Origin of the sequence: Leifsonia sp. NPDC056665 (assembly GCF_042791795.1) — a bacterium.
Taxonomy (GTDB): domain Bacteria; phylum Actinomycetota; class Actinomycetes; order Actinomycetales; family Microbacteriaceae; genus Leifsonia.
Window position 1 is genome coordinate 1 of the sequence record NZ_JBHTXK010000026.1, and the last position, 44,125, is coordinate 44,125.

A 44,125-nucleotide genomic window follows, 5' to 3' on the forward strand; every position below is an offset into this window, starting at 1 on the left:
GTTGTCACTTTCGCGGCCTGGAAGTGACAACAACGTGCCCCTCGGCGGAATAGGCTCGGGGCGTGCAGCTGATCGGACTCACGGGCGGGATCGCCTCCGGAAAATCGACCATCGCCTCCCGGCTCGCGGAGCTCGGCGCCGTGGTCGTGGACGCCGACCGCATCGCCCGGGAGGTCGTCGAGCCGGGCACTCCCGCGCTGGCGGAGATCGCCGCCACCTTCGGCCCCGGAGTCATCGCCGCGGACGGCAGCCTCGACCGGCCCGCGCTCGGCGCGATCGTGTTCGGCGACGCGGACGCCCTCCAGAAGCTCAACGGGATCACCCACCCGGCCGTGCTCGCCGCCTCGACCGCGCGGTTCGAGGCCGCGGGCGCCGCCGATCCCGCGGCCATCGTCGTCTACGACGTGCCGCTGCTGGTCGAGTCGGCCAACGAGTACCCGTTCGACCTGGTGGTCGTCGCGCACGCGGACGCCGCCACGCGCATCGACCGGCTGGTGCGGCTGCGCGGGATGGGCGGGTCGGAGGCCGAGCGCCGGATCGGGTCGCAGGCCTCCGACGAGGAGCGGCTGGCGGTCGCGGACGTGGTGATCGACACCGACGGGTCGCTCGACCGGACCCGCGAGCAGGTGGACGAGCTCTGGGAGAGCCTGCGGTCCTGACGGTTCCGCTCTGAGCGAGAGCGGGTCCGCGATGTCGTTGGTCCTTCCTAGACTGGACCCATGCAAGCCACGCGTCTCGTCCGTCCGTTCGAGGTCATTAGCGAATTCGAGCCGAGCGGCGACCAGCCCAAGGCCATCGCCGAGCTCGCGGGCCGCATCAACGCGGGCGAGACCGACGTCGTCCTCCTCGGCGCGACCGGAACCGGCAAGTCGGCGACCACCGCCTGGCTGGTCGAGCAGGTGCAGCGCCCCACGCTCGTCCTCGCGCACAACAAGACCCTCGCCGCGCAGCTCGCCAACGAGTTTCGCGAGCTGCTGCCCAACAACGCCGTCGAGTACTTCGTCTCCTACTACGACTACTACCAGCCGGAGGCGTACGTCCCGCAGACGGACACCTTCATCGAGAAGGACTCCTCGGTCAACGCGGAGGTCGAGCGGCTGCGGCACTCCACCACCAACTCGCTGCTGAGCCGGCGCGATGTCGTCGTGGTCTCCACCGTCTCCTGCATCTACGGCCTCGGCGCCGCAGAGGAGTACCTGGAGGCGATGGTCGCCCTCCAGGTCGGCCAGAACGTCGGCCGTGACGCGCTCATCCGCCGCTTCGTCGCGATGCAGTACGAGCGCAACGACGTCGACTTCTCGCGTGGCAAGTTCCGCGTGCGCGGCGACACCATCGAGATCATCCCGATGTACGAGGAGCACGCGGTCCGCGTCGAGCTGTTCGGTGACGAAGTCGAGGCGCTCTACTCGCTGCACCCGCTCACCGGCGAGGTCCTGCAGAAGATGGACGCCGTCTCGGTGTTCCCCGCGACGCACTACGCCGCCAGCCCGGCGACGATGCAGCGCGCCATCGGCACCATCCAGGAGGAGCTGCGCGAGCGGCTGCAGGAGCTGGAGCGCGAGGGCAAACTGCTGGAGGCGCAGCGGCTGCGGATGCGCACCCAGTTCGACCTGGAGATGATGGAGCAGATCGGCTTCTGCTCCGGCATCGAGAACTACTCGCGGCACATCGACGGCCGGCAGCCCGGCGAGGCGCCGAACTGCCTGCTCGACTACTTCCCCGACGACTTCCTCGTCGTCATCGATGAGTCGCATGTCACTGTGCCGCAGATCGGCGCCATGTACGAGGGCGACGCCTCCCGCAAGCGCACGCTGGTCGAGCACGGCTTCCGCCTGCCGAGCGCGATGGACAACCGTCCGCTGCGCTGGAACGAGTTCAAGGACCGCGTCGGCCAGACGGTCTACCTCTCGGCGACGCCCGGCAAGTACGAGATGGGCATCGCGGACGGCATCGTCGAGCAGATCATCCGCCCGACCGGCCTGGTCGACCCGCAGATTGTGGTCAAGCCGACCAAGGGCCAGATCGACGACCTGCTCGAGGAGATCCGCGTGCGCGTCGAGCGCGACGAGCGCATCCTGGTCACCACGCTGACCAAGAAGATGGCGGAGGAGCTCACCGACTTCCTGGCGGAGGCCGGCGTGCGGGTCCGCTACCTGCACTCCGACGTCGACACCCTGCGCCGCGTCGAGCTGCTCACCGAGCTGCGCGCGGGCGTCTACGACGTGCTGGTCGGCATCAACCTCCTCCGTGAGGGCCTGGACCTGCCGGAGGTGTCCCTGGTGGCGATCCTCGACGCCGACAAGGAGGGCTTCCTCCGCTCGTCGACGTCGCTCATCCAGACCATCGGCCGCGCCGCCCGCAACGTCTCGGGCGAGGTGCACATGTACGCCGATGTACTGACGGACTCGATGAAGAACGCCATCGAGGAGACCGACCGCCGCCGCGAGTTGCAGATCGAGTACAACCGCGCCAACGGCATCGACCCCACGCCGCTCCGCAAGCGCATCGCCGACATCACCGACGTGCTGGCCCGCGAGGAGGCCGACACCGCCCGGATGCTCGCCGGCCGCGAGCAGCGCCGCAAGAGCCCGACGCCGAACCTCCGGAACGGCGGCATCGCGGCCCAGGGCGCGGCCGCGCTGGAGTCGCTGATCGCCGACCTGAACGGGCAGATGCTCGCCGCGGCGGGAGAGCTGAAGTTCGAGCTGGCGGCGCGGCTGCGCGACGAGCTGTCGGATCTGAAGCGGGACCTGCGGCAGATGGAGAAGGCGGGACACCTGGGCTGAGGGTGCGAGCCGGGGAAGTCCCGCCGCGTTCCCACCACCTCCGCGCTACGGTGGCAGGGTGAACTCGAAGGCGACGCGGACGCGGCAGCGGTGGGGATTGGTCACCGCCGCCGGCATCCTGCTCGCGCTCTCCGGCCTCGCGCTCGCCTTTCAGGGCGCCCCCGTCTTCACCGGCCTCCGGTTCACGCCGCCGGCCGCCGACCTCCAGCCGCACCCGGGGGAGCAGCAGAAGGCAACCGGCACGCCCGCGCCGCAGGACGTCCCGCACGAGACCCGCATCGACCTGACCTGGGTGACATACGCGGTCATCGCGCTGATCGTCGTCGTCCTGCTTGCCCTGCTCTACCGCTACCTGCGGCGGAGGCTGCGTTCCGAGTACCCGGGCCTCGACCGCGATGTCGACGGCTCCACCGAAGGTTCCGTCGCGCCGGAGCCGCCCGCGCAACCGCGACCCGAACGCGTCCGCCGCGGCCTCGACCGCGCCCTCGACCTGCTCGGCGAGGGCCGGGAGCCGCGGGACGCCATCGAGCGGGCCTGGCTCGGGCTGGAGGAGGGCGCGGCGGACAGCGGCGTCCACCGGCTCCCGGCCGAGACGCCGGGGGAGTTCGTCCGCCGGGTCCTCGCCCGGGTCGCGTCCGATCGCGATGCGGCCGGCGACCTCCTCGACCTCTATCTGCGCGCCAGGTTCAGCGACGCGCCCGTGACCGCGACCGACGTCGAGGCGGCCCGCGCCGCGATCGAGGCGTTGCGCGCCTCGTGGGGGACCGCCGCGGCGGGCGGGGCGCTCCGATGACCCGCGCGCGGATGGTCCGGCGCGGGGTCGGGTGCGTGCTCGCGGCCGCGATCGTCGGGGTGGCGGCCTGGTTCTTCGGGATGGACGGCCCGCACGCCGTCGGACTCGGGTTCGTGGTCTTCGCGCTCGGCGCCCTGCTGTCGCTCCTCGGCGAACAGGCCGAGGTGACCTGGCCGGTCCCGCCGCCGCAGCAGCGCGCGGGCGCGCGGCGGGACGTCGTGCAGCTCGGCTGGTCGCTCGGCGCGCGCGGCGGACGGGTGTCGCCCGAGGCGGTCCGCCGCCTCCGCGGGCTCGCCGCCGAGGTTCTCGACCGGTACGGGGTGCAGCTCGACGACCCGGCCGCCCAGCCGGAGGTCGTCCGGCTGCTGGGCGAGCGGACCGCGGTCATGCTGCGCAAGGGCAGCGCGGCCGCCCCGCGCCCGAAGGAGTTCGCGGCGTCGCTGAGTCGGTTGGAGACGCTGGCCCGGGTGGAGGCGTTGGCCGTGCCGGGCGCCGTGGCGGACGGGCAACATGAAATCGAACTGCCGGCCGGCGCTCGCCCCGCCGACCCGCTCAACGCAGAAACGACAGGAGCCGCATGACCCCGGAGACGTCCACAACCTCCACCACCTCCACCTCGACCGCCACCGCCGCGCTCCCCGTCACCGAGGTCGCCCGGCTGGGCGCCGAGGTCCTGAACCGCGTCGAGTCGGTCGTCGTCGGCATGCGCGAGCCGCTGCACATCGCGCTCGCCACCGTCCTCGCCGGCGGCCACGTGCTGTTCGAGGACGTCCCCGGCTTGGGCAAGACCCTCGCCGCGCGCAGCATCGCGAGCGCGGTCGGCCTGGACTTCCGGCGGCTGCAATGCACCCCCGACCTGCTGCCGTCCGACATCACCGGCTCGTACGTCTACGTGCCGTCGACCGCCGAGTTCGAGTTCCGGCCCGGGCCGGTGTTCACGGGCCTGTTCCTGGCGGACGAGATCAACCGCACCTCGCCGAAGACCCAGTCGGCGCTGCTGGAGGCGATGGCCGAAGGGCAGGTGTCCGTGGAGGGGCGCAGCTTCCCTCTGCCTCGGCCCTTCCACGTGGTCGCGACCGCGAACCCGATCGAGTCGGAGGGCACCTACGCCCTCCCGGAGGCGCAGCTCGACCGGTTCATGGTGCGGCTCGGCGTGGGCTACCCGGACGCGGACGGCGAGACGCAGGTGCTGCTGGCCCGCGTCGCCCGGCGGCACGAGGTCGCCACGGTCGAGCCGGTCACGGACGCCGAGACCCTCCTGGCCATGCAGGCCGGGGTGGAGAGCGTGGACGTCGATCCCGACATCGCCGCCTACTGCGTGCGCCTCGCGGCCGCCACCCGCCGGCACCGCTCCGTGGAGGTCGGCGCCTCGCCCCGCGGGTCGCAGGGCCTCCTGCTGGTCGCCCGGGCGCTGGCGGTGCTCGCCGGCCGGGACTTCGTCATCCCCGACGACGTCAAGCGCGTCGCGGTGCCGGTCCTCGCGCACAGGCTGACGCTGACCGTGCAGGCGTGGACCAGCGGCGTGAGCGCCACCCAGGTCGTCCTGGAGGTCGTGTCCTCGGTGGCGGGACCGCCGGCGGTGGGGACGCGCGAGCGGGAGGCCGCGGACTGATGTCGCTGTGGTCGCGGGCGCGCATGCCCGGCCCGCGCGAGCGGACGGAGGCGCAGGCCGGCGGTTCCGGGTGGGCGCTGAGCCCGGCGGTGACCGCGGCCGCGATCGTCGCGGCGGTCTGCCTGGTCGCTGCGTTCGTGCTGTCGCGGGTGGAGTTGATGCTGGTCGCGGCCCCGCTGCTGATGGCGGCGCTGCTCGGCTGGTCGTCGCGGCCGCAGTCCGCGGCCGCGCGCGCCCGGGTGACCATCGCCGGCGACGACCCGGACGGCCGCGTGCACGTCGACGCGGTGGCGGAGGCGGACGGGAGCGTGGACGGCGTGCATGTGCGAGTCCACCGGACCGACCGCCGACCCGAGGATGCGGTGGTGACGCCGCGGGAGGCCGCCCGGCTGCGCTTCCGCGTCGCCGTCTCGCACTCCGGCCCGCAGCGGATCCTGTCGCTGGCCGCCCGGGGGATCGGGCCGGACGCCGCATGGACGGGCGACCCCGGCATCCCCGCCGTCGCGGAGCGCGTGGTGCGGCCGGCCGCGCAGCGGATCCGCAGCCTCCCGCTGCCCGCGCGCCTGCTCGGCCTGACCGGCGGCCACGTGTCCGCGCGGCCGGGCGACGGCGGCGAGTTCCGGGACATCGACCGTTTCCGTCCGGGCGACCGGCTGCGCCGAATCGACTGGAAGGCGACCGCCCGGCTCGCGCAGCGCCCGGGCGAGCTGTACGTGCGGCGGACCACGGCGACCTCCGACGCGGCGGTGCAGCTCGTGCTGGACGCGCGCGACGACGTCCCCGGCGCCGTCGCCGGCTGGGCGGCGCCGTACCAGTGGCCGGGGGCGACCTCCCTCGACGTCGCGCGGGAGGCCGCGGTCTCGCTCGCGGGCGCGTACGCCGCCGCGTCCGACCGGGTCGGTTTCGACGACCTCTCCGACGCCCGCCGTGCGCTGCCGCCGCGTGCAGGCGCACGGCACCTGCACCGGGTCCTGCGGGCGGTCGAGCTGACCACCGCGCACGGGTCGGCGACCGAGCGCGCGCGGGCGCCGCGGCTCGCGCAGGGCGCGGTCGTGTTCGTGATGTCCACGTTCCTGGACGACCAGGCCATGCGCCTGGCGCTCACCTGGCGCGCGGCGGGACACAGGGTGGTGGTGGTCGACGTGCTGCCGCCGCGCATCGTCGACGAGCTCCCGGCCAGGGAGCGGCTGGCGCTGCGGATCGTGGACCTGGAGCGCGGGCTGCGCCTGGACCGGCTGCGGGCGGCGGGAGCGGAGCTGCTGCAGTGGACGTCGCCGGAGCGCGACGCGATGCTGCGGCGGCTGGCGACGCCTAGGAGGCGGGGATGAGCGGGGCGGCGGGGATGAGCGGGGCTGGGATGACCGGCACGGGGGAGCAGGCCGCTCCCGCTCCCGACCTCGGCTTCACCGTGCCCGCCTGGGCCTTCCGCGTCGCCTTCGCCGTCGTCGCCGTCCCGCTCGCCGTCACCACCGCCCCCAGCGGTCCGTGGCCCGCCGTGGCCGTCCTCCTCACCGCGGTCGCCCTCGCCGTCCCGCGCTGGCGGGTCGCGTGGGTCCTCATCGCAGTGCTCGCGTTCTCCACCCTCCTGGAGCCGGGGAGGCTCACGCTCCGGCTGCTCGCCGTCATCGCAGCCGTCCACGTGCTGCACGTCCTCGCGGCGTGGATGCTCGTGCTGCCCGCGACCGCCAAGGTGCAGCCTGCGGTGCTGCTGCCGTCGCTGCGGCGGGTGATCCTCATCCAGGTCCCGGTGCAGGCCGTCGCGATGGTGCTGCTGCTCGTGGCCCGGCCGGCGTCCGCACCGTGGCTGGCGGTGGTGTCGGGCGGCGCCATCGTCGGACTGGTGGTCCTCCTGGCGGCGCTCCTGCTCGCCCGGCCGCGGGCGTGAGCGCGGCCTCCGGTACGAATGTCGGAGGTCCGGCGTACGCTCGCGCATGGTCGCACACACCCTGTCCGGGTTGCTAGAATCGAACAAAGCTTCGAACTGGCCGGCGGGGGCATCGCGCAGGTGCGCGGTGGGCGAACACGTGGGTGGGGCGACGGTGAATAGCGGAGAATGGAACGAGTGAGCACTCTGAGTAGCAGGAGTTCGGCAGGCAATCCGAGCAAGGTCGTGGGGTCCCACCTCAGCGTGCGCGGCGCGCGGGTGCACAACCTCCACAACATCGACCTCGAGATCCCGCGCGACTCCCTGGTCGTCTTCACGGGCCTGTCCGGCTCGGGCAAGTCGTCGCTCGCGTTCGACACGATCTTCGCCGAGGGCCAGCGGAGGTACGTGGAGTCGCTTTCCGCCTACGCGCGGCAGTTCCTCGGCCAGGTCGACCGGCCGGACGTCGACTTCATCGAGGGTCTGAGCCCCGCGGTGTCGATCGACCAGAAGTCCACCAACCGCAACCCGCGGTCGACGGTCGGCACTATCACCGAGATCTACGACTACATGCGCCTGCTCTGGGCGCGCATCGGCGTCCCGCACTGCCCGGTCTGCGGCGAGAAGATCCAGCGCCAGACGGTGCAGCAGATCGCCGACCAGCTCATGGAGCTCGAGGCCGGCACGCGGTACATGGTCGTCAGCCCGGTCATCTCGCAGAAGAAGGGCGAGTTCGTCGACCTCTTCAAGGAGCTCGCCGCGAGTGGATACTCGCGCGCGCTCGTGGACGGCGAGCAGATCCAGCTCAGCGAGCCGCCGACGCTCAAGAAGCAGGTCAAGCACGACATCTCCGTCGTGGTCGACCGCCTCGTGGCGGGGCCGGACATCCTCGGCCGGCTCACCGACTCGCTGGAGACCGCCCTGCGGCTCACCGACGGCCTGGTGCAGGTCAACTTCGTGGACCGCGTGGGCCCGGCGGCGTGGCAGTCGTTCAGCGAGAAGCTGTCCTGCCCCAACGGCCACCCCATCCAGCTCACCGAGATCGAGCCCCGCACCTTCTCGTTCAACGCGCCGTTCGGCGCCTGCCCGGAGTGCTCCGGTCTCGGCACGCGGATGTCGGTGGACGAGGACCTGCTGCTCGGCGACGACAGTCTCAGCATCGCCGAGGGCGTCATCATCCCGTGGACCACGCAGGGCAAGGGCCTCTTCAACTACTACGAGAAGCTGCTCGACGGCCTCGCGCGCGACCTCGGCTTCTCGCTCAACACGCCGTGGAAGAAGCTGCCGCAGAACGTCCGCGAGGCCGTGCTGCGCGGCGACAACTTCGAGGTCAAGGTGCGGTGGAAGAACCGCTACGGCCGCGAGATGTCCTACACGTCCGGCTTCGAGGGCGTCGTGCCCTACATCGAGCGCCAGTACGCGCAGGCAGAGACCGACACCCAGCGCGCCCGCTGGGCCGAGTACCTCCGCGAGGTGCCGTGCCCGGTCTGCCAGGGCAAGCGGCTGAAGCCCGAGGTGCTCTCCGTTCTCGTCCACGGCGCCTCCATCGCGGACGCGTCCCTGCTCAGCCTCTCCGACGCGCGCGCGTTCATGGAGAAGCTGCACCTGACCGAGCGCGAGCAGAAGATCGGCGCGCAGGTGCTGCGCGAGATCAAGATCCGGCTCGACTTCCTCATCCAGGTCGGCCTCAGCTACCTCGACCTCGCCCGGGCGGCGGCGACGCTGTCGGGCGGCGAGGCGCAGCGCATCCGGCTCGCGACGCAGATCGGGTCGGGCCTCACCGGCGTGCTCTACGTGCTGGACGAGCCGAGCATCGGCCTCCACCAGCGCGACAACCGCCGCCTGATCGACACGCTCGTCGCGCTGCGCGACCTCGGCAACACGCTGATCGTGGTCGAGCACGACGAGGACACGATCCGCACCGCCGACTGGATCGTCGACATCGGCCCCGGCGCCGGCGTCAACGGCGGACATGTCGTGCACTCCGGGTCGTACGACGAGCTGCTCGCCAACACCGAGTCGCTGACCGGCGATTACCTGGCCGGGCGGCGCGAGATCCCGATCCCCGAGAAGCGCCGCAAGATCGACAAGAAGCGCGTGCTCCGGGTGGTGGACGCGGAGGCCAACAACCTCAAGAAGGTCTCGGTCGACTTCCCGCTCGGCGCGTTCGTGGCGGTCACCGGAGTCTCCGGCTCCGGCAAGTCGTCACTGGTCAACGACATCCTGTACCGCGTGCTGGCCAACAAGCTCAACGGCGCCCGCAAGCTGCCGGGCAAGCACCGCACGGTGTCGGGCCTGGAGAACCTCGACAAGGTCGTTCACGTCGACCAGGCGCCGATCGGGCGCACGCCGCGCTCCAACCCGGCCACCTACACGGGTGTGTTCGACCGCATCCGCACCCTGTTCGCCGAGACCCCGGAGGCCAAGGCCCGCGGGTACCTGCCCGGCCGGTTCAGCTTCAACGTCAAGGGCGGGCGCTGCGAGGCGTGCTCCGGTGACGGCACGATCAAGATCGAGATGAACTTCCTGCCCGACGTCTACGTCGCGTGCGAGGTTTGCGGCGGAGCGCGGTACAACCGCGACACCCTGACCGTGCACTACAAGGGCAAGAACATCGCCGAGGTGCTCGACATGCCGATCAGCGAGGCGGCGGAGTTCTTCCGGCCGATCTCGGCGATCCACCGCTTCTTGCAGACGCTCGTGGACGTCGGCCTCGGCTACGTGCGGCTCGGCCAGAGCGCCACCACCCTGTCGGGCGGCGAGGCGCAGCGCGTGAAGCTCGCGACCGAGCTGCAGCGCCGTTCCAACGGCCGCAGCGTCTACGTGCTCGACGAGCCGACCACCGGCCTGCACTTCGAGGACGTCCGCAAGCTCCTGCTGGTGCTGAACGGCCTCCTCGACAAGGGCAACACGGTCATCGTCATCGAGCACAACCTCGACGTCATCAAGTCGGCGGACTGGATCATCGACATGGGGCCGGAGGGCGGCGCCGGCGGCGGCGAGGTCATCGCGACCGGCACGCCGGAGCAGGTGGCCGAGACGCCGGGGAGCCACACCGGCTACTTCCTCAAGGAGCTCCTCCAGGGGGAGGGCGCGCTCGGCAGCGAGCGTGTCCGTGGCGCCGCGTAGGATCGCGCTGTGAGTACGGACACGGTCGGCTACCGCCCCAAGGCCGGCGAGATCCCCACGCAGCCGGGCGTCTACCGGTTCCGCGACAAGAACCGGCGGGTGCTCTACGTCGGCAAGGCGAAGAACCTCCGCGCGCGGCTGAGCAACTACTTCCAGCCGCTGCGCAGCCTCCACGAGCGCACCCGCCGCATGGTGACGACCGCGGCGAGCGTCGAGTGGACGGTGGTCGCCAGCGAGTTTGAGGCGCTCCAGCTCGAGTACACCTGGATCAAGGAGTTCAACCCGCCGTTCAACGTGCAGTTCCGGGACGACAAGTCGTACCCGTACCTCGCGGTGACGCTCGGTGAGCGCATCCCGCGCGTGATGGTGACCCGCAACCGCAACCTGAAGGACGCGCGCTACTTCGGCCCGTACACGAAGGTCTGGGCGATCCGCGACACGGTCGACCTCATGCTGAAGGCGTTCCCGGTGCGGAGCTGCTCCGATGGCGTCTACCGGCGCGCGGAGCTGACCGGGAGGCCGTGCCTGCTCGGCGACATCGGCAAGTGCGCGGCGCCCTGTGTCGGCCGGATCAGCCCGGAGGACCACCGCGAGCTCGCGGAGGACTTCGTCTCGTTCATGGCGGGCAACGACACGAAGTACATCCGCGACCTCACCGACAAGATGAAGCAGGCCGCGAGCACGCTCGATTACGAGGCGGCGGCGAGGCACCGGGACGCCATCGGCGCGCTGGAGGCGGCGATGGGCAAGAGCGCCGTCGTCCTGCAGGACAACGTGGACCTGGACGCCTTCGGCATCGCGCACGACGAGCTCGCCGCCGCCGTGCAGCAGTTCATCGTCCGCGGCGGCCGCATCCGCGGTGTCCGCTCCTGGGTGGTCGACAAGGAGCTCGACATCACGCTCGGCGAGCTGGTCGAGACCGTGCTGCAGAACGCCTACGAGGGCACGGACGCCCCGCCGCGCGAGATCATCGTGCCCGAGCTGCCGGAGGACGCCACCGAGCTGGAGCAGTGGCTGATGGCCCGGCGCGTGGAGGCCGACGAGGCCGGCCCTGTGCGCCGCGGCCCGAAGTCGACCGGCCGGGTCGAGCTGCGGGTCGCCCAGCGCGGCGACAAGGCCGCGCTCGCGCAGACCGCGGAGATGAACGCGAAGAACGCGCTGATCCTCTACAAGACCCGGCGCAGCTCCGACTTCGTGGCGCGCTCCAAGGCGCTCAACGACATCCAGGACGCCCTCGGCATGGCGGACGCCCCGCTGCGCATGGAGTGCTTCGACGTCTCGCACCTCAGCGGCACGAACATCGTCGCCTCGATGGTGGTGTTCGAGGACGGCCTGCCCCGCAAGGACCAGTACCGCCGCTTCAGCATCCCGGAGTCCACCGACGACACCGAGTCGATCTACCAGGTCATCACGCGCCGTCTGGCGTACCTGAGGGAGGACGCGGCGGGCGTGGAGACGGATGAGACTGTCGACGCCGGGACCACCACGGACGGAGACGACCCCGAGATCGACGTGGACGCCGAGATCGCGGAGGCCGCAGAGCGCCGCCGCCGCAAGTTCTCCTACCCGCCGAACCTCCTCATCGTCGACGGCGGCCAGCCGCAGGTCGCCGCCGCGCAGCGCGCGCTGGACGAGTCCGGCGTCACCGGCATCCAGCTCGCCGGCATCGCCAAGCGGCTGGAGGAGATCTGGCAGCCGGACTCAGACTTCCCGGTCATCCTGCCGCGCAACAGCGACGCGCTCTTCCTGGTGCAGCGCATCCGCGACGAGGCGCACCGCTTCGCGATCACCTACCAGCGGGCGCGGCGCAAGCGCGACATCTCATCCGTCCTCGGCGAGATCCCGGGCCTCGGTCCGGCGCGCGTGAAGGAGCTGCTCAAGCACTTCGGCTCGGTGGCGCAGCTCCGCCAGGCGACTCCTGAGCAGATCGCGGAGGTGCGCGGGGTCGGCCCGGCGACCGCGGCCGCCGTCCACGAGCGCCTCACCGCCGGCTGAGCGCGCGTCCGCCCCGAAGGAGGGGTGCGCGCAGACGCGCACCGTTCCCGGAAACCGCCTCGGCCCGGCGGGTCAGTCGGTAGGCTGGTCGCACCTGGTTCAGAGAGGGAGTGCACGTGGCGACCGACATCGACACGAACGGCGAGCAGCAGGAAGTGCTGATCGTCACCGGGATGTCGGGGGCGGGCCGGTCGACGGTCGCCAACGCCCTCGAAGACCTCGACTGGTACGTGGTCGACAACCTCCCTCCGCAGATGCTGCGGCCGCTGATCGAGCTGGCCAATCGCGCGGAGTCCGGCCTTCCGCGCATCGCGGCGGTGGTCGACGTGCGCGGCCGCAACTTCTTCGAAGACCTGCAGTCGATGATCCAGAGCCTGCGCGAGGGCACCAAGGTGCGCGTGCTGTTCCTGGAGGCCTCCGACGCCGTGCTCATCCGCCGCTTCGAGCAGGTGCGCCGTCCGCACCCGCTGCAGGGCAACGGCACCATCCTCGACGGCATCGACGCGGAGCGCGCCCGGCTGCGCGAGATCCGCGAGGCGAGCGACATCATCGTCGACACCACGGACCTGAACATCCACCAGCTCGCCACCAACATCACCGACACCTTCGCGGCGGAGGACACCGCCGGTGTGCAGGTGACCGTGATGAGCTTCGGCTTCAAATACGGCCTCCCGCCCGACGCCGACCTGGTCGCCGACGCGCGGTTCCTCCCGAACCCGTTCTGGAACCCCGAGCTGCGCCCGCACACCGGGCTGGACGAGATCGTCCGCGAGTACGTGCTCCAGCAGGACGGCGCCGAGGAGTTCATCGACGGCTACGTCGCCGCGATGCGCCCGATCTTCGCCGGCTATCAGCGGGAGAACAAGCGGCACGCGATGATCGCGATAGGCTGCACGGGAGGGAAGCACCGGTCCGTCGCGATAGCCGAAGAGCTCGCGACCAGGTTGAGGGGCTTCCCCGGCGTCGCGGTCAACACCAAGCACCGCGACCTGGGCCGTGAATGATGCCGGCCGCCCACTTCACGGCGTGACCCGCGCCGTCTTTCACAGTTAGGAATCCGATTGGCTCTCACCGCCGACGTCAAAGACGAGCTCACGAAGGTCGAAGTCAGCAAGACGACCGTCCGCGCCGCCGAGCTCGCGACCATCCTGCGGTTCTCGGGTGGACTGCACCTGATCGGCGGCCGGATCGCGGTCGAGAGCGAGCTGGACACGCCAGAGCTCGCCCGCCGCGTGCGCAAAGACCTCGCCGAGCTGTACGGCGTCCGCAGTGACGTGTCCGTGATCTCGGCCTCCGGCGTCCGCCGCGCCAGCCAATACCTGGTGCGCGTGCTGGAGGGCGGCGAGACCCTCGCGCGCCAGACCGGCCTGCTCGACGCCCGCCGGCGCCCGATCCGCGGCCTCCCGAACCGGCTCACCACGGGCTCCCGTGACGAGCTCGCCGCCGTCTGGCGCGGCGCGTTCCTCGCGCACGGCTCGCTGACCGACCCGGGCCGCTCCGCCGCGCTGGAGGTGACCTGCCCCGGCAACGAGGCCGCGATGGCCCTCGTCGGCGCCGCCGGCCGCCTCGGCGTGTCCGCCAAGGCCCGCGAGGTGCGCGGGGTGCACCGCGTCGTCATCCGCGACGGCGAGGCGATCAGCGCGATGCTCGTGGTGATGGGCGCGGTGGAGACCGTCGCCAACTGGGAGGAGCTGCGCCAGCGCCGCGAGGTGCGCGCGACCGCCAACCGCCTGGTCAACTTCGACGACGCCAACCTGCGCCGCTCCGCGCAGGCCGCCGTCGCTGCCTGCTCCCGCGTCGAGCGCGCCCTGGAGATCCTCGGCCCCGACGTCCCCGAGCACCTGCGCTATGCCGGCGAGCTGCGCCTGGCGCACCGCGACGCGAGCCTCGACGAGCTCGGCCACCACGCCGACCCGCCCATGACGAAGGACGCCGTGGCCGGCCGCATCCGCCGCCTGCTGGCGATGGCCGACAAGAAGGCCTCGGACCTCGACATCCCCGGCACCGACGCCAACCTCCCCGCCGACCTGGATGAGGTGTAGTTTCCGGAGGGGCCTGCTGCCGGGAAGGAACCCGAGACCGGCCGGGTTGCCCTTACTAGACTGAAGAAGTCGCCCGAATCGGGTCTCGAAGAAGAACAACTGTGGAGATGAGTAATGGCTGACTACACGCTCGCCGAACTTCCGTACGACTACTCGGCCCTGGAGCCGAACATCAGCGGCCGGATCATGGAGCTGCACCACGACAAGCACCACAAGGCGTACGTGGACGGCGCCAACACCGCGATCGCCAAGCTGCAGGAGGCGCGCGACGCCGACGATCTGACCTACGTCAACAAGCTGCAGAAGGACCTGGCGTTCAACCTCGCCGGCCACGTCAACCACACCGTCTTCTGGAACAACCTGTCCCCGGAGGGCGGCGACAAGCCGACCGGCGAGCTGGCTGCGGCGATCGACGAGTTCTTCGGCTCGTACGACAAGTTCCGCGCCCACTTCACCGCCTCGGCGCTCGGCATCCAGGGCTCCGGCTGGTCGATCCTCGCGTGGGACTCGCTCGGCCAGAAGCTCATCATCGAGCAGCTCTACGACCACCAGGGCAACCTCGCGGCGGCCACCATCCCGCTGCTGCTGCTCGACATGTGGGAGCACGCCTTCTACCTCGATTACGTGAACGTTAAGGCGGATTACGTCAAGGCGTTCTGGAACATCACCAACTGGGCCGACGTGTCCGACCGGTTCGTGAAGGCCCGCGAGAAGACCTCGGGTCTGCTGCTACTGTCGTAGCGGGTGGGCGTCCCGGGAGGGAGCCCTCCCGGGACGCCGCCGTCCGCCACAACACCCACATGGCGCCGTCCGGCGCCCCCCATCAAGCAACGGGAGACATCTGTGTCCGTAAAGATCGGAATCAACGGGTTCGGTCGCATTGGTCGCAACTACCTGCGCGCGGCCCTCGCCAAGGGCAGCGACCTCGAGATCGTCGCGGTGAACGACCTCACCGACAACAAGACGCTCGCCCACCTGCTCAAGTACGACTCGATCACGGGCCGCCTGGACGCCACGGTGGAGCTGGAGGGCGACAGCATCGTCGTCAACGGCAAGCCGATCAAGGTCCTCGAGGAGCGCGACCCGGCCAACCTCCCGTGGGGCGAGCTGGGTGTCGACATCGTCATCGAGTCCACCGGACGCTTCACCAAGGCCGCCGACGCCAAGAAGCACATCGAGGCGGGCGCCAAGAAGGTCATCATCTCCGCTCCGGCCACCGACGAGGACGCCACGTTCGTCATCGGCGTGAACGAGCACCTGTACGACCCGGAGAAGCACAACATCATCTCCAACGCGTCGTGCACCACCAACTGCCTCGCGCCGCTGGCCAAGGTCTTCAACGACGAGTTCGGCATCGAGCGCGGTCTGATGACCACGGTCCACGCCTACACCGCCGACCAGAACCTGCAGGACGGCCCGCACAGCGACCTCCGCCGTGCCCGCGCCGCCGCGATCAACATCGTCCCGACCTCCACCGGCGCCGCCAAGGCGATCGGCCTGGTCCTCCCGGAGCTCAAGGGCAAGCTCGACGGCTTCGCGCTGCGCGTCCCGGTCCCCACCGGCTCGATCACCGACCTGACCGTCACCGCCTCGCGCCCGGTCACCATCGACGAGGTCAAGGCCGCGTACAAGAAGGCCGCCGAGGGTCCGCTCAAGGGCATCCTCAAGTACACCGAGGACGAGATCGTCTCCTCGGACATCGTCTCCGACCCGCACTCGTCGATCTTCGACTCCGGTCTGCTGCGCGTCCTCGGCGACCAGGTCAAGCTCTCGAGCTGGTACGACAACGAGTGGGGCTACTCCAACCGTCTGGTCGACCTGACCGAGTACGTCGCCGAGCGTCTGTAAGGGCCGGAACCGACGTGACGCTTCGCACTCTCGACTCACTCGGTTCGCTCGCCGGAAAACGCGTCGTCGTCCGCTGTGATCTGAACGTCCCCCTCCAGGACGGCAAGATCACGGACGACGGCCGCGTGCGAGCGTCGATTCCCACCCTGGACGCCCTGATCAATCAGGGCGCCAAGGTGGTCGTGATCTCCCACCTGGGCCGCCCTGAGGGCGCGCCCGACTCGAAGTACAGCCTGGCGCCGGTCGCCCAGCGGCTCTCTGAACTGCTGGGCAAACCGGTGACCTTCGCGCAGGACACCGTCGGCGCGGGCGCCGAGGCCGCGGTCGCGGGCCTGCAGGACGGCGACGTCGCCCTGCTGGAGAACCTCCGGTTCAACCCGGGGGAGACCGCCAAGGACGAGGCGGAGCGCACGGCGTTCGCCGCCAAGCTCGCCGCGTTCGGCGACGCCTTCGTGTCCGACGGCTTCGGCGTGGTCCACCGCAAGCAGGCCAGCGTGTACGAGCTCGCGAAGGCGCTTCCCAGCGCCGCCGGCACGCTCATCGCGGCCGAGCTGAACGTGCTCGACCGGCTCACCGAGAACCCCGAGCGGCCCTACGCGGTCGTGCTCGGCGGCTCGAAGGTGTCCGACAAGCTCGGCGTCATCGGCCACCTGCTGCCGCGCGTGGACTCGCTGCTCATCGGCGGCGGCATGCTCTTCACCTTCCTCGCGGCGCTCGGCCACCCGGTGGGCTCCAGCCTGCTGGAGGCCGACCAGCTCGACACCGTGAAGGGCTACCTGGCGAAGGCCGAGGAGCTCGGCGTGCAGATCGTGCTGCCGCGGGACGTCGTGGTGGCCTCGAAGTTCGGCGCCGACGCGGAGCACGTGGTGCGCCCGATCGACGGCATCGAGGACACCGACTGGGGCGCCTCCGGGCTCGGCCTCGACATCGGTCCGGAGACCGGCGAGCTGTTCTCGGAGTACATCCGCGGCGCCCGCACGGTGTTCTGGAACGGCCCGATGGGCGTCTTCGAGCTGGCGCCGTTCGCGGCGGGCACCAAGGCGATCGCGCAGGCGCTCACCGAGGTCGACGGCCTCAGCGTGGTCGGCGGGGGAGACTCCGCGGCCGCCGTGCGCGCGCTCGGTTTCGCCGACGATCAGTTCGGTCACATTTCTACCGGTGGCGGTGCGAGCCTCGAGTTCCTCGAGGGCAAGCACCTGCCGGGTCTGGAGGTCCTGGGATGGCAGCAGTGAACGAGTCCGTGCGGCGGGTCCCGCTGATCGCGGGCAACTGGAAGATGAACCTCGACCATCTGCAGGCGATCGCGGTCGTCCAGAAGCTGGCGTGGACCCTCAAGGACGCCGGGCACGACTACTCGGCCGTCGAGGTCGCCGTGTTCCCGCCCTTCACCGACCTGCGCAGCGTGCAGACGCTCATCTCGGCCGACAAGCTGCCGATCGCGTTCGGCGGGCAGGACGTCTCCGAGCACGACTCGGGCGCCTACACCGGCGAGGTCGCGGCGTCGTTCCTCTCCGCCCTGGAGTCGCGCTACGTGATCATCGGGCACTCGGAGCGGCGCACGCTGCACAACGAGACGGACGAGCAGGTCGCGGCGAAGGTCGCGCAGGCGGTCAAGAACAACATCGCGCCGATCATCTGCGTCGGCGAGACGGCGGAGGACCTGGAGACGCACGGCGCGAGCGCCGTCCCCGTCGCTCAGCTCCGCGCCGCTTTGGCCTCCGTCGACTCGGCTGCCGACTTCGTCGTCGCGTACGAGCCGGTCTGGGCCATCGGGTCCGGGCAGGCGGCGACGCCGGAGCAGGCCGAGCAGGTGGCCGCCGCACTGCGCGCGGTCATCGTCGAGAAGCTCGGAGCCGAGGTCGCGGCCAAGACGCGCATCCTCTACGGCGGCTCGGTGAAGTCCGGCAACATCGCCGGCTTCATGCGCGAGCCGAACGTCGACGGCGCGCTCGTCGGCGGCGCGAGCCTCGACGTGGCCGAGTTCTCGGCCATCATCCGCTACCAGAAGCACGTCGGACTCTGACGGCGCGCGGCGGCTCCCCGAACGTCGGGTGAGCCGCCGCGCCCTTCGGCGGTTATACTGGCTGTTGGTTTTGTCGGGCGCGGGCCCGGTCGCATCGAAAGGTCAAGCGTGCAGATTCTCACGGTCATCCTCCAGGTCCTGCTGGGGATCACCAGCCTCCTGCTGACCCTCCTCATCCTGTTGCACAAGGGACGCGGCGGCGGCCTCTCCGACATGTTCGGCGGCGGCGTCACCTCCAACCTGGGCGCGTCGGGCGTCGCGGAGCGCAACCTCAACAGGATCACCGTCATTCTCGGGCTCATCTGGATCACCTGCATCGTCGTCCTCGGGCTCATCACCAAGTTCAGCGCCTAACCGGCGCCCCTTCACAAGAGGAGAAGCATGGCATCCGGAGGAAGCGCAATCCGCGGTTCGCGCGTCGGCGCGGGCCCGATGGGGGAGCAGGACAGGGGTTTCCACGCCGAGCGCGTGGCCGTCTCGTACTGGGACGCCCTCGGCAACGAGACCGTCCGCTATTTCGCGGCGAACCTGCCCGACGAGGAGATCCCCGATGTGATCGACTCGCCGTCCAGCGGCCTCCCGGCCGGGCGCGACAAGGAGAACCCGCCGTCGGTCGCGAAGGCCGAGCCCTACAAGACGCACCTGGCCTACGTCAAGGAGCGCCGCTCGGAGGAGGAGGCGGAGCAGCTGCTCGAGGACGCCCTCAACCAGCTCCGCGCCCGCCGCGGCAAGCCCACCAGCAACTAGAGCCTACGAAGAAGCCCCGCCGGTCTGAGACCTGCGGGGCTTCTTTTCGTTGTTCGAGCTCAGTAGCTCGGGGCGATGAGGTTCTCGGGCACGTTGACGGAGGCGTCCTTGTCCACGAAGAACACGGTCCGCTTGCGGCCCTTGGCGCCGGCGACCGGGACCTCCGTGTAGCTCGCGCCGGCCAGGGCGAGGCCGAGGGCGCTCGCCTTGTCACTGCCGGAGAGCACCAGCCAGATGCGGTCGGAGGCGTTGAGCACCGGCCGGGTCAGGCTGAGCCGCAGCGGCGGCGGCTTCGGCGACTCGCGCTCGACGATCACCGTGGCCTCCGTCTCGCGGATGCCCGCGCGGTCCGGGAACAGCGACGCGATGTGGCCGTCCGGCCCGACGCCGAGGAACGTGATGTCGAACTTCGGGTAGGCCTGACCCTCCGGCGCGAACGCCTCCAGCTCCGCGGCGTACACGCTCGCGGCCTCGGCGATGTCGGCGATCTCGTCCGACGCCGGGAACGGGTGGATGTTCTCCGGCGGCACCGGCAAGTGGTCGAGCAGCGCCTCGCGCGCCTGGCGCTCGTTGCGGTCCTCGCTCGACTTCTCGACAAAGCGCTCGTCGCCCCACCAGAAGTGCACCTTCGACCAGTCGATGGTGTCGCGTGCGGGGGAGCCGTTGATGGCCTCCAGCACGGCGATGCCGATCGTGCCGCCCGTCAGCGCGACGTTCGCCGCGCCCAGGTCGTCGAGGATGTCGATGGTCTTGGTGAGGAAGCGCGCGGCCACCGACGCGGCGAGTGCTTCCTTGTCGGGGTGGACGAGCACCCGCCGTTCGTTCGTCATGCCTTCGCGCCCGCTCCTTCGTCGGGGGCCTCGAGCATTCCGAGACCCTTCGTGATGACCTCACCGTACAGGTCGTCGGGGTCCAGCCTACGCAGTTCCTCGGCGAGACAGTCCCGGAGGCTGCGCCGCGGCAGCGACAGGTCGTGCGTCGGCTGTCCCGGCTGGGAGAGCCGCGCGACGTTCGGGACCTCGCGCTCGAGCTCGATCGTGCCCGACGCGCGCTCCATCCTGACGCCGTGGATGCCGCCGGAGCCGATCGCGCGCGACGCGAGGTCGTACTGCACCGGCACCTGGAGCTGCAGTCGCAGCCACGCGGCGAGCAGGAGGGTGGAGGGCGAGTCGGCCGCCCCGGCGACCTCCACCGAGGTGATCGGCTCGTACGGCGGCTGGTCGAGCACCGCGGCGAGCTGCGCCCGCCACAGGGTGAGCCGCGTCCAGGCGAAGTCCGTGTCGCCTGGGGCGTACGTGTCGGCCAGGTGGAACAGCGCCTCCTGCGGGTTCGGCTGGGCCGACGCGTCGGTGATGCGGATCGTGGCGATGCGGCCGAGCGGGGAGTGCGACGCCTTCGCCGGCGCGATCCCCGGCCACCAGACGACGACGGGAGCGTCGGGGAGCAGGAGGCCGGTGACCAGCCCCTCCTCGTCGCTCGCGGTCTCGCCGTAGGCGCGGAGCACGATGACCTCGCTGGCGCCCGCATCGCCGCCGACGCGGATCTGGGCGTCGAGACGCCCGGAGTCCGTGTGGCTGCGCTCCTCCTCGGTCGAGACCACGATGACGCGCATCGGGTGCTCGCGGGAGGCGTCGTTGGCGGCCTCGATGGCCTCCTCCTCCTGGCCGAGGTGGGTCGCGATGATCAGCGTCAGCACGCGGCCGAGGGCGACGGCGCCGCCCTCCTCGCGAATCTTGACGAGCGCCTTCGAGATGTTGCTCGTCGTGGTGTCGGGCAGATCGACGATCATGGACGCCTCCAGACGCGGCCGTCGCGGGCGAGGAGCTCGTCGGCGGAAGTCGGGCCCCAGGTTCCGGGGCGGTACTGCTCGGGCTGGCCCTGGGTGGCCCAGAACTCCTCGATCGGGTCGAGGATCTTCCAGGACAGCTCGACCTCCTCGTGCCGCGGGAACAGCGGCGGGTCGCCCAGCAGGACGTCCAGGATGAGTCGCTCGTAGGCCTCGGGGCTCGCCTCGGTGAAGGCGTGGCCGTAGCCGAAGTCCATGCTCACGTCGCGCACCTGCATGCCGGCGCCCGGCACCTTCGAGCCGAAGCGGATGGTGACGCCCTCGTCGGGCTGCACGCGGATGACGAGCGCGTTCTGGCCGAGCGCGCTGGTCTGCGACTCCGCGAAGAGCTGCTGCGGCGCACGCTTGAACACGACCGCGATCTCGGTGACCCGGCGGCCCAGGCGCTTGCCCGCGCGCAGGTAGAACGGGACGCCGGCCCAGCGGCGCGTGCCGATGTCGAGCTTGATCGCCGCGTAGGTCTCCGTGGTGGAGTCGGGGTTCATCCCGTCCTCCTCCAGGAAGCCGACGACCTTCTCGCCGCCCTGCCAGCCGCTGCCGTACTGACCGCGCGCGGTCGACGCGGCGAGGTCCGCGGGCAGCCGCACGGCCGCGAGCACCTTCTCCTTCTCGGCGCGGAGGTCCGCGGCGTCGAACGAGATGGGCTCCTCCATCGCCGTGAGGGCGAGGAGCTGCAGCAGGTGGTTCTGGATGACGTCGCGTGCCGCGCCGATGCCGTCGTAGTAGCCGGCCCGGCCGCCGACGCCGATGTCCTCGGCCATCGTGATCTGCACGTGGTCGACGTAGTTGGCGTTCCAGATCGGCTCGTACAGCTCGTTCGCGAAGCGCAGCGCCAGGATGTTCTGGACCGTCTCTTTGCCGAGGTAGTGGTCGATGCGGAAGACCGAGTCGGGCGGGAACACCGACTCGACGACGTGGTTGAGCTCGCGCGCGGTCTTCAGGTCGCTGCCGAACGGCTTCTCGATGACGACGCGGCGCCAGCCGGTGCCGGACTGGTCGGCCAGCCCCGACTTCTTGAGCTGCTCGGTGACGAGGGGGAACGCCTTCGGCGGGATCGAGAGGTAGAACGCGTGGTTGCCCATCGTCCCCCGCTCGATGTCCAGCTTCTCGACGGTGTCCTTGAGCCGTGTGAACGCCTCGGCGTCGTCGAACTCGCCGGACACGAACCGGATGCCCTGGGCGAGCTGCTTCCAGACGTCGTCGTCGAACGGGGTGCGCGCGTACTGCTTGACCGCGTCGTAGACGACCTTCTCGAAGTCCTGGTCCGCCCAGTCGCGCCGGGCGAACCCGACGAGCGAGAAGCCGGGCGGCAGGAGGCCGCGGTTCGCCAGGTCGTAGACGGCCGGCATCAGCTTCTTGCGCGACAGGTCGCCCGTCACGCCGAAGATGATGAGGCTGCTCGGCCCCGCGATGCGGTTGAGGCGACGGTCGGAGGGCAATCGCAGGGGATTGAACTCCGGGGTGATCTCCACCGGTGACATCTGGCTCCTCTAGTTGACGGCCTCGAACAGCGAGACGACGTCGGCCTCGGGGTTCGAAAGGGTCAGGGTCAGCACCGGGCGGCCGTGCTCGCCGAGCACGCTCGCGTCGCCGGCGGCCTGGGCCTGGATGAGCTGGCCGAACGTGAACGGACGGCCCGGGATCTCCAGGTCCTCCGGAGCGACCGCGGTGATCTGCAGGAACACGCCGACGGCGGGGCCGCCCTTGTGGAACTGACCGGTCGAGTGCAGGAAGCGCGGGCCCCAGCCGAAGGTGACCGGCCGGCCGGCCTTGGCGGCGAGCAGGTCGCGGATGCCCGCGAGCTGCGGCAGCGCCAGCCGGTCGACGTAGGCCTGCACCGAGACGTAGCCGTCCGGTCCGAGCTGCGCGAGGAGGGCGTCCACGGCGCCGTCGAGCGTCGAGGCGTCGCCGAGGAACGACCCGGTGGTGCGCACCTCGACGCCGCCCGCGGTGAACGCGGGCGGCACGGGCTCCGGGCGGTTCTCGAGCAGCGCACGCGCGGCGACCTTGGCGGCCTCCACGTCGGGCTGGTCGAACGGGTTGATCCCGAGCAGGCGGCCCGCGACGGCGACGGCGTACTCCCAGACGATGAGCTGCGCGCCCAGGCTGCCCGAGACGAGGATCTCGCCCTCGTGCCGGTCGGAGGGGAACAGGTGGCGGGCCTCGGCGTTGGCGACGAGCCGCACGACCTGCAGGTCCGCGGGCTTGGACGTCAGGTCGGGGGCGAGCGTGTCGAGCACGACGGGGAGCAGGCCCGTGCCGTTCTTGCCGGTGGACTCCGCGATGAGCTGCTCGGCCCAGTCGGCGAACCCGACGATGTGGGTGCCGTCCGCGACGATGCCCAGCTTGTCCTTGAGCGGGTTGGTGCCGGCGATCGCCGCGCCGAGCACGAGGCCCGGGTTGGCCTTGTTGTCGACGGCGAGCTCGATGAGCGTGGCCTCGGCCTCGTCCAGCAGCTCGGAGATGTCCACGCCGGCGAGACCGGACGGGACCAGCCCGAACGCGGTCAGCGCCGAGTAACGGCCGCCGACGTTCGGGTCGGCGTTGAACACGCGGTAGCCCGCCTCGCGCGCCGACTGGTCGAGCGGCGAACCCGGGTCGGTGACGACGACGATGCGCTCCGTCGGGTCGATCCCGGCGTCGCGGAACCACTTCTCGTAGACGCGCTTCTGGCTGTCGGTCTCCAGGGTCGAACCCGACTTGGAGGAGATGACGACGGCGGTCGCCTGCAGACGGTCGCGCAGAGCCGACAGCACCTGACCGGGGTCGGTCGAGTCGAGGACCGTGAGCTCGGCCTCCGCGGTGCGGGTGATGACCTCAGGGGCGAGCGAGGAGCCGCCCATGCCGCCGAGGACGATGTGGTTGACGCCCTTCGCGTGCAGCTGCTCGCGCAGCGCGACGATCTCGGCGACCAGCGGGCGCGAGATCGCGACGGCCTCGGTCCAGCCGAGGCGCTTGGCGGCCTCCGGCTCGGCGGCCGGGCCCCAGAGGGCCGGGTCCTGCGCGGTGATGCCGGAGGCGACCCGGTCGGCGACGAGCTGCGGCACGACCGACTCGACGGCCTGGGCCGCCGCGCCGGTCACGTGGATGCGGAAGGTCACTTGGCGGCCTCCAGCGCGTTGGTGACGGTCTCGACGAGCTCGCCCCACGACACGTTGAACTTGTCGACGCCCTCGCGCTCAAGGGTGGCCGTCACGTCGTCGTACGAGATGCCGAGGCCGGCCAGCGCGTCGAGCACGCTCTTCGCGTCGGCGTAGTTGCCTGTGACGGTGTCGCCGTCGATCTGGCCGTGGTCGAAGGTCGCCTCCAGCGTCTTCTCCGGCATGGTGTTGACCGTGTTCGGCGCGACCAGCTCGGTGACGTAGAGGGTGTCGGGCAGGCTCGGGTCCTTCACGCCGGTGGAGGCCCAGAGCGGGCGCTGCTCGTTCGCGCCTGCGGCCACGAGGGCCTTGGCGCGGTCGGTGGCGAACTCCTGCTCGTACAGCTCGTAGGCGAGGCGGGCGTTCGCGATGCCGGCCTTGCTCTTGAGCGCGTAGGCCTCGTCGGTGCCGATGGCGGTCAGGCGCTTGTCGACCTCGGTGTCCACGCGGGACACGAAGAACGACGCGACCGACTGGATGCCGGAGAGGTCGATGCCGGCGGCCTTGGCCTTCTCGAGGCCGGTCAGGTAGGCGTCGATCACCTGGCGGTAGCGCTCGAGGCTGAAGATCAGCGTGACGTTGACGCTGATGCCGGCCGCGATGGTCTCGGTGATGGCCTCCAGGCCCTCGACCGTCGCCGGGATCTTGATCAGGACGTTGGGCTTGTTCACCTTCGCGGCGAGCTTCTTGGCCTGCTCGATGGTGCCGTGCGCGTCGTGCGCGAGGCCGGGCTCCACCTCGATGGAGACGCGGCCGTCGACGCCGTTGCTGGCCTCGAAGACCTCGTGGAAGATGTCGCTGGCGTCGGCCACGTCGTCGGTCGTGATCTCGAAGATCGCGTCCTCGACGCTCGTGCCGGCGGCGGCGAGCTCCTTCACCTGGGCGTCGTACGCCTCGCCCTTGGAGAGGGCGGCGGCGAAGATCGTCGGGTTGGTGGTCACACCGACGACGTTGCGCTCGGCGATCAGGGCCTGAAGGCCGCCCGTGGCGATGCGCTCACGGGACAGGTCGTCCAGCCAGATGCTGACGCCGGCGGCGGACAGCTCGGCCGTGGGGGAGGACGTGGTGGAAGTGGTGTCGGTCATCGTGGTTTCTTCTTCTCTTCTTCCGTGCCCGCGCTCAGAGCGACGCGAGCGATTCCTTGGCTGCGGCGACGGCGTGCTCGGTGGTCATGCCGAACTCGCGGAACAGCGTCTTGTAGTCGGCCGACGCCCCGAAGTGCTCGATCGAGACGCTGCGGCCGTGGTCGCCGACGATCTTGTCCCAGGCGAGGGCCAGGCCGGCCTCGATCGAGACGCGGGCCTTGAGGGCGGCTGGGAGGACCTTCTCCTGGTAGGCGGCGTCCTGCTCGTGGAACCATTCCAGGCAGGGGGCCGAGACGACGCGGGCGTTGATGCCCTCGCCACGGAGGACCTCGCGGGCCTCAATCGCGATCTGGACCTCGGAGCCGGTGGCGATGAACAGCACGTCGGGGGTGCCGCCGGGGGCCTCGGCCAGGATGTACGCGCCCTTGGCGACGTTCGCGGCCGAGGCGAGCGTGTCGCCGGTGGCCTCGCCGTCGCCACGCTCGAACACCGGGATGTTCTGGCGGGTCAGCGCGATGCCGGCCGGGCCGCCGCGGCGCTCCAGGATGGTCTTCCACGCGTAGGCGACCTCGTTGGCGTCGCCCGGGCGGACGACGTCGAGGTGCGGGATGGCGCGGAGGGTCGAGAGCTGCTCGATCGGCTGGTGCGTGGGGCCGTCCTCGCCGAGGGCGACGGAGTCGTGCGTCCAGACGAAGATCGACGGGACCTGCATGAGCGCAGCCAGGCGGATCGCCGGGCGCTGGTAGTCGCTGAAGATCAGGAACGTGCCGCCGAACGGCCGGGTCGGGCCGTGCAGCACGATGCCGTTGAGGATCGCGGCCATCGCGTGCTCGCGGATGCCGAAGTGCAGCACGCGGCCGTACGGGTTGCCCGTCCACTCGTGCGTGGAGTGCACGGTGGGCACGAACGACGCGGCGCCCTCGATGGTGGTGTTGTTCGACTCGGCGAGGTCGGCCGAGCCGCCCCACAGCTCGGGCATGACACCGGCGATGGCGTTGATGACCTCGCCGCTTGCGGCGCGGGTCGAGACGTCCTTGCCGGCCTCGAAGACCGGGAGGGCCTCCTCGAAGCCCGCGGGCACGTCGCCGGAGAGCAGGCGGTCCAGGAGCTCCTTGCGCTCCGGGTTGGCCGCGGCCCAGGCGTCGAAGCCCTTCTGCCACTCGGCGTGCTCCTCGGCGCCGCGCTCGACGGCCGTGCGGGTGTGCTCGATGACGTCCTCCGCGACCTCGAAGGTCTGCTCGGGGTCGAAGCCGAGCACCTCCTTGACCGCGCGCAGCTCGTCGGCGCCCAGGGCGGAGCCGTGGATCTTGCCGGTGTTCTGCTTCTTGGGGGCCGGCCAGCCGATGATCGTCTTGAGGACGATCAGCGACGGCTTGTCGGTGACCTGCTGCGCGTTCACGATGGCCTGGTGAAGCTCCTGCACGTCCTCCTCGTACACGCCGGTCTTCTTCCAGTCGACCACCTGGACGTGCCAGTGGTAGGCCTCGTAGCGCGCCTTGACGTCCTCGGTGAAGGCGATGTTGGTGTCGTCCTCGATCGAGATCTGGTTGGCGTCGTAGATGGCGATCAGGTTGCCGAGCTGCTGGTGGCCGGCGAGGCTCGACGCCTCCGAGCTGATGCCCTCCTCCAGGTCGCCGTCGCTCGCGATCACGTAGACGAAGTGGTCGAACGGGCTCGTGCCCGCCTCCGCCTCCGGGTCGAACAGGCCGCGCTCGAAGCGCTGCGCGTAGGCGAAGCCGACCGAGGAGGAGATGCCCTGGCCGAGCGGGCCGGTGGTGATCTCGACGCCCTTGGTGTGGCGGTACTCCGGGTGGCCGGGGGTGAGCGAACCCCAGGTGCGCAGCGCCTTGAGGTCGTCGAGCTCGAGGCCGTCCCCGGCGAGGTAGAGCTGGATGTACTGGGTGAGCGAGCTGTGGCCCGCAGACAGGATGAAGCGGTCGCGCCCGAGCCAGTGCTCGTCGTGCGGATCGCGGCGCATGACCTTCTGGAACAGCAGGTACGCGGCCGGGGCGAGGCTCATCGCGGTGCCGGGATGCCCGTTGCCCACCTTCTCCACTGCGTCGGCCGCGAGGACGCGGACCGTGTCTACTGCCTTGTTGTCAATGGGATCCCACTGCAGAGCTGCCACGTGAAAACTGACCCTTCCTAGAGGTGGTGAGGGTCGTCGTGAAACCCGCACCGGTTGAGGTAGTGCGCGCCGTGGACGTCATCGGCGCCGGTCACGTCTCCCGTCACAGTCCTACAAAAAGGCTTCGAGGGAAAGGGGGTCCGGCTGGCGAGCATCTCCAAGTATAGGTAACCCGCACGAAACCTGGGGTGTTCCCGCAGGTCCGTGCGCTACCACGCGGCGGCCTGGCGCGGAAGACTGCGGAACTGCACCGGTGTCGTAGACTGGTCGCGGTCTGTAACAATCCGCACAGTCGCCGGGACACCTCGTGAGACCGGCGTCCCGCGGCCGCACGATCCCAGTAGTACGAGGAGCAATGGACGTCGCTGTAGAGAGCCGTGTCGAACCGGCGGCCCGCATCGGTGTCGCGCGCAAGGCCAAGGCGTACCTCGCCCTCACCAAGCCGCGCGTCGTCGAGCTGCTGCTGGTCACGACCGTCCCCACGATGATCCTCGCCGCGCACGGCATCCCGAACCTCTGGCTCGTGCTGGCAACGGTGGTCGGCGGCTACATGTCGGCCGGCTCCGCGGGCGCGTTCAACTGCTACATCGACCGCGACATCGACCGCGTTATGCGCCGCACCAAGCGCCGCCCGCTGGTCACCGGCGAGCTGAGCGACCGTGAGGCCCTCGTCTTCGCCTGGGCGCTCGGCATCGCCTCCGTGCTGGTGCTCGGCTTCTTCACGAACTGGCTGGCGGCTGCGCTCTCGGTCGGCGCCATCCTGCTCTACGTCGTCTTCTACACGCTCATCCTCAAGCGCCGCACCGCCCAGAACATCGTCTGGGGCGGCGTCGCCGGCTGCATGCCCGTGCTCATCGGCTGGGCCGCGGTCACCGGCACGCTCGCCTGGCCGCCGGTCATCCTGTTTGGCATCATCTTCCTCTGGACGCCGCCGCACTACTGGCCGCTGTCGATGAAGTACCGCGAGGACTACAAGGAGGCCGGCGTGCCGATGCTCGCCGTCGTCCGCGGCCGCACGGTGGTGGGCCTCCAGGTCATCCTGTACGCCTGGGCGATGGTCGCATGCTCGCTGCTGCTGATCCCGGTGGCCCACATGGGGCTGCTCTACACCGTCGTCTCGCTCGGCGCCGGCGGATGGTTCCTCTACGAGTCGCACCGGCTCTACAACCTCGCGATCCGCCACGAGCACGTCTCGCCGATGCGCGTGTTCCACGGCTCCATCGCCTACCTGACGCTGATCTTCCTCGCCGTCGCGATCGACCCGCTGCTCTGGTTCTGACGCGCCGCGCCCGCCGATTCGTGCCGAATGTCGCGAATGCGCGCCGCATTCGCGATATTCGTGACGAATGTGCGCCTGGCGATTCGTGCCGAATGTCGTGATTGCGCGCGGGTTTCGCGACATTCGTGCCGAATGTGGGCGGCGCTGCTAGCGTTTCGAGGGTGCAGGCGCTGAGGACGGCGCGGCTCGTTCTGGACAAGCCGCGGGAGGGCGACATCCCCGCCGTCCTGGAGGCGTGCAGCGATCCCGAGCTGCTGCGCTGGGTGCCGCTTCCCGAGCCGTACACGATCGAGAACGCCGAGTTCTTCGTGTGCTCCTACTGCCCGCACGGGCTGGCCAGCGGCCGGTTCACGGTGTGGGCGATCCGGGAGGGCGACACCGCCCCGCTGCTGGGCGCCGTCGAGGTGCGACGCGACGAGGCGGAGGGCGCGGCCTCACTGGGCTGCTGGCTGACCCCGTCGGCGCGGCGCAGGGGAGTGATGACCGAGGCCCTGAGCGCGGTCTGCGCGCACGCGCTCGCCTCGGACGGGCTCGGCTTCGACCGGCTGCACTGGGAGTATCTGCCGGGCAACGAGGCGAGCAGGAGACTGGCCGAGCGTGTCGGCTTCGACTTCTCTCAGGCCGCGCCGCACACGGTGGACTTCCGCGGCGAGCAGCGCGAGGCGCTGACCGGCGTGCTACGCCGCGACGACGTCCGCCGCTGAGCCGGTCTCGACCGGCTGGGGCTGGCGGGCGGCCGTGAGCGACATGACCACCGCGGTCATCACCGCGGCGAGCGTGGCGGCCAGGGTCATGTGGATGCCGACGAGGATCCCGGGCAGGCCGGTGTCGGACTGGATGACCCCCACGGCGATCTGCACGAGCTCAACCCCGAGCAGGAGCAGCGTCAGACGGTGCACGGGCGTGGCGGTGATCCGCCACGCGCCGACCACCAGCACAAGCGTCAGGGCGAAGGTCGCGTACGCAGGGATGGAGTGGACGTGCTCGATGATCTCCGGGTTCAGGCCGGTGCGCGGTGTGTTCGGGTCGCCCGCGTGCGGGCCGGTTCCGGTCGTGACGATCCCGAGGACGATCGTGATTCCCACGACAACGCTCGTGATGTAGGCGGTGACCGCGTACCAGCCGGGGACTGCGCGCACGCGCGGGCCGGGCACGGCGTACACCCGGACGAGGAACACCGTCGTCAGCGCGACGAGCACGATGGAGGTGATGAAGTGCAGGCCTACCACCCACCAGGTGAGCTTGATGAGGACCGTGATCCCGCCCAGGACGGCCTGGAACGGCACGCCGAGGCCCGCGGCGAAGGCGAGCCAGAACAGGTCGCGCCGCGAGCGCAGGAGCTTGGCCACCATCAGGAAGGCGAGGATCGCGAGGATCGCGAGCACGCCGCCGAGCATCCGGTTGCCGAACTCGATGACCCCGTGGATGCCCATCTCCGGCGTGTTCACGATCGAGTCCGCCGTGCACTTCGGCCAGGTCGGGCAGCCGAGCCCGCTCCCCGTGAGCCGCACAGCGCCGCCGGTCGTGACCAGCAAGACCTGGGCCGCGAGGTACAGCCAGGCGACGACCCGGGTGCGTCGATCGACACGGTCGGGCAGCCACGCGATGATGCGCTTCATAGTTCCTGGGTTCCTCAGATCTGATCGATACTCGGCCAACGTGCAGGCGCGCCTCTACTATTACCGCTTCGCACCTGTAGAATTGGTGGGTTCGAGAAACGCGCGTGAAAGTGCGCGTGCCCGCAAGCGTTTCCTCGCCTGCGGCCGGGGCACTGCCGCCCCAGTCCTCGATCAGTCTAGGTACGTGCTGCGCAGGTCGCAGTACAGCCACCCGCACAATCAGGACGCTCCCGGCGCAAGGCAGACGCGCGCCGCGAGGGGAATGAGCCGGACTGATATCCGGTTGAGAGTGGAAAGAAGCAGAGGTAGATATGTCAGACATCCTGATCGACCGACCGGAACTCGCGAGCCTCGGGCAGTACGAGTTCGGCTGGGCGGACTCCGACGCGGCGGGCGCCTCCGCACGTCGCGGGCTCGGACCGGAGGTGGTCAAGGACATCTCCGCTCTCAAGAACGAGCCGGAGTGGATGCTGCAGCGCCGCCTCAAGGCCCTTCAGCTCTTCGAGCGCAAGCCGATGCCGACCTGGGGCGCCGATCTCTCCGAGATCGACTTCGACAACATCAAGTACTTCGTCCGCTCCACCGAGAAGCAGGCCCAGAGCTGGGAGGACCTGCCGGAGGACATCCGCAACACCTACGAGAAGCTCGGCATCCCCGAGGCCGAGCGTCAGCGACTCGTCGCCGGCGTCGCCGCGCAGTACGAGTCCGAGGTCGTCTACCACCAGATCCGCGAGGACCTGGAGCAGCAGGGCGTCATCTTCCTCGACACCGACACCGCGCTGCGCGAGCACCCCGAGATCTTCCAGGAGTACTTCGGCACCGTCATCCCGGCCGGCGACAACAAGTTCGCCGCGCTCAACACGGCCGTCTGGTCCGGCGGCTCGTTCGTGTACGTGCCCAAGGGCGTCCACGTCGAGATCCCGCTGCAGGCCTACTTCCGGATCAACACCGAGAACATGGGCCAGTTCGAGCGCACGCTGATCATCGCCGACGAGGACAGCTACGTGCACTACATCGAGGGCTGCACGGCCCCGATCTACAAGTCCGACTCGCTGCACTCCGCCGTTGTCGAGATCATCGTCAAGAAGAACGCCCGCGTCCGCTACACGACGATCCAGAACTGGTCGAACAACGTCTACAACCTCGTCACCAAGCGCGCAACGGCCGCCGAGGGCGCGACGATGGAGTGGATCGACGGCAACATCGGCTCCAAGGTGACGATGAAGTACCCGTCGATCTACCTGATGGGCGAGCACGCCAAGGGCGAGACGCTGTCCGTGGCCTTCGCGGGCCCGGGCCAGCACCAGGACGCCGGCGCGAAGATGATCCACATGGCGCCGTACACGCAGTCGTCGATCGTCTCCAAGTCGATCGCCCGCGGCGGAGGCCGTGCAGGCTACCGCGGCGAGGTGCGGGTGGACGCCAACGCGCACCACGCCGCCAACACCGTGCGCTGCGACGCGCTGCTGGTCGACACCATCTCGCGCTCCGACACCTACCCGTCGATCGACATCCGGGTGGACGATGTGCAGCTCGGCCACGAGGCCACGGTCTCCCGCGTGAGCGAGGAGCAGCTCTTCTACCTGATGTCCCGGGGGCTCCCGGAGGACGAGGCCATGGCGATGATCGTCCGCGGCTTCATCGAGCCGATCGCTCGCGAGCTCCCGATGGAATACGCACTCGAACTCAACAAGCTCATCGAGATGGGCATGGAAGGCTCTGTCGGCTGATATGACGACCCCCAGTACCCCGACGCAGACCCAGGACACCCCAGCGCCGGCGCCGCGGCACCTGCGCGCGCCCGTGCCGGTCCAGACCCGCTCCGAGCGGTTCACCTCCACCCAGGTCGCCGACTTCCCTGAGGTCACCGGCCGCGAGGTCATGTGGAAGCACACCCCGGTCGCCCGCCTCGCCGAGCTCCTCTCCGGCGAGCTGGACGGGTCGCCGTACGTGTTCGACCTCACTCCGGCCCCCGGCGTGACGGCCGAGTGGATCGCCCGCGACGACGCCCGGGTCGGCGCCGCCGGCATCCCGGAGGACCGCGCCTCGGCGAACGCCTGGACGAACTTCGAGCAGGCGCTGCTCGTGTCGATCTCGGGCGACGACGTCAAGGAGGCCACGCTCACGCGCGCCGCCCTCGGTGGTGGCGCCCGCGCCGCGCACACCGTGGTGGAGGTCGCCCCCGGCGCCCACGCCACGCTCATCCTGCAGAACAGCGGGGCGGCGCACCTGGCCGAGAACGTCGAGTTCCTGCTCGGAGCCGACGCGAACCTCACGGTCGTCTCGGTGCAGGAGTGGGACGACGACGCGCTGCACGTGGCCGCGCACTTCGCCGAGCTGGCCGAGGGCGCGCGCCTCAAGCACGTCGCCGTCACGCTCGGCGGCGGCGTCGTCCGGCTCAACCCGTCGGCGCACCTCGTCGGCGCCCGGTCGGAGGCGACCCTGCTCGGCGCCTACTTCGCCGACGCCTCCCAGCACCTCGAGCAGCAGGTCTTCGTGCACCACGACGGCCCGGAGACCCGCAGCCGCGTCACGTACAAGGGCGCGCTGCAGGGCGAGGGCGCGCGCACGGTGTGGATCGGCGACGTGCTGATCGGTCCGAAGGCCGTCGGCACCGACACCTACGAGCAGAACCGCAACCTCGTGCTCACCGACGGCGCGCGTGCCGACTCGGTGCCGAACCTGGAGATCGAGACCGGCGACATCGTCGGCGCCGGCCACGCCAGCGCCACGGGACGCTTCGACGACGAGCAGCTCTTCTACCTGCAGTCGCGCGGCATCACCGAGGAGGAGGCGCGACGCCTGGTCGTGCGCGGCTTCCTGTTCGAGATCGTCCAGCAGATCGGCTCGCCCGCGCTGCAGGAGCACCTGCAGACGGCCATCGAGGCCGAGCTCACGGTGTCCGTCACGGCGGCGAGCTGATGGCGGGCTCCCGTGTCGCCTCGGCGGCCGAGCTGGTCGAGAACCAGGCCACCCGCGTGGTGGTCGACGGCATCCCGATCGCGGTCGTCAAGGACTCGGCCGGCGCCATCCACGCCATCGGCGACACCTGCACGCACGGCGAGATCTCCCTCGCCGAAGGCTTCATCGAGGGCGAGACGCTGGAGTGCTGGGCGCACGGCTCCCAGTTCTCGCTCGTCACCGGCAAGCCGCTCAACCTCCCGGCCTACGAGCCGGTCCCCGTCTTCCAGGTCGAGGTCATCGACGGAGACGTCTACATCGACCCGACCGTCACGAAAGAGATTCAGTAAGCACATGTCAGTCCTCGAGATCCGCGACCTGCACGTCACCGTCGAGACGGACCAGGGCACCAAGCCCATCCTCAACGGTGTCGACCTGACCATCCGCGAGGGTGAGATCCACGCCATCATGGGCCCCAACGGCTCGGGCAAGTCCACCCTCGCCTACACGATCGCCGGGCACCCGAAGTACACGGTCACCCGCGGCACCATCACGCTCGACGGCGAGGACGTCCTCGCGATGACCGTCGACGCCCGTGCCCGCGCCGGCCTGTTCCTCGCGATGCAGTACCCGGTCGAGATCCCCGGTGTGACCAACACCAACTTCCTCCGCACCGCCAAGACCGCGATCGACGGCCAGGCGCCCGCCATCCGCACCTGGGTGAAGGACGTCCGCGAGACGATGGGCCAGCTCCGCATGGACTCCTCGTTCGCCGAGCGCAACGTCAACGAGGGCTTCTCGGGCGGCGAGAAGAAGCGCAACGAGATCCTGCAGCTCGAACTCCTCAAGCCGAGGTTCGCTGTGCTGGACGAGACCGACTCCGGCCTCGACGTCGACGCGCTCAAGGTCGTGTCGGAGGGCGTGAACCGCGCCAAGGCCAACACCGGCCTCGGCATCATGCTGATCACGCACTACACGCGCATCCTCCGCTACATCAAGCCGGACTTCGTGCACGTCTTCGTCGCCGGCCGTGTGGCAGAGGAGGGCGGCCCCGAGCTCGCCGAGCGCCTGGAGGAGGAGGGCTACGACCGCTTCGTCGACGCCCCCGAGCCCGCCAAGGCCGACGCCGTCGACCTGGCCGAAGCGTAGAATCCCCATATGCCCGCCACGCTGAGCCCCGCGCTCTTCGACCAGGTCGAAGAGGCGCTCAAGGACGTCATGGACCCGGAGCTCGGGATCAACGTCGTCGACCTGGGCCTGATCTACGACCTGGCCTGGGATGACGAGAACAACGCCCTCATCATCTCGATGACCCTCACGAGCGCCGGCTGCCCGCTGACCGACGTGCTCGAGGAGCAGACCGCCGAGAGCCTCGACGGCATCGTGGAGGCCTTCCGCATCAACTGGGTGTGGATGCCGCCGTGGGGTCCCGAGCGGATCACCGACGACGGCCGCGACATGATGCGCGCCCTCGGCTTCGCAATCTAGCGCCGCCACCCTTTCCATCCGTTCCGGAGTTGTGTACGCCACGCCTCGGCGTGTCGCGCGCACGACTCCGGAACGGATCGCTGTTTACCGAACGTTAGGACACCTGCTGTGCTCGCCGTGCACGACCTCGAACTCCGCGTAGGAGCACGCCTGCTGATGGACGATGTCAGCTTCCGTGTGGCCGACGGCGACAAGATCGGGCTCGTGGGCCGCAACGGCGCCGGCAAGACCACCCTCACCAAGGTGCTCGCCGGCGACCTCCTGCCGACCGCCGGCAAGGTCGACCGCTCCGGCGAGCTCGGCTACCTGCCGCAGGACCCGCGCTCGGGCAACCTGGACGACCTCGCGCGCACGCGCATCCTCGACGCCCGCGGCCTCGGCTCGATCGTCCTCGGGATGCAGCAGGCCACGCACGACATGGCGAGCGACGACGCGGAGGTGTCGGCCGCGGCCATGAAGAAGTACGGCCGGCTGGAGGAGAGCTTCCACATGCACGGCGGATACGCCGCCGAGGCGGAGGCGGCCTCCATCGCCTCCAACCTGAACCTGCCCGACCGCATCCTCGACCAGCCGCTGAAGACCCTCTCGGGTGGTCAGCGCCGCCGCATCGAGCTGGCGCGCATCCTGTTCTCCGACGCGCGCACGCTGATCCTGGACGAGCCGACCAACCACCTCGACGCCGACTCCGTCGTGTGGCTGCGGGACTTCCTCAAGAACTACTCCGGCGGCTTCATCGTCATCTCGCACGACGTGGAGCTGGTCGGCGAGACCGTCAATCGCGTCTTCTATCTGGACGCCAACCGCCAGTCCATCGACATCTACAACATGGGCTGGAAGAACTACCAGCGCCAGCGCGCGGCCGACGAGGAGCGCCGCAAGAAGGAGCGCGTCAACGCCGAGAAGAAGGCGTCCGTCCTCCAGCTCCAGGCGGCCAAGTTCGGCGCCAAGGCGACCAAGGCGGCGGCCGCGCACCAGATGGTCGCGCGTGCGGAGAAGCTGCTCGCCGGCCTCGACGAGGTCCGTCAGGTCGATCGCGTGGCCAAGCTGCGCTTCCCGACCCCGGCCGCGTGCGGACGGACGCCGCTGCAGGCGTCCGACCTGTCGAAGAGCTACGGGTCGCTGGAGATCTTCACGGCCGTGGACCTCGCGATCGACCGCGGCTCGAAAGTGGTCGTGCTCGGCCTCAACGGCGCGGGCAAGACCACGCTGCTGCGGATGCTCGCGGGCGTCGACCGGCCGGACACCGGCCAGGTGGAGCCCGGCCACGGCCTCCGCGTCGGCTACTACGCGCAGGAGCACGAGACGATCGACGTCGAGCGCTCCGTGCTGCAGAACATGGTGTCGTCCTCGCCGTCGTTGACGGAGACCGAGGCCCGCAAGGTGCTCGGCTCGTTCCTGTTCACCGGCGACGACGCGCACAAGCCGGCCGGCGTGCTCTCCGGCGGCGAGAAGACCCGGCTCGCGCTCGCGATGATCGTGGTCTCCGGCGCGAACGTGCTGCTGCTGGACGAGCCGACCAACAACCTCGACCCGGCCAGCCGCGAGGAGATCCTCGACGCGCTCGCGCACTACGAGGGCGCCGTCGTGCTGGTCAGCCACGACGAGGGCGCCGTGGAGGCCCTGAACCCCGAGCGCGTCCTCATCCTCCCCGACGGCGTCGAGGACCACTGGAACCGCGACTACCTGGACCTGATCTCCCTGGCATAGCCCGGAGGTCAGCGGGCGTCGAGCAGCTCGTCCTCCACGTCTGAGTCGGTTCGGCGGAGGGCCCGGCGGCGGGCGCGCTCGGCGGCGCGGGCCTGCTCGGCCGGGTCGTGCTCGTTGCGCTTGCGGTACTCGGTGCGGAGGGCGTAGCCCAGACCGAAGAAGCCGATCAGGGCGAAGATGATCCACTGGATCATGTACGACCAGTGCAGTCCCTCGTCCTGCGTCGGCGGGTCGGTGACCGTCGGCGTCGGCGCGCTGGCAGGGTTCGGCTTCTGCGACGCCAGCAGCCCGTACGCGCCGGTGTAGACGTCGGCGCCGTCGAGCTTCTGCTTGACGACCGAGAGCTGGATGGTGCCGACCTGCATCCCGACGCCGGTGCGGCCCTGGATGGCCGGCTCGCTGGCCTTCAGCCGCGCGATGACGGTCACGGTGCCGGACGGCGCGGCGGGCACATGGTCGGGGGAGTTGGAGTTGTTGCCGGTGGGTACCCAGCCGCGGTCCACGATGAACAGCGAGCCGTCCGCGGTGCGCAGCGGCGTCAGCACCTCGAACCCCGGGCTGCCATTGAACGGGCGGTTGCGCGCCAGGATCTCCTTGTCCTTCTCGTAGGTGCCCGTCACGGTGACGCGCGTCCACTCCTGCGCGGGGGAGTAGGCGGTGAGCGACGGCAGCTCCTGGTCGAGCGGCACGGGGTGCGAGTAGAAGTTGGCGGAGATGAGCGCGTTGGCGGCCGCGGCCTCCTTGCTGCGCGCGAGCTGCCAGTTGGAGAGGAAGCCGCAGGCGATGGCGAAGACGATGGCGAACGCCAGGTAGCCGAACCAGCGGCGGGAGAACGCGAAGCCCCACCCGACCGGCTTCTGCTCGGGCTTCGACGGCTCGGCGGTCACGCGCTGGTCCTCTCGACGGGCACGACGGCGACCGGGAACCCCCGCGCCGCCAGGAACTCGCGCAGGTAGTCCACGTGCTCGCCGCAGGCCAGCCACACCTTCACACGGTCGGCGGTGTGGATGCGCGGGTTGCGCCACTCGATCCGCCAGGACGCGGTCTCACGGCAGCCGGCACGGGAGCAGGTGAGCCGCTCGGGTTCGCCCAGTCCGATCACTCGTCCTCCTCGTGCGCGTTCGCACCATGCGCATCCGCACCATGCGCATCCGCACCATGCTCATCCGCGTTCGGTTCTTCGGGCTTCTCGCCCGACTCCGGCCGGCCTCCTGGCGGAGGGGCCATCGGCAGGATATTGCCCGGACGCTGTGCTTCCGCTTCATGCGGCTCCGCGCCGACGTTGGCGATCACCACCGCGATGTACGGCAGGAACACCGCGCCGATCAGCGGGATCGCACCCCAAGGCCAGCCGAGGAAGATCGCGACGAAGAGGCAGACGATGCGGACCCCCATGGCGACGGAGTACTTGATCATCCGCCGCTTGCGCTCTTCGTCCGGCGAGAGCGGGAGATTGGTGATGGACGGGCGTGGCTGCTTCATGTGCGTTGACTCCAGAGTACGTCCATAAACTGGTACCGGTCCGCCACGGACCGAATCGATTGAAGGGATCGTCTGCATGACCACGCCACGCACTGTGCTCGTCACCGGAGGGAACCGGGGGATCGGCTACGCGATCGCCGAGGAGTTCCTCGCTCAGGGGCACCGGGTGGCGGTGACGGCGCGTTCGGGCGAGGGCCCGGCCGGCGCGCTCACGGTGCGCGCCGACGTCACCGACGCGGCCTCCGTCGACGCCGCCTTCACCCAGGTGGAGGCCGAGCTCGGCCCCGTCGAGGTCGTCGTGGCGAACGCCGGCATCACCAAGGACACCCTGCTCATGCGTATGAGCGACGAGGAGTTCGACTCGGTCGTGGAGACCAACCTGGGTGGCGCCTTCCGCGTCGTCAAGCGCGCCTCCAAGGGGATGCTGAAGGCGCGCTGGGGCCGCATCGTGCTCATCTCGAGCGTCGTGGGCCTGTACGGTTCCGCAGGCCAGGTCAACTACGCCGCCAGCAAGGCCGGCCTGGTCGGGATGGCGCGTTCGATCACGCGCGAGCTCGGCGCCCGCGGCATCACGGCCAACGTGGTCGCCCCCGGCTTCATCGAGACCGACATGACCGCCGCCCTCCCCGAGGCTCAGCAGGCCGAGTACAAGCGCAACATCCCGGCCGGGCGCTTCGCCTCGCCGAACGAGGTGGCGCGCGTGGTGGCCTGGGTCGCCGGGGACGACGCCGGCTATGTGTCCGGCGCCGTCATCCCGGTCGACGGCGGCCTCGGGATGGGGCACTAGCGTCCGCCGAGGGGCACGTCGTTGTCACTTCCGGGCCCCGAAAGTGACAACGACGTGCCCCTCGCGCGTGGTGACACGGGTCAGCCGCGCAGGCCGAGGAGGGGGAGGATCTGGGCGAGGTCCTGGCGGTCGATCACGAGGTCGGCCTCCTCGCGCACGCGCGGCTTGGCGTTGAACGCCACCGCGAGGCCGGCCTCCGCCATCATGCGCAGGTCGTTGGCGCCGTCGCCGATCGCGACGGTCTGACGCAGGTGCACGCCGGACTCCGCAGCCCAGAACAGCAGGGCCTGCGCCTTCGCCGCGGCGTCGACGACGGGGCCGTCCACCTCGCCGGTGAGCAGCCCGTCGGCGACGGCGAGCCGGTTCGCCCGCCAGTGGTCGAGGCCGAGTCGCTCGCCGAGCGGGTCGAGCAGTTCGTGGAAGCCGCCGGAGACCACGCCGACCTCGCCGCCCGCGGCTTGCACCCCGGCGATGAGCTCCGGCACGCCGTCGGTGACGCGGATGCGCTCCCCGACGCGCTCGAAGACCGAGACAGGGAGGCCCTCCAGCGTCCGGACCCGCTCGCGCAGGCTCTCCTCGAAGTCGAGCTCTCCGCGCATGGCGCGCTCGGTGATCTCCGCGACCTCGGTGCGCGAGCCGGCCTCCTCGGCGAGCAGCTCGATCACCTCGTCATGGATCAGGGTGGAGTCGGCGTCGAGGACGACGAGGAAGCGGGCGCCACGCTCGGAGGGGCGGGTGCCGTCGTGTGGATGACCGTGCGTCATGGGACGACGTGCACTCCCTTGCCGACGACGGTGATGCCGGACTCGGTGACCGTGAAGCCGCGCGCGCGGTCGCGCTCCGGGTCGACGCCGATGCGCGCGCCCTCCGCCACGACCACGTCCTTGTCGAGGATGGCCCGGCCGACGAACGCGTTCGGCTCGATCAGGGCGCGGTCGAACACGACGGAGTCGATCACCTTGGCGCCGGAGGCGACCACGGCCCACGGGCCGAGCACGCTGCGCTCCAGGTGCGCCCCGGAGATGACAGAGCCCAGCGAGACGATCGAGTCGATCGTGGTGCCGAGCGCGCCGCGGCCGTCGCGGACGACCTTCGCCGGCGGCGAGTTGAGCACCTGGCTGAAGATCGGCCACTCCCGGTTGTAGAGGTTGAACACCGGCAGCGCCGAGATGAGGTCCTGGTGGGCCTCGAAGAACGAGTCGATCGTCCCCACGTCGCGCCAGTAGTAGCGGTCGCGGTCGGTCGAACCCGGCACGTCGTTGTTGTTGAAGTCGTAGACGGCGGCTTCGTTGCGCGACACGAAGTCCGGGATGATGTCCCCGCCCATGTCGTGGTTGGAGTCGGGGCGGTCGCCGTCGCGGATCACCGCGTCGATGAGCGCATCGGCGTCGAAGACGTAGTTGCCCATCGAGGCGAGCACCTCGTGGGGGGAGTCCGGCAGGCCTACCGGGTCCTTGGGCTTCTCGCGGAACGCCGCGATCCGGTCCGGCTTGGCCGCGTCCACCTCGATCACGCCGAACTGGTCGGCGAGCGCGATCGGCTGGCGGATCGCCGCGACGGTCGCGGGAGCGCCCGAGTCGATGTGCGCCTGCAGCATCTGGTTGAAGTCCATGCGGTAGACGTGGGGGGCGCCGACCACGACCACGATGTCCGGCCGCTCGTCGCGCAGCAGGTTCAGGCTCTGCAGGATGGCGTCGGCCGACCCGCTGAACCAGCGCTTGCCGAGCCGCTGCTGGGCCGGCACGGACGCGATGTACGAGTTGAGCATCCCGTCCAGGCGCCAGGTCTGCGACACGTGCCGGTCGAGGCTGTGCGACTTGTACTGCGTCAGCACGACGATCTGGCGGAGCTGGGAGTTGATCAGGTTGGACAGCGCGAAGTCGATGAGCCGGTATTGTCCGCCGAACGGCACCGCGGGCTTGGCGCGGTCGGCGGTCAACGGCATCAGCCGTTTCCCTTCGCCGCCTGCGAGCACGATGCCGAAGATCTTCTTGCCTGCTGCCATAGGCACCACAGTAGAGGCAACCGGGGGGCTGTACTAGCGTTCAGGTCATGCGCGTTGATCTTCTGACCAAGGAGTACCCGCCGGACATCTACGGCGGCGCCGGAGTGCACGTGACCGAGCTGGTCCGCGCGCTGAGGACCGATACGGAGGTCCGCGTGCGCTGCTTCGGCGAGCCGCGGGACGAGGCGGACACGTTCGCGTACCGCGTCCCTGCCGAGCTCGCGGCGGCCAACGGATCGATCACCACGCTCGGCGTCGACCTCCAGATGGCGCAGGACTGCGGGGGAGCGGACGTCGTCCACTCGCACACCTGGTACGCGAACGCGGGCGGCCATCTGGCCAAGCTGCTGCACGGCGTCCCGCACGTCGTCACGGCGCACAGCCTGGAGCCGCTGCGGCCGTGGAAGGCCGAGCAGCTCGGCGGCGGCTACCGGGTGTCGAGCTGGATCGAGAAGACCGCGTTCGAGGCCGCGGACATGGTCATCGCGGTGAGCGACGGCATGCGCCGGGACATCCTCGCCTCGTACCCGGCGCTGGACCCGCAGAAGGTCACCGTCGTCTACAACGGCATCGACCTGGAGCGCTGGACCCCGCTGCACGACGCCGACAAGGCGCGGGCGCTCGGCATCGACCCGGACCGTCCTGCCGTCATCTTCGTGGGGCGGATCACCCGGCAGAAGGGCCTCCCGTATCTGCTTCGCGCCGCCAGGATGCTGCCGCCGGAGGTGCAGGTCATCCTGTGCGCCGGCGCGCCGGACACCCCCGAGATCCTCGCCGAGGTGACCGGGCTGGTGGAGGGGCTGCAGGCCGAGCGCGACGGCGTCGTCTGGATCGACCGGCTGCTCCCGAACGACGAGCTGCGCGCGGCGCTCACGGCCTCTACCGTCTTCGTCTGCCCTTCGATCTACGAGCCGCTCGGGATCGTGAACCTGGAGGCGATGGCGTGCGGTCTGCCGGTCGTCGGCACGGCCACCGGAGGCATCCCCGAGGTCATCGTCGACGGAGTGACGGGCCGGCTGGTGCCGATCCAGCAGCTCCAGGACGGCACGGGGACGCCGACCGACCCCGAGGCGTTCGTGCGCGACCTCGCGGCGGCGCTGACCGAGGTCGCCGCCGACCCCGAGCGCGCGGCCAGGATGGGCGCAGCGGGCCGCGCGCGCGCCGAGAGCGAGTTCAGCTGGACGGCGATCGCCGAGCAGACCCGCGCCGTCTACCGGTCCGTGACCTCCGCCTGACGCCGGTAGGCTAGAGCGCATGGCAGGCAGTGTTCTCCGTCTTCACGACGTGTCCGTAGTCCGGGACGGCAACCCCGTCCTCCAGAACGTCGACTGGACGGTGGAGCCGGACGAGCGGTGGGTCATCCTCGGCCCGAACGGCGCGGGCAAGACCACGATGCTGCAGGTCGCCGCCGCGGCCATCCACCCGTCGTCGGGGGAGGCCGTCGTGCTCGGCGAGACCGTCGGCCACAGCGACCTGTCCGAGCTGCGCCCGCTGCTCGGCTTCGCCTCCACCGCGCTGGCCCGGCGCATCCCGCGCACCGAGCGCGTGCTCGACGTGGTCATGACCGCGGCCTACGCCGTGACCGGCCGCTGGAACGAGCTGTACGAGGACATCGACGAGCGCCGCGCCCGCCGCGTGCTCTCCGAGTGGCACCTCGACCACCTCGCCGAGCGCACGTTCGGCAGCCTGAGCGACGGCGAGCAGAAGCGCGTCCAGATCGCCCGCTCGGTGATGACCGACCCGGAGATCCTGCTGCTCGACGAGCCCGCTGCGAGCCTCGACCTCGGCGGTCGCGAGGAGCTCGTGCAGCTCCTCGGCGGGTACGCGAGCGACCCGAAGTCCCCGGCCATCGTGATGGTCACCCACCACGTCGAGGAGATCCCGCTCGCCTTCAACCGCGCGCTGCTCCTGAAGGACGGCCGCGTCACCGCCGCCGGCCCGATCGCCGAGGTACTGACGAGCGAGTCGCTCAGCGAGACCTTCGGCGTCGACGTGGAGCTCACCGAGACCGAGGGCCGCTTCACCGCCCGGGCGCGTCAGGCAACGCGCGACTGAGGTATCTGCTAAACTCGATAGCTGGTTCCCCGCACGATCCGCCGTCCTGGTGGCTCTGACTGGTGCGAACCGAAAAGCTTCTCGTCCCCGCGCTTTCGCGCGCGGACACGACCGACCGAACACTACGCAACAAGGAAGTCCTCATGAAGACTGGCATCCACCCCGACTACGCCCCCGTGGTTTTCCGCGACCTGGCCTCGGGTGCGACCTTCCTGACCCGCTCCACCGTGAGCAGCGACAAGACCATCGAGTGGGAGGACGGCAACACCTACCCGGTCATCGACGTCGAGATCTCGTCGGAGTCGCACCCGTTCTACACGGGCAAGCAGCGCATCCTCGACTCGGCCGGCCGCGTCGAGAAGTTCAACACGCGCTACAAGAACTTCGGCAAGTAAGCCGCAACGCGAACGACCCCGCCCTCCGGGCGTCGTTTGCGTTGCCGCTGCCTTCATTCGTGCCGAATGTCGACTTTGGCGGCGCCAAACGCGACATTCGTGCCGAATGTGAGCGCGACGCGTCAGTAGTTCCGGTAGCCGTGCGAGGCCGCGATGCCGAGGCCGATCAGCACCAGGATGGAGACGAGGATGCCGATCGCCACCTCCACGAAGCCGATGATGACGGCCGCGAGGGCGAGGCCGCGGCCCTGCTCGCCCGTGCGCTTGATCTGGGAGAGGGCGACGAAGCCCAGGATGATGCCCACGATGCTCACGAAGAACGCGAGGATGAAGGCCACGATCGACATGGTGTTGTACCCGGGCTGCGCCGGCGGCTGGTAGGCGCCGTACTGCGGCTGCTGCGGCTGCTGCGGCGGGAGGGGCTGCGGATTCTGGTCGGAGTCACTCATGTCTCAGACAGTAGCGACCCGATGGGATACCCGGCCAGTCCCCAGCCTGCGGGGTGCGACCCGGTCAGGCCCGCCAGGCGTGCACCGGCCACGCGCCCGACGCCGTGAACTCCGGGTCGCGGACGCGCCGCATGTACTCCTGGAAGTCGGCGGCCTGCTCGCGGCACCAGTCCACCTGCTTGCTGTGCAGCTCCAGAGCGCCGACCGCGAGCTCCTCGACGTGCCGCTGGGCGAGCGCCTGGGCGAGCCGACCGGCGGCGATCGCGTCGGCGGCGGCGTCGTGCGCGGCCAGGAGTTCGACGCCGTAGTGCGTCGCCGTGACGGTGAGCGTGCGCTTGCCCGGCCGGAAGCGGTCGACGGCGCGGTCGATCACGAGCGGGTCGATGACGGGGCCGGGGGAGTCCAGCGGCTCGATGCCGTGGCGGCGGGCCTCCCGGTCGAGCAGGGTGAAGTCGTAGGGGGCGTTGTACGCCACGACCGGGATGCCGCGGTCGAACAGGCGCCGGAGCTGGTCGACGATCGCCTCGACTCCCGCCCCGGCGTCCATGCCCTTCTCGCGGGCGAGCTCGGTGGTGATGCCGTGCACCGCCGTGGCCTCGGCCGGGATCTCGACGTCGGGGTCCAGCAGCCAGTAGCGGCCGTGCTTCACCTCGCCGTTCTCGCCGAGCAGCCCGACGTGGGCGGTGACGATGCGCGCGGTCTCGACATCCACACCCGTGGTCTCCAGATCGAAGACGCCGAGTTGGTGATGCCAGTTGCTCATGCAGCCAGCGTAGGAAGGACCTCCGACTCGGCCGCGCAATCCCTCCGGCGTGCCGCGATCCCAACAATCCATCCGTCGAGGGGCACGTAAACGCCCCTAAAAGTGTGTTTTAGGGGCGGTTTAGTGCCCCACGACGGGGTGGAGGGGCGGGGTTGGT

Annotated in this window: 43 protein-coding genes; 29 read left to right on the forward strand and 14 right to left on the reverse strand. The window is 70.2% G+C overall.

What is annotated here, in order from left to right; all coding sequences use genetic code 11:
* Window positions 1-62: 62 nt before the first annotated feature.
* The 17 genes from coaE (at window position 63) to ACFQ9V_RS18070 (ending at window position 18,839) form a co-directional block, all read left to right on the forward strand.
* On the forward strand, window positions 63-659 hold the full coding sequence (gene coaE, locus ACFQ9V_RS17990; RefSeq protein WP_382460492.1) for a dephospho-CoA kinase: 597 nt from the start codon (window positions 63-65) through the stop codon (window positions 657-659).
* Between the two features lie 60 nt (window positions 660-719).
* The gene (uvrB, locus tag ACFQ9V_RS17995; protein WP_382460493.1) at window positions 720-2,786 is read left to right on the forward strand and encodes an excinuclease ABC subunit UvrB; all 2,067 of its coding nucleotides are present in this window, start codon (window positions 720-722) and stop codon (window positions 2,784-2,786) included.
* Window positions 2,787-2,844: 58 nt separating this feature from the next.
* Window positions 2,845-3,579, forward strand: a complete 735-nt coding sequence (locus ACFQ9V_RS18000; protein ID WP_382460494.1) for a DUF4129 domain-containing protein — start codon at window positions 2,845-2,847, stop codon at window positions 3,577-3,579.
* On the forward strand, window positions 3,576-4,160 hold the full coding sequence (locus ACFQ9V_RS18005) for a hypothetical protein (protein WP_382460495.1): 585 nt from the start codon (window positions 3,576-3,578) through the stop codon (window positions 4,158-4,160). The genes ACFQ9V_RS18000 and ACFQ9V_RS18005 overlap by 4 nt, the downstream gene beginning before the upstream one ends.
* Window positions 4,157-5,191, forward strand: a complete 1,035-nt coding sequence (locus tag ACFQ9V_RS18010) for an AAA family ATPase (RefSeq protein ID WP_382460496.1) — start codon at window positions 4,157-4,159, stop codon at window positions 5,189-5,191. Before ACFQ9V_RS18005 ends, ACFQ9V_RS18010 begins: the two co-directional genes overlap by 4 nt.
* Window positions 5,191-6,519, forward strand: a complete 1,329-nt coding sequence (locus ACFQ9V_RS18015) for a DUF58 domain-containing protein (protein ID WP_382460497.1) — start codon at window positions 5,191-5,193, stop codon at window positions 6,517-6,519. Before ACFQ9V_RS18010 ends, ACFQ9V_RS18015 begins: the two co-directional genes overlap by 1 nt.
* Window positions 6,516-7,076: a hypothetical protein gene (locus ACFQ9V_RS18020; protein ID WP_382460498.1), complete on the forward strand. Its 561-nt coding sequence runs from the start codon at window positions 6,516-6,518 to the stop codon at window positions 7,074-7,076. Before ACFQ9V_RS18015 ends, ACFQ9V_RS18020 begins: the two co-directional genes overlap by 4 nt.
* A 168-nt stretch (window positions 7,077-7,244) precedes the next feature.
* Window positions 7,245-10,184: an excinuclease ABC subunit UvrA gene (uvrA, locus tag ACFQ9V_RS18025; RefSeq protein WP_382460499.1), complete on the forward strand. Its 2,940-nt coding sequence runs from the start codon at window positions 7,245-7,247 to the stop codon at window positions 10,182-10,184.
* A gap of 9 nt (window positions 10,185-10,193) precedes the next feature.
* Window positions 10,194-12,179, forward strand: coding sequence for an excinuclease ABC subunit UvrC (gene uvrC / locus ACFQ9V_RS18030; protein ID WP_382460500.1), 1,986 nt, complete (start codon window positions 10,194-10,196; stop codon window positions 12,177-12,179).
* Window positions 12,180-12,295: 116 nt separating this feature from the next.
* Window positions 12,296-13,183, forward strand: a complete 888-nt coding sequence (rapZ, locus tag ACFQ9V_RS18035) for an RNase adapter RapZ (RefSeq protein ID WP_382460501.1) — start codon at window positions 12,296-12,298, stop codon at window positions 13,181-13,183.
* Window positions 13,184-13,240: 57 nt separating this feature from the next.
* Complete coding sequence (whiA, locus tag ACFQ9V_RS18040) at window positions 13,241-14,221, forward strand: DNA-binding protein WhiA (RefSeq protein WP_370053619.1); 981 nt, start codon at window positions 13,241-13,243, stop codon at window positions 14,219-14,221.
* A 114-nt stretch (window positions 14,222-14,335) separates the two neighbouring features.
* Window positions 14,336-14,962, forward strand: a complete 627-nt coding sequence (locus ACFQ9V_RS18045; protein WP_370053617.1) for a superoxide dismutase — start codon at window positions 14,336-14,338, stop codon at window positions 14,960-14,962.
* A 102-nt stretch (window positions 14,963-15,064) separates the two neighbouring features.
* Window positions 15,065-16,069: a type I glyceraldehyde-3-phosphate dehydrogenase gene (gene gap, locus ACFQ9V_RS18050; protein WP_382460502.1), complete on the forward strand. Its 1,005-nt coding sequence runs from the start codon at window positions 15,065-15,067 to the stop codon at window positions 16,067-16,069.
* A gap of 14 nt (window positions 16,070-16,083) precedes the next feature.
* Complete coding sequence (locus ACFQ9V_RS18055) at window positions 16,084-17,301, forward strand: phosphoglycerate kinase (protein WP_382460503.1); 1,218 nt, start codon at window positions 16,084-16,086, stop codon at window positions 17,299-17,301.
* Window positions 17,289-18,092 (forward strand): triose-phosphate isomerase, encoded by an 804-nt coding sequence (gene tpiA, locus ACFQ9V_RS18060; protein WP_382460504.1) that lies wholly within the window; start codon window positions 17,289-17,291, stop codon window positions 18,090-18,092. Before ACFQ9V_RS18055 ends, tpiA begins: the two co-directional genes overlap by 13 nt.
* Window positions 18,093-18,200: 108 nt before the next feature.
* Complete coding sequence (secG, locus tag ACFQ9V_RS18065) at window positions 18,201-18,446, forward strand: preprotein translocase subunit SecG (protein ID WP_179605831.1); 246 nt, start codon at window positions 18,201-18,203, stop codon at window positions 18,444-18,446.
* 27 nt (window positions 18,447-18,473) lie between these two features.
* Complete coding sequence (locus ACFQ9V_RS18070) at window positions 18,474-18,839, forward strand: RNA polymerase-binding protein RbpA (protein ID WP_370053610.1); 366 nt, start codon at window positions 18,474-18,476, stop codon at window positions 18,837-18,839.
* Between the two features lie 59 nt (window positions 18,840-18,898).
* Here the strand turns inward: ACFQ9V_RS18070 and pgl are convergent, their stop codons facing one another.
* From pgl to tkt, 6 genes are read right to left on the reverse strand one after another with little or no spacing between them, the layout of a single operon-like run.
* Window positions 18,899-19,669 carry a 6-phosphogluconolactonase gene (gene pgl, locus ACFQ9V_RS18075; RefSeq protein WP_382460505.1) on the reverse strand — a complete coding sequence of 257 codons (771 nt, stop codon included), beginning with the start codon at window positions 19,667-19,669 and terminating at the stop codon, window positions 18,899-18,901.
* Window positions 19,666-20,628, reverse strand: a complete 963-nt coding sequence (locus tag ACFQ9V_RS18080) for a glucose-6-phosphate dehydrogenase assembly protein OpcA (RefSeq protein WP_382460506.1) — start codon at window positions 20,626-20,628, stop codon at window positions 19,666-19,668. The genes pgl and ACFQ9V_RS18080 overlap by 4 nt, the downstream gene beginning before the upstream one ends.
* Window positions 20,625-22,166 carry a glucose-6-phosphate dehydrogenase gene (gene zwf, locus ACFQ9V_RS18085; RefSeq protein ID WP_382460507.1) on the reverse strand — a complete coding sequence of 514 codons (1,542 nt, stop codon included), beginning with the start codon at window positions 22,164-22,166 and terminating at the stop codon, window positions 20,625-20,627. The genes ACFQ9V_RS18080 and zwf overlap by 4 nt, the downstream gene beginning before the upstream one ends.
* A gap of 9 nt (window positions 22,167-22,175) precedes the next feature.
* Entirely contained in the window at window positions 22,176-23,786 is a 1,611-nt protein-coding gene (locus ACFQ9V_RS18090; protein WP_382460508.1) for a glucose-6-phosphate isomerase, read from the reverse strand.
* Window positions 23,783-24,910: a transaldolase gene (tal, locus tag ACFQ9V_RS18095; protein ID WP_382460509.1), complete on the reverse strand. Its 1,128-nt coding sequence runs from the start codon at window positions 24,908-24,910 to the stop codon at window positions 23,783-23,785. Before tal ends, ACFQ9V_RS18090 begins: the two co-directional genes overlap by 4 nt.
* A 34-nt stretch (window positions 24,911-24,944) precedes the next feature.
* Window positions 24,945-27,038: a transketolase gene (gene tkt, locus ACFQ9V_RS18100; protein ID WP_382460510.1), complete on the reverse strand. Its 2,094-nt coding sequence runs from the start codon at window positions 27,036-27,038 to the stop codon at window positions 24,945-24,947.
* 355 nt (window positions 27,039-27,393) lie between these two features.
* Here tkt and ACFQ9V_RS18105 point away from each other — a divergent pair, with 355 nt between their 5' ends.
* Window positions 27,394-28,317, forward strand: a complete 924-nt coding sequence (locus ACFQ9V_RS18105) for a heme o synthase (protein WP_382460511.1) — start codon at window positions 27,394-27,396, stop codon at window positions 28,315-28,317.
* 161 nt (window positions 28,318-28,478) lie between these two features.
* Window positions 28,479-29,021, forward strand: coding sequence for a GNAT family N-acetyltransferase (locus ACFQ9V_RS18110; RefSeq protein WP_382460512.1), 543 nt, complete (start codon window positions 28,479-28,481; stop codon window positions 29,019-29,021).
* On the opposite strand, the gene ACFQ9V_RS18115 is transcribed toward ACFQ9V_RS18110, so the two are convergent.
* Window positions 28,995-29,936, reverse strand: a complete 942-nt coding sequence (locus ACFQ9V_RS18115; protein WP_382460513.1) for a heme A synthase — start codon at window positions 29,934-29,936, stop codon at window positions 28,995-28,997. The two genes, ACFQ9V_RS18110 and ACFQ9V_RS18115, sit on opposite strands and share 27 nt — an antisense overlap.
* 311 nt (window positions 29,937-30,247) lie before the next feature.
* Here ACFQ9V_RS18115 and sufB point away from each other — a divergent pair, with 311 nt between their 5' ends.
* The 6 genes from sufB to abc-f all read left to right on the forward strand — a co-directional run bounded on the left by sufB (window position 30,248) and on the right by abc-f (window position 36,032).
* Window positions 30,248-31,666, forward strand: a complete 1,419-nt coding sequence (gene sufB, locus ACFQ9V_RS18120) for a Fe-S cluster assembly protein SufB (RefSeq protein WP_382460514.1) — start codon at window positions 30,248-30,250, stop codon at window positions 31,664-31,666.
* Between the two features lies 1 nt (window position 31,667).
* Window positions 31,668-32,858, forward strand: coding sequence for a Fe-S cluster assembly protein SufD (sufD, locus tag ACFQ9V_RS18125; protein WP_382460515.1), 1,191 nt, complete (start codon window positions 31,668-31,670; stop codon window positions 32,856-32,858).
* Window positions 32,858-33,187: a non-heme iron oxygenase ferredoxin subunit gene (locus ACFQ9V_RS18130; RefSeq protein ID WP_382460516.1), complete on the forward strand. Its 330-nt coding sequence runs from the start codon at window positions 32,858-32,860 to the stop codon at window positions 33,185-33,187. The genes sufD and ACFQ9V_RS18130 overlap by 1 nt, the downstream gene beginning before the upstream one ends.
* A gap of 4 nt (window positions 33,188-33,191) precedes the next feature.
* Entirely contained in the window at window positions 33,192-33,986 is a 795-nt protein-coding gene (gene sufC / locus ACFQ9V_RS18135; protein WP_382460517.1) for a Fe-S cluster assembly ATPase SufC, read from the forward strand.
* A gap of 9 nt (window positions 33,987-33,995) precedes the next feature.
* Window positions 33,996-34,325, forward strand: a complete 330-nt coding sequence (locus ACFQ9V_RS18140) for a metal-sulfur cluster assembly factor (RefSeq protein WP_374010495.1) — start codon at window positions 33,996-33,998, stop codon at window positions 34,323-34,325.
* 108 nt (window positions 34,326-34,433) lie between these two features.
* The gene (abc-f, locus tag ACFQ9V_RS18145) at window positions 34,434-36,032 is read left to right on the forward strand and encodes a ribosomal protection-like ABC-F family protein (RefSeq protein WP_382460518.1); all 1,599 of its coding nucleotides are present in this window, start codon (window positions 34,434-34,436) and stop codon (window positions 36,030-36,032) included.
* Window positions 36,033-36,040: 8 nt separating this feature from the next.
* Here the strand turns inward: abc-f and ACFQ9V_RS18150 are convergent, their stop codons facing one another.
* Genes ACFQ9V_RS18150 through ACFQ9V_RS18160 form a run of 3 tightly spaced genes read right to left on the reverse strand, consistent with a single transcriptional unit; the run spans window position 36,041 to window position 37,514 of the window.
* Window positions 36,041-36,919, reverse strand: a complete 879-nt coding sequence (locus ACFQ9V_RS18150; RefSeq protein ID WP_382460519.1) for an SURF1 family protein — start codon at window positions 36,917-36,919, stop codon at window positions 36,041-36,043.
* Window positions 36,916-37,134: a hypothetical protein gene (locus ACFQ9V_RS18155; RefSeq protein WP_382460520.1), complete on the reverse strand. Its 219-nt coding sequence runs from the start codon at window positions 37,132-37,134 to the stop codon at window positions 36,916-36,918. Before ACFQ9V_RS18155 ends, ACFQ9V_RS18150 begins: the two co-directional genes overlap by 4 nt.
* Window positions 37,131-37,514, reverse strand: a complete 384-nt coding sequence (locus ACFQ9V_RS18160) for a DUF3099 domain-containing protein (protein WP_382460521.1) — start codon at window positions 37,512-37,514, stop codon at window positions 37,131-37,133. The genes ACFQ9V_RS18155 and ACFQ9V_RS18160 overlap by 4 nt, the downstream gene beginning before the upstream one ends.
* A gap of 76 nt (window positions 37,515-37,590) precedes the next feature.
* Between ACFQ9V_RS18160 and fabG the strand changes: the two genes are divergently transcribed.
* Window positions 37,591-38,301 (forward strand): 3-oxoacyl-ACP reductase FabG, encoded by a 711-nt coding sequence (gene fabG / locus ACFQ9V_RS18165; RefSeq protein WP_382460522.1) that lies wholly within the window; start codon window positions 37,591-37,593, stop codon window positions 38,299-38,301.
* Between the two features lie 80 nt (window positions 38,302-38,381).
* Here fabG and serB read toward each other — a convergent pair whose 3' ends face one another.
* Together serB and ACFQ9V_RS18175 are read right to left on the reverse strand one after the other, a co-directional pair.
* Window positions 38,382-39,065, reverse strand: a complete 684-nt coding sequence (gene serB / locus ACFQ9V_RS18170; protein WP_382460523.1) for a phosphoserine phosphatase SerB — start codon at window positions 39,063-39,065, stop codon at window positions 38,382-38,384.
* Entirely contained in the window at window positions 39,062-40,306 is a 1,245-nt protein-coding gene (locus tag ACFQ9V_RS18175) for a glucose-1-phosphate adenylyltransferase (RefSeq protein WP_382460524.1), read from the reverse strand. The genes serB and ACFQ9V_RS18175 overlap by 4 nt, the downstream gene beginning before the upstream one ends.
* A gap of 47 nt (window positions 40,307-40,353) precedes the next feature.
* Here ACFQ9V_RS18175 and glgA point away from each other — a divergent pair, with 47 nt between their 5' ends.
* From glgA to ACFQ9V_RS18190, 3 genes are all read left to right on the forward strand, one after another.
* On the forward strand, window positions 40,354-41,541 hold the full coding sequence (gene glgA, locus ACFQ9V_RS18180; protein WP_382460525.1) for a glycogen synthase: 1,188 nt from the start codon (window positions 40,354-40,356) through the stop codon (window positions 41,539-41,541).
* Window positions 41,542-41,560: 19 nt separating this feature from the next.
* Entirely contained in the window at window positions 41,561-42,361 is an 801-nt protein-coding gene (locus ACFQ9V_RS18185; RefSeq protein ID WP_382460526.1) for an ABC transporter ATP-binding protein, read from the forward strand.
* 143 nt (window positions 42,362-42,504) lie between these two features.
* Window positions 42,505-42,756 (forward strand): type B 50S ribosomal protein L31, encoded by a 252-nt coding sequence (locus ACFQ9V_RS18190; protein WP_090038270.1) that lies wholly within the window; start codon window positions 42,505-42,507, stop codon window positions 42,754-42,756.
* 122 nt (window positions 42,757-42,878) lie between these two features.
* On the opposite strand, the gene ACFQ9V_RS18195 is transcribed toward ACFQ9V_RS18190, so the two are convergent.
* Both ACFQ9V_RS18195 and ACFQ9V_RS18200 read right to left on the reverse strand, forming a co-directional pair.
* Window positions 42,879-43,205 (reverse strand): DUF4190 domain-containing protein, encoded by a 327-nt coding sequence (locus ACFQ9V_RS18195; RefSeq protein WP_370053574.1) that lies wholly within the window; start codon window positions 43,203-43,205, stop codon window positions 42,879-42,881.
* Window positions 43,206-43,269: 64 nt separating this feature from the next.
* Window positions 43,270-43,968 carry a 3'-5' exonuclease gene (locus ACFQ9V_RS18200; protein ID WP_382460527.1) on the reverse strand — a complete coding sequence of 233 codons (699 nt, stop codon included), beginning with the start codon at window positions 43,966-43,968 and terminating at the stop codon, window positions 43,270-43,272.
* Window positions 43,969-44,125: the final 157 nt, after the last annotated feature.

Coding starts and splice junctions, on each gene's coding strand:
- uvrB (WP_382460493.1), top strand. CDS start 720: ATGCAAGCCACGCGTCTCGTCCGTCCGTTCGAGGTCATTAGCGAATTC.
- ACFQ9V_RS18005 (WP_382460495.1), top strand. CDS start 3,576: ATGACCCGCGCGCGGATGGTCCGGCGCGGGGTCGGGTGCGTGCTCGCG.
- ACFQ9V_RS18010 (WP_382460496.1), top strand. CDS start 4,157: ATGACCCCGGAGACGTCCACAACCTCCACCACCTCCACCTCGACCGCC.
- ACFQ9V_RS18015 (WP_382460497.1), top strand. CDS start 5,191: ATGTCGCTGTGGTCGCGGGCGCGCATGCCCGGCCCGCGCGAGCGGACG.
- ACFQ9V_RS18020 (WP_382460498.1), top strand. CDS start 6,516: ATGAGCGGGGCGGCGGGGATGAGCGGGGCTGGGATGACCGGCACGGGG.
- uvrA (WP_382460499.1), top strand. CDS start 7,245: ATGGAACGAGTGAGCACTCTGAGTAGCAGGAGTTCGGCAGGCAATCCG.
- ACFQ9V_RS18045 (WP_370053617.1), top strand. CDS start 14,336: ATGGCTGACTACACGCTCGCCGAACTTCCGTACGACTACTCGGCCCTG.
- tpiA (WP_382460504.1), top strand. CDS start 17,289: ATGGCAGCAGTGAACGAGTCCGTGCGGCGGGTCCCGCTGATCGCGGGC.
- ACFQ9V_RS18070 (WP_370053610.1), top strand. CDS start 18,474: ATGGCATCCGGAGGAAGCGCAATCCGCGGTTCGCGCGTCGGCGCGGGC.
- pgl (WP_382460505.1), bottom strand. CDS start 19,669: ATGACGAACGAACGGCGGGTGCTCGTCCACCCCGACAAGGAAGCACTC.
- ACFQ9V_RS18080 (WP_382460506.1), bottom strand. CDS start 20,628: ATGATCGTCGATCTGCCCGACACCACGACGAGCAACATCTCGAAGGCG.
- zwf (WP_382460507.1), bottom strand. CDS start 22,166: ATGTCACCGGTGGAGATCACCCCGGAGTTCAATCCCCTGCGATTGCCC.
- tal (WP_382460509.1), bottom strand. CDS start 24,910: ATGACCGACACCACTTCCACCACGTCCTCCCCCACGGCCGAGCTGTCC.
- ACFQ9V_RS18105 (WP_382460511.1), top strand. CDS start 27,394: ATGGACGTCGCTGTAGAGAGCCGTGTCGAACCGGCGGCCCGCATCGGT.
- ACFQ9V_RS18115 (WP_382460513.1), bottom strand. CDS start 29,936: ATGAAGCGCATCATCGCGTGGCTGCCCGACCGTGTCGATCGACGCACC.
- sufB (WP_382460514.1), top strand. CDS start 30,248: ATGTCAGACATCCTGATCGACCGACCGGAACTCGCGAGCCTCGGGCAG.
- sufD (WP_382460515.1), top strand. CDS start 31,668: ATGACGACCCCCAGTACCCCGACGCAGACCCAGGACACCCCAGCGCCG.
- ACFQ9V_RS18130 (WP_382460516.1), top strand. CDS start 32,858: ATGGCGGGCTCCCGTGTCGCCTCGGCGGCCGAGCTGGTCGAGAACCAG.
- sufC (WP_382460517.1), top strand. CDS start 33,192: ATGTCAGTCCTCGAGATCCGCGACCTGCACGTCACCGTCGAGACGGAC.
- ACFQ9V_RS18140 (WP_374010495.1), top strand. CDS start 33,996: ATGCCCGCCACGCTGAGCCCCGCGCTCTTCGACCAGGTCGAAGAGGCG.
- ACFQ9V_RS18160 (WP_382460521.1), bottom strand. CDS start 37,514: ATGAAGCAGCCACGCCCGTCCATCACCAATCTCCCGCTCTCGCCGGAC.
- fabG (WP_382460522.1), top strand. CDS start 37,591: ATGACCACGCCACGCACTGTGCTCGTCACCGGAGGGAACCGGGGGATC.
- serB (WP_382460523.1), bottom strand. CDS start 39,065: ATGACGCACGGTCATCCACACGACGGCACCCGCCCCTCCGAGCGTGGC.
- ACFQ9V_RS18175 (WP_382460524.1), bottom strand. CDS start 40,306: ATGGCAGCAGGCAAGAAGATCTTCGGCATCGTGCTCGCAGGCGGCGAA.
- glgA (WP_382460525.1), top strand. CDS start 40,354: ATGCGCGTTGATCTTCTGACCAAGGAGTACCCGCCGGACATCTACGGC.
- ACFQ9V_RS18185 (WP_382460526.1), top strand. CDS start 41,561: ATGGCAGGCAGTGTTCTCCGTCTTCACGACGTGTCCGTAGTCCGGGAC.
- ACFQ9V_RS18190 (WP_090038270.1), top strand. CDS start 42,505: ATGAAGACTGGCATCCACCCCGACTACGCCCCCGTGGTTTTCCGCGAC.
- ACFQ9V_RS18195 (WP_370053574.1), bottom strand. CDS start 43,205: ATGAGTGACTCCGACCAGAATCCGCAGCCCCTCCCGCCGCAGCAGCCG.
- ACFQ9V_RS18200 (WP_382460527.1), bottom strand. CDS start 43,968: ATGAGCAACTGGCATCACCAACTCGGCGTCTTCGATCTGGAGACCACG.